The sequence below is a fragment of the Chelatococcus caeni genome, from assembly GCF_014196925.1.
GTDB classification, from domain to species: Bacteria; Pseudomonadota; Alphaproteobacteria; order Rhizobiales; family Beijerinckiaceae; genus Chelatococcus_A; species Chelatococcus_A caeni.
Genome location: NZ_JACIEN010000004.1, coordinates 392,661 through 445,772, shown reverse-complemented (window position 1 = coordinate 445,772; position 53,112 = coordinate 392,661). Strand labels below are relative to the sequence as shown.

Below are 53,112 nucleotides of genomic sequence, written 5' to 3'. Positions count from 1 at the left end.
GCCGTCGGCCACCGCCGCGGGGGGGGGGCGGGGGGGGGGGGGGGGCGGCCGGGGGGGGGGGGGGGGGGGGGGGCCCCCCCCCCCCCCCCCCGGGGGGGGGGGGGGGGGGGGGGGGGGGGGCGCCCCCCCCCCGCGGGGGGGGGGGGGGGGGGGGGGGGGGGGCCCCCCCCGGTGCCGCAGGCAGGCGGCAGAAGTCGTTCTGGGGGGGCGGATGTCCCCCCACCCCTAGCCCCTCCCCGCCGCAAGCGGGGGGAGGGGAAGAGCTGCGCCGGTCCGCGTCGTGCTCGTCGCGGCGGGCTGGCAATGGCGAAGTTCATCACAAGGGAAGACACCGACCGTGGCCGATCGACTGAAGGGAAAATGCGCGATCGTCTTCGGCGCCGGCTCGTCCGGCCCCGGCTGGGGCAACGGCAAGGCGACCGCTGTCGCCTTCGCCCGTGAGGGCGCCAGGGTCGCCTGCGTCGACCTTGCCGAGGCGGCCGCGGCCGAGACGGCGGCGATCATCCGCGAGGAGGGCAACGAGGCCATCGCGCTCGCGGCGGACGTGACGAGCCTCGCCTCGGTGGAGGCCGTGGCGGCTGCGGCGATGGAGGCCTTCGGCGCCATCGACATCCTGCACAACAATGTCGGCGTCACCCACATGGGCGGCCCGGTCGAGCTCGACGAGGAGCGGTTCCAGGCCGCGCTCGACCTCAACATCGGCTCCGTCTACCGCACCGCCAAGGCCGTGCTGCCGCATATGCTCAAGGGCGGCGGCGGGGCCATCGTCAACATTTCCTCGCTCGCGGCCATCCGCTACGTCGGCTACCCGTATTTCTCCTATTACGCCACCAAGGCGGCGGTGAACCAGGCGACCGTGGCGCTCGCCATGCAATATGCCCGGCAGGGCATCCGCGCCAATTGCATCATGCCCGGCCTCATCGACACGCCGATGATCTACAAGCAGATCTCCGGCCAGTACGGCTCGGTCGAGGAGATGGTGGCGGCGCGCAACGCGCTCGTGCCGACCGGCCGCATGGGGACAGCCTGGGACATTGCCGCCGCGGCCGTCTTCCTCGCCTCCGACGAGGCGCGCTTCATCACCGGCGTGTGCCTGCCGGTCGACGGCGGCCAGAGCTGCGCCGTCGGGCCGATGTCCTGAGCCATGACCCTCGCGCTGTCCCGCGATCGCGACCAGACCGGGGCGCAGAGCGTCGACAGGGCGCTCGGCCTCCTGTCGATGGTCGGTCGCCATGCCGAGCGGGGCGCGTCGCTCACCGATATCGTCGAGGAGAGCGGCCTCAACAAGCCGACGGCGCGCCGCCTGCTGCTCGCGCTGATGCGCGCCGGCCTGGTCGAGCAGGACGGGACGAGCCGCCGCTATTATCTCGGCGAGGAAGCCTATGTGCTCGGCTCGCTGGCCTCGCGCCGCTTCGGGCTGCTGCAGGTCGCCATGGAGAGCCTGACGCGGCTGTCGAAGCGCACCGAGGATTCGAGCTTCCTGTCGGTCCGGCGCGATACCTTTTCCGTCTGCCTCTACCGCGAGGAGGGCACCTACCCGGTGCGCACCCACGCGCTGCAGGCCGGGTTCGAGCATCCGCTCGGCGTCGGCGCCGGCTCGCTCGCCATGCTCGCGGCCCTGCCCGACGAGGAGGTGGAGACGGTGCTCGCCGCCAATGAGGCCGTGCTCAGGGCGAAATATCCCATGCTGCCGGCGTCGCGCATCCGCGAGGGCGTGGCTGCGACCCGCGCCCGGGGCTTTGCGCTCAACCCCGGGCTCATCTTCACCAATTCCTGGGGCATCGGCATGGTCGTGCGCGGGCCTGATGGCCGGCTCGCCGGCGCGCTGTCGATCGCGGCCATCGACAGCCGCATGCAGCCCGAGCGCCAGAGCGAGCTTGCCGGCTATCTCGCGCTCGAGGTGCGGGTGGTCGAGGAGCGTCTCGCCCAGATGTTCGCCGCCCGCAGTCCGCAGCGCGGGCAGGCCGCCATGAGGAACCAGGTCAGGAGATCGGCACGATGACGACGACACCGCCCGGGGGCGTTGTGCCCTGTTCCACGCGGGTGATGAACCTTTCCCATTTCCTCACCCAGGCGGCCCGGCGCAACCCGGACGACATCGGCTTCGTCTGGCGCGAGCGGCAATGGACCTGGCGCGAGATGGAGGCGCGGGTCGACGCCATGGCGGCGGCCCTGCGCGACCGCTTCGGCCTTCGCAAGGGTGACCGGGTGCTCATCCAGTCCGCCAACTGCAACCAGATGTTCGAATCGATGTTCGCCTGCTTCCGCCTCGGGGCGGTGTGGGTGCCGGCGAACTACCGCCAGTCGCCGGAGGATGTCGCCTATCTCGCCAGGGCGAGCGGCGCGCGCGGCCTCATCTGCGGCGCGGGTTTCACCGATCACGCGCGCGCCTGCCGCGAGACGGCGCCGGACCTCGAATTCACCATCGCCATCGGCGCGGCGGATTTCGGCGAGGACTACGACGCCCTCGTGGCGCAGCACCTCGGCCAGACGGTGCCGAGCGTCGCGGTGGAGCGGGACGACCCGTGCTGGTTCTTCTACACTTCCGGCACCACCGGGCGTCCGAAGGCCGCCGTGCTGACGCATGGCCAGATGGCTTTCGTCATCACCAACCACCTGTGCGACCTGGTGCCGGGCACGACGCGCGAGGACGCGTCCATCGTCGTCGCGCCCCTGTCCCATGGCGCCGGGGTGCACCAGCTCGTGCAGGTGGCGCACGGGGCGAAGACGATCCTGCTGCCGACGGACAAGCTCGACGTGCCGACCGTCTGGCAGCTCGTCGAGGAATGGCGGGTGACGAACCTCTTCACCGTCCCCACCATCCTCAAGATGCTGGTGGAGGACGAGAGCGTCGGCCGGTTCGACCATTCCTCCCTGCGCTACGTCATTTATGCGGGCGCGCCGATGTACCGCGAGGACCAGAAGAAGGCGCTCGCGACGCTCGGGGCCGTGCTCGTGCAATATTTCGGCCTCGGCGAGGTGACGGGCAACATCACCGTGCTGCCGCCGGCCTATCACAGCCCGGAGGACGGGCCGCAGGCGCGCATCGGCACCTGCGGCTTCGAGCGCACGGGCATGCAGGTCGAGATCCAGGACGACGCCGGCAATCCCGTCGCGCCGGGCGAGACCGGTGAGATCTGCGTCATCGGCCCGGCCGTCTTCGCCGGCTACTACGATAACCCCGAGGCCAACGCGAAGGCCTTCCGCAACGGCTGGTTCCGCACCGGCGATCTCGGCCACATGGCCGAGGACGGCTTCGTCTACATCACGGGCCGCGCTTCGGACATGTACATCTCCGGCGGGTCGAACATCTATCCGCGGGAGATCGAGGAGAAGATCCTGCAGCATCCCGACATCGGCGAGGTCGCGGTCGTCGGCGTGCCGGACCCGCTGTGGGGGGAGGTGGGCTATGCCGTCTGCGTCACCCGGCCCGGCGTCGCGCCCGAGAGCCTCGGCCTCGACCGGTGGCTCGACGGCAAGATCGCCCGCTACAAGATGCCCAAGCGCTTCATCTTCTGGGAGGCGCTGCCCAAGTCGGCCTACGGCAAGATCACGAAGAAGATGATCCGCGAGGAGCTGGAGCGGCGCGGCGAGATCGCCGGCAAGGCCCCGGCATGAGGAGGGCGCGATGAACAATAGCGAGAAGGGCGCCGTCGCCATCACCGGCGGCGCATCCGGCATCGGCCTCGAGACGGCGCGGCTCCTCGGCGAGCGCGGCCATGCCGTCTTCCTCATCGACATGAAGCGCGAGGCCCTCGATGCGGCCTGCCGCGACCTCGGCCTGCCCGTCGCGCACGGCATCGCCTGCGACGTCACCGACGAAGTCGGGATCGAGGCGGCCATCCGGGCGATCACGGCGGAGCATCGCCTGGCAGGCGTCGTCAACTGCGCCGGCATCGCCGTCGACCGTCCGGCGGTGGAGACGAGCGTCGCCGACTTTCGCCGCATCGTCGACGTCAACCTGACGGGGTCCTTCATCGTCTCGCGGGCCGCGGCGCGCCACTGGCTGGCGGCGAAGGAGCCGGGCGCCATCGTCAACATCACCTCCGTGTCGGGCCTCACCGGCAACAAGGGCCGCAGCGCCTACGGCGCGTCGAAGGGCGGGCAGAACCTGCTGACGCTGGTCCTGGCGACCGAGCTCGGCGCAGCCGGCATCCGCGTCAATGCGGTCGCGCCGGGGCCGGTCGACACACCGCTGACGAAGGCGGTCCACACCGAGGATGTGCGCCGGCAATGGATCGAGCGCGTGCCCCAGCGCCGTTACGGCACGCCGCGCGAGATCGCCGGGGCGGTCGCCTTCCTGCTCTCGGAGGATGCGGCCTATGTCAACGGCCAGATCCTCGCCGTCGACGGCGGCTTCATCCATGCGGGCCTGGCGCCCTGAGGAGGTCCCGATGCGCAGCATCCGCCACCCGGGGCCCGTCTCCCGCGAACGCTTCTTCGCCGTGCCGTGCACGGCGGTGCCGCTGCGGCTGACGCTTGCCGCCGGCATCAGCATCAACGAGGCGGTCGGCCGCGCCTTCGCGGAGGCCGGCCTTGCCGGCGGCTATCTCCGCCTCGCTGGCGCCCGCGTCGATCCGATGCGCTACGTCATCCCCGCCGCCGCGCCGGACGATACGCACGCCGCCTGGTACAGCGAAACCTTCGCGCCCGCGGGCGTGACGGTGATCGAGGATGCCGGGCTCGTCGTCGGGCGCCGCGACGGCGAGCCGTTCCTGCACTGCCACGGTCTCTGGACGCCGGCGGGCGGCGAGCGCCGCATGGGCCATCTCCTGCCGCTCGATTCCTGCCTTTGCGAGCCCGTCGAGGCCGCGGCCTGGGGCCTTGCGGGCGCGCTCTTCGACGTGCGGGAGGACGAGGAGACGAACTTCCGGCTGTTCCGGGCCGTACCCGCCGAGGCGACGCGGCATGACGGGGCCCGTGCGATTGCCTGCACGATCAAACCGAACGAGGACATCGCGCCGACGATCGAGCGCATCTGCCGCGAGAACGGCATCGGTGACGCTTCGCTCCACGGCATCGGCAGCCTCGTCGGCGCGACCTTCACCGAAGGACCGGAGATGGCCTCCTACGCGACCGAGGTGCTCGTCACCGCGGGTCGCGTGCGCGCCGGCCGCTGCGACCTCGACATCGCGCTCGTCGGCATGGACGGTTCCATCGGCGGCGGGCGCCTGCGGCACGATGGCAACGCGACCTGCGTGACCTTCGAGCTTCTCATCGTGGCGGACGCCTGAGGGGCGCGCCGATCCGCATCATGCGGGATGGGCGACGGTCGCGTCGGTGGTGCGGCCCGCCGGCCGGGGCGGCATGTCCTTCAGCGCGTCGAGCGGGCCGGCGAGGGCCGTGCGCGGCGGCACGAGCTCAGGCGCCACGAGGTGGATCTGCGCCGCGGCCGCGGGATCCGCGATGATCTCGAAGGCCCTGGCCAGCATGGCCTCGACATTCTGCCGGATCATGATGACCGGGAACGGCAGGAAGGACGCGAAGGGATCGTAGTCATAGCAGCCGACCACGAGATCCTTGAATGCGGCGTCCGGGAAGCCCGCCATGAAGCGCAGGAAACCTTCGAGATTGATGGTCGAATTGATGATGATGGCCCGCGGCAGCCGGCCCTCGCGCGCGAAGAACGCCTCGAAGGCGAGCCGCGTGTTGTTGGCCGAATAGCCCGTGGGCTGGATGCAGACGTCCGGGTCGGCGCCGAGGAGCGTGCGCTTGACGGCGCGGAAGCCGCGGAGGCGCTCGCGGCTCGCATGGTCGTCGCGCCCGCCGAAGATGTAGAGCTCCTCCGGGCGCAGCGGCTCTGTCGCGGCGCAGTGGCGGATGACGGCCTCGGTGAGCCGGCACGCGCCGTCATAATTGTCGCTGATGACCGAGGGGGCCCGGGTGCCCGGCAGGTCGACGTTGACGTGCCTGAGCCCGGCTTTCTCGCAGATCTCGTGCACGCCGTCGGGATCGGTCGCGCCGCAGATGAAGAGCTCGTCGACCGAATAGGCGATGAGGCTTTCCGCCGTCTCGCGCTCGGCCCTCGGGTCGCGGCTGGCGCTCGCCACGATCGGGCATTCGCCGCGCGCCCGCACCATGGCCTCGAAGGTCTGGGCCAGCGACGAAAAATAGCGGTTGTCGTAGAGCGGGAGCAGGAGGCCGACGAGGCCGGAGCGCGAGCGTCGCAGGCCGCGGGCCTGCCGGTTGGCGGTATATTGCTGGCTGTCGGCGAGCTTCAGGACGAGCGTGGCGGTCTTCTCGCTGATCCGGCGCTTGCGCCACGAGCCGTTGAGCACCGCGCTCACCGTCGACGGCGAGCAACCCGACAGGGCCGACAGGTCGTAGATCGTCTTTCTCTTGCCGCTTCTCTTCATGGCCGATCCGACTGCCGCTGCGCCCGTCCTGCATGGAACCACCCGGCGGGCTTATTCGCGGCTTGACGACAGGATAGCAACTGCGGAATAGTTGCACCATCGATTGTGCAAGCCCCGCAAAGATCGGTCAACGACAGGGCTGCGAGCAGATTGTCCGCGAAGGGCGCGGGCATGGCTGCCTGGGAGGAAAGCATGAGAAAACTGCTTGTCGCTGCGGTTGCAGCGTCCTTGTCCATCGCATCGGCTTTTTCGGCGGCGGCGCAGGAGACCGGCAAGGTCGGCGTCGTCGTCAAGATCGGCGGCATTCCGTGGTTCAACGCCATGGAGGCCGGCATCAAGGAGCGGGGCGCCAAGCTCGGCGTGGACGCCTTCATGGTCGGCCCGACGAGCGCCGATCCGGCGCTGCAGGTGCGCGCCATCGAGGATCTCATCGCCCAGGGCGTCAAGGTCATCGGCGTCGTGCCGAACGATGCGACCGTGCTCGAGCCGGTGCTGAGCAAGGCGCAGAGCAACGGCATCATCGTCATCACGCATGAATCGCCCAGCCAGAAGGGCGCCGACTGGAATTTCGAGCTCGCCTCGGCCACCGGCTTCGGCGAGGCCCATGCCGAGCTCCTCGCCGAGAAGACGGGCGGCAAGGGCAAGTATGCCGTCTTCGTCGGCTCGCTGACGGTGCCGCTGCACAATGCCTGGGCCGATGCGGCCATTGCCCACCTCAAGGAGAAATATCCCGAGATGCAGCTCGTCGGCGAGCGCTACGGCGTCGCCGAGGATGTCGATGCCAGCCGCAAGACGGCGCTCGACCTCATCTCGGCCCATCCCGACCTCAAGGGCTTCCTCGCCTTCGGCAGCCAAGGGCCGATCGGCGCCGGCCGCGCCGTCGAGGAGCGCCGCAAGGTCGGCGAGATCTTCGTGCTCGGGCCCTTCTCGCCCGGCCAGGGGCGCAAGCTCATCAAGTCCGACGCCATCTCGGGCGGCTTCATGTGGAACCCGAAACAGGCCGGCGAGGTCTTCGTCACTTTGGCCGACCGGCTGATGAAGGGCGGCAAGATCGAGGCCGGTGACGAGATCGAGGGCCTCGGCAAGGTCACGCCCGACGGCAACAACATCATCGTCGACCAGCTCGTCACCATCAACAAGGACACGGTGGATCAGCTCGCCGACATGGGCCTCTAAGGAGCCGGGCCTGAAAGGACCGAAATCCCTGCCGGGCGGGACCCGCCCGGCCATCGGCCGGCAAGCGAGAGCGGACGAGACATGGCTACGGCTCAACCGGGCGCCGCGCCGGCGCCCCGGCCCCTCCTGTCGCTGAGTGACGTCAGCGTCACCTTCGGCGGCGTCAAGGCCCTCAAGGGCGTCTCATTCGAGGTCATGCCCGGCGAGGTGCATTGCCTCGCGGGCGAGAACGGCTCCGGCAAGAGCACGCTCATCAAGGTCATCACCGGGGTCTACCGGCCGGACGGCGAGGCGCGCATCAGCTTCGACGGCGAGGTCTACGACCACATGACGCCGGTCGCCGCGCAGGCGGCGGGCATCCGCGTCATCTGGCAGGACCTTGCCCTCTTCCCCGAGATGTCGGTGGCGGAGAACATCGCCTTCCAGGAGGTGGTCGGCGGCCGCCCGCGCCGCGTCGACCACGGGGCCATGCGCGAGACCGCGCGGAAGGTGCTGGCGCGCCTCGGCACCAGCCTCGACCTCGACCTGCCGCTGCGCGACTATTCCATCGCCCGCCGGCAGATCGTCGCCATCGCCCGCGCGCTCGTCGGCGAGGCGAAGATCATCTTCATGGACGAGCCGACGGCCTCGCTGACGCAGGCCGAGACCAACCATCTGCTCGACATCGTGCGCACCCTCTCGCGCGAGGGGATCGCGGTCGTCTTCGTCAGCCACCGCCTCGCGGAGGTGATCGAGATATCGGACCGGATGACGGTGCTGCGCGACGGCCGGCTCGTCGGCGTCTATCCGGCGAAGGAGATGACCCCCTCGCGCATCACGGAGCTGATGACGGGGCGCACCTTCGACGCCAATGTCAGGGCTCGCTCGCATGGCGCGGCACCCGCTGTCCTCGCGGTCGAGGGCCTGACGCGCCCGGGCGAGTTCGAGGACGTCTCGCTCGTGGTGCGGCGCGGGGAGACGCTCGGCATCACGGGCCTGCTCGGGGCCGGGCGCACGGAGCTCGCCCTGACGCTCTTCGGCATGCGCCGGCCGCATGCGGGCACCATCCGCCTCGACGGCAAGCCGGTGCGCTTCCGCTCCAACCGGGACGCGATCCGCGCCGGCATCGCCTATCTGTCGGAGGACCGGCTGTCGCTCGGGCTCATCCAGCCGCAGTCGATCGCCGACAACCTCGTCATCGCCTCGCTTGGCAAGGTCATGACGGGCGGGCTCATCTCGCGGCGCCGGAAGGAGGGGCTCGTCGCCCGCTGGGTCGGCGAACTCGGCATCAAGATCGGCCGGCAGGAGGATGCCGTCTCGACCCTCTCGGGCGGCAACCAGCAGCGCGTCGCCATCGCCAAGTGGCTCGCGACGGACCCGCGCCTCCTCATCCTCGACGCGCCGACCGTGGGCGTCGACGTCGGGGCCCGTGCCGGTATCTTCGACATCGTGGCGCGGCTGGCGGCCGAGGGGCTCGCCATCATCCTCATCTCCGACGAATTGCCGGAGGTCTACTACAACGCCGACCGGGTGCTGCACATGGCGCGCGGCCGCATCGTCGGCGAATACGACCCGCGCAGCGTCACGCTGCCGGAGCTGGAGGCGGCGGTCTATGCTTAGAAGGCTTCAGACCCAGACCACCGAGATGGTGCTGCTCGCGGTGATCGTGGCGATCTGCCTCGTCCTGTCGCTGGCGAGCGACCGCTTCTTCACGCTCGTCAATCTCTTCGACCTCGCCAACGCCAGCGCCGTCAACATCATCTTCGCGGTCGGCCTGCTCGTCGTGCTGATCGCCGGCGGCATCGACATCTCCTTCGCCGTGGCGGCCTCCGTCGCGCAATATCTGACGGCGCTCGCGCTCGCCCGGATCGGGGGCGGCGGCTGGGTGAGCGGCCTCATCATCGCCGGCAGCATCGGCATCCTGCTCGGGGCGTTCAACGCCTTCCTCATCCACCGCTTCCGCATCATCTCCATCGTCGTCACCATCGCGACGTTCAACATCTACTTCGGCCTCCTGATGTTCTTCACGCGCGGCGTGTCGATCTACGACCTGCCGGACTGGTGGACGGGCAAGATCATCCTGTTCGAGCGGCAGATGGCGGACGGCAGCTGGGCGGAGCTGCGGCTGCCGGTGCTGGTCATGGCCCTGTGCGTCTTCGCCACCTGGGCGCTCATCCGCCACACGACGACCGGGCGCCAGCTCTATGCCTTCGGCGACAATCCGGAAGGGGCGCGCCGCTTCGGCATCAGCGTCGCCGCCATGCAGTTCATCGCCTTCGGCTGGCTCGGCCTGATGGCGGGCATCGGCGGCCTTGTGCAGGCTCACTATGCACAGGAGGTGGTGCCCAATGCGCTCTACGGGCGCGAGCTCGACGTGCTGGCGGCCGTCGTCCTCGGCGGGGCGCGGCTCGGCGGCGGGCGGGGATCGGTGCTCGGCTGCGTGCTCGGCGTGCTGCTCGTCGCCATCGTGCAGAACGGGCTCAACCTGCTCGGGGCGTCGCCTTACGCCTTCCGCATGATCATCGGCGTCATCATCCTCGTCGCCATCACCTTGTCGAACGCGCAGATCGGAAAGCTGTTCGCGACGCGCAGCGAGGGGAGGGCGGCGCCATGACGTCCCCCTTCATGGTCCTGCCCCTGAAGCGCCCGCCGCAGGGGCTGAGCGCGGACCTTGCGGGGCCGCTCGCCGCCTTCGTCATGGTGATGCTGGTCTTCAGCCTGGCGACGCCGCGCTTCCTGTCGTCGGCGACCTTCGGCTCGGTCGCCTTCCAGCTGCCCGAGCTCGGCCTGCTCACGCTCGCCATGCTGCTGCCGATCCTCACCGGCGGGCTCAATCTCGCCATTACCTTCACCGCCAATATCGCCGGGCTGACGGTCGCCTGGGTGCTGCACCAGAACGGCGGCGTCAACGCAGGCCCGGAGGCCTTTGCCCTCGGCGTCGTGCTGGCGCTCGCGGCAGGGGCGGCGAGCGGTCTCGTCATGGGGCTCGTCATCGCCTTCTCGCGCGCCCATCCCATCCTCGTGTCGCTGGCGATGATGATCTTCCTGCGCGGGCTCGGCGAGTTCCTGACGCGCGGCGGCGACATTTCGGGCTTTCCGGCCTTCATCCGCCCGCTCGGCCACGGCATGGTCCTCGGCGTGCCGGTGCCGCTCATCGTCTTCCTCGCCTGCGCAGGGCTGTGGCATCTGATGCTGTCGCGCACGCGGCTCGGCTTCAACATCTACATGATCGGCTCGAACAGCGCCGCGGCGCGCTATTCCGGGGTCGATACGCGCAAGGTCATCGTCCTCGTCTACACGCTCTCCGGCCTCATGTGCGCGATCGCCGGCATCATCATGATGGCGCGCTTCAATTCCGTGCGCGTGGGCCATGGCGAGGCCTATCTGCTCATCACCGTACTCGCCTGCTTCCTCGGCGGCGTCGACCCCTTCGGCGGCTTCGGCCGGGCGGTCCCGGTCGTCGTGGCGCTCGTCGTGCTGCAGCTGCTGTCCTCCGGGCTCAACCTCCTCGGCGCCAGCCAGCATCTGGCGACGGCGGTGTGGGGCATGCTGCTGGTGGCGGTCATGGTTCTGCGCTGGCTGGCGGGGCAGGTCGCGGCGGCGCTCGAACGAAGAAGACGGAGGTAGCGATGCAGGGATTCGGCGTCCACACCAGCATGTGGACCATGACGTGGGACCGGGCAGGGGCGGAGCGAGCGGTCGCCGCCGCGCAATCCTACGGCATGGATTTCATCGAGATCGCGCTGCTCAACGCGCCGGCGGTCGATGCCGCCCACTCGCGCGCGCTGCTCGAGAAAGCGGGCCTCAGGGCCGTGTGCTCGCTCGGCCTGCCGGAGCATGCCTGGGCCTCGCAGCGGCCCGAGGCGGCGGTCGACTATCTCAAGGTCGCCATCGACAAGACGGCGGAGATCGGCGCCGAGGCGCTGTCCGGCGTCATCTTCGGCGGCATCGGCGAGCGCACCGGCGTGCCGCCGACCGAGCAGGAATACGACAACATCGCCCGCGCGCTGACGGCCGCCGCCCAGCACGCCAAGGCGCGCGGCATTGAGCTCGGCATCGAGGCGGTCAACCGCTACGAGAACCACCTCATCAACACCGCGCGGCAGGCCGTGGCGATGGTGGAGCGCGTGGGCGCCGACAACGTCTTCGTCCACCTCGACACCTATCACATGAACATCGAGGAGAAGGGCGCGGCCATGGGCATCCTCGATGCGCGCGAGCACCTCAAGTACATCCACATGTCGGAGAGCGACCGCGGCACGCCCGGCTGCGGCAACGTGCCGTGGGACGAGATCTGCGCGGCGCTCGCGGCCATCGGCTTCCGCGGCGGCCTCGCCATGGAGAGCTTCATCAACATGCCGCCGGAGGTGGCCTATGGCCTCGCCGTCTGGCGGCCGGTGGCGAAGGACGAGGCGGAGGTCATGGGCAACGGCCTGCCCTTCCTGCGCAACAAGGCCCGGCAATACGGCCTCATCTGAGCGGAGGACGCGATGGCCGGGATGCGGGCCGGCGGCGTCGTCGCGGTGTTCGACGTCGGCAAGACGAACATCAAGCTGAGCGCCGTCGACGCCGACGGGCACGTGCTCGAGACACTGAGCGTGGCCAATCCGGTGCGCGAGGGGCCGCCCTGGCGGCACCACGACCTTGCGGCGATCCGCGGCTGGCTGCTCGACGGGCTCGGCACGCTGGCGAAGCGCCATGCGCTGCAGGGCTTCGTGCCCGTCGGGCACGGCTCCGGCGGCGTCCTCGCCCTTGCCGATCCCGACATGGGCGACGGCGCGGCGCTGCCGATGATCGATTACGAGCAGCCGCTGCCGGAGGACATCCGCGAGGCCTATGCGCCGCTCGCCGGCCCGTTCTTCGACCGCGGCAGCGCGCTGATGCACGGGGCGACGCACCAGGCACGCCAGCTGTTCTGGATGGAACGGGAGGCGCCGCAGGCGGTCGCTGCGGCCCGCTGGTATCTCGGCATCCCGCAGTACTGGGCCTGGGTCATGTCCGGCGTCGCCGTCTCGGAGGCGAGCGTGCTCGGCGCCCAGTCGCATCTGTGGAACGTTCCCGAGCGGCGCTGGGCCGCGATCGTGCACGCTCGCGGCTGGGAGCGGCTGATGCCGCCCTTCGCCAGAGCCTGGGAGGCGGTGGGCCCGATCCGGCCGGCGCTCGCGGCCCGTCACGGGCTGCCGCAGGACCTCGCCATCTTCGCCGGCGGCCACGACAGCAGCGTGAACTACTATCGCTACCAGGCGGCGGGGCTGCGCGAGGCGAGCGTCGTCTCCACCGGCACCTGGATCGTCGGGTTGTCGGGCGGAACGCCGCTCGCGCGGCTCGACGAGCATCGCGGCATGACCTGCAACAGCGATGTCTTCGGCGCGCCGCTCGGCGGCGTTCTCAGCATGGGCGGGCGGGAATTCGCGGCGATCGCGGGTTCGGATGCCCCGGCAGAGCCTGTCGCCGTCGAGACCGCCGCCCGGCTTGCCGCGCGCGGCACCATGGCGATGCCCTCCTTCGGCGACAGCGACAGCCTCTTTCCCGGGAGCGCCGGGCGCGGCCATATCCGTGGCGAGCCGCCGGCGACGCCAGCGGAGCGCAAGGCCCTCGCCGTCCTCCACTGCGCCCTGCTGACGGCCGAGTGCCTCGATGCGCTGGGGCCGGGGAGGGATGTTGTCCTCGATGGCAGCTTCGTGCGCGAGCCGCTTTATCCGGCGCTCGTCGCCGCCTTTGCGCCGGACCGGCGCGTGCGCTTCAGCCTCGATGCCTATGGCGTCGCGGCCGGAGCGGCACTGCTCGCCGGCCATGGCGAGCGATCGCAGCCGGCCCCCGTCGATCTGAGCGAGGCCGGCCCGCTTCCGCCGGTCTTCATCGCCTATGCGGAGCGGTGGCGCGAAGCGGTTCGCCGCGATGCGCTGGCCGCTCCGACATCGTGAGAAAGGAGCCTTCCATGGCAGCAAACGACACGCAGGCCCTGCGCCGCGAGATGGTGGACATCTGCCGGCGCATGAACGCGAGCGGCATCAACCAGGGCACGGCGGGCAACCTCTCCGTCCGCGCCGGCGACGGCTTCCTGATCACGCCGTCGTCGATGCCCTACGAGGCGATGACGCCGGAGGACATCGTCGAGATGGATTTCGACGGCACCTATGTCGGCCGTCGCCCCTCGTCGGAATGGCGCTTCCATCGCGACATCCTGCGCGTGCGTACGGACATCGACGTGGTGCTGCACTGCCACTCCGTCTATGCGACGACGCTCGCCTGCCATCACAAGCGCATCCCGGCCTTCCACTACATGGTCGGCGTCGCCGGCGGCAACGACATCCGCTGCGCCGGTTACGCGACCTTCGGCACGCAGGCGCTGTCCGACAACGCGCTCGCCGCGCTCGAGGCACGCCTGGCCTGTCTCCTCGGCCAGCACGGCCAGATCGCGCTCGGCAAGACGCTGGAGGCGGCGCTGTGGCTCGCCATCGAGGTCGAGACCCTGTCGCGGCTCTATGTCCAGGCGCTGACGCTCGGCGACCCGCCGGTCCTGCCCGACGACGAGATGGAGCGCGTGATCGGCCAGATGCGCCGCATGAGCTACGGCCTTGCGCCCGACGCGGAGGGCGTCAACGACATCGCCCGGCCACGCGGGGGCGCTGGATAAGCGCTCAGGGACGGCGTCCGCCGCCGGGCTGGCGGGACAGGACCTCGCGCGCCCAGGCGATGAAGACCTGCACCTTGCGATGGCGCAGGTTCTGGTGCGGGCAGACGAACCACTGCGAGACCATGCGCATGGGCAACGGCTCGCGCATGGGGCAGACGAGGCGCCCGTCGCGGCGCTCGCGCCAGGTGGTGAGGTCGCTCTCGAGGGCGATGCCCATGCCGTCGGCCGCCGCCTCGATCGTCATGTACGAGCGGTCGAACAGCACGCGCCTGACGCGCGAGGGCATGTCGATGCCCGCGTGGCGGAACCAGTCCGGCCACTGCACCAGCGTCTTGACGGACTGGATGAGGCGGAAGCCGAACAGATCCTCGGCGCCGAGCGAGCCGGGCGGCGCGAGCTGCGGCGCGCACAGCGGCATGACCGTCTCCTCGTAGACCGGATCGACGAACAGGCCCGGCCAGCGCCCCTCGCCGTGACGAAGCTCGAGGTCGACGCCCTCGCGGGCGAAGTCCGTCGGCTCGTTCGTCGCGTCGATGCGCACCTCGAGGTCGGGGTTGTCGTCGAGGAAGCCGGCGAGGGCCGGCAGCAGGCATTTGGTCGCCAGCGTCGGGGCAGCGCGGACGGTGAGCACCGTGACCGCATTGTAGCCGCGCATGTTGCGCGTCGCCGTCGCGATGCGCTCGATCCCCGGGTCGATCATCTCGAAATAGCGCTCGCCGGCCTCGGTCAGGGCGATGCCGCGGCCCCGGCGCGTCAGGAGCGACGTGCCGAGATGCGTCTCGAGAAACTGCACCTGCTGGCTGATCGCCGAGGGCGTGACGCCGAGCTCTTCCGCCGCCTTGGTCAGGCTGCGCCAGCGCGCGGTGGCGTGAAAGGCGCTGATGGCCCGGTAGGGAAGATACATGGCGGACCTTTCAGGCCAGCTAAACAATCGGATCATAAAACTGGTTTGTCCTAAAGACCAAGCCGTCCTAGGCTTTCGTTCGCGACAACAAGTGCTGCACCGCAAAAAACCAAGCAGCCATTGCACAGGGAAGTAATCGCCGCGCGGCGGCGATGGCCGGGAAACGCAAATCTCATTTTACAACGTCGCCGATGCCTGGCGCGGGCACGGCGCGAACGGGAGGGTGTCTCATGCGCTGGATCAATGTCGCGGCCACGATGGCCGTTGCGGTCGTGCTCGGTCTGTCGAGCGTCGCAGTCGAAGCCAAGACCCTTCGCCTCGGGCATGCCACGTCGGACACCAATCCACGGCATACGGCCGCCCTTGCCTTCGCCGAGAAGGTGAAGGAGGCGAGCGGCGGCAAGTTGACGGTGACCGTCGCCGGCAACGCCCAGTTCGGCGACGACGTGGAGATGATCTCCGCCCTGCGCCTCGGCACGCTCGACATGTCGCTCAACAGCCAGGGCTCGATGTCCGGGGTGGTGCCGGAGGTGACGACGCTCGGTCTGCCATTCCTCTTCGACAACCTCGAAAGTGCCTGGAAGGTGATCGACGGGCCGATCGGCGACGAGCTCGCCAAGAAGGCCGAGGAGAAGAACCTCATCGTGCTCGCCTGGTGGGACAACGGCATCCGCCAGATCACCAACAATGTGCGCCCCATTACCAAGCCGGACGATCTCAAGGGGCTCAAGCTGCGCGTGCCGCCGGACCCGATGGGCACCGACATCTTCGCCGCGCTCGGCGCCAATCCGACGCCGATGAAGTTCTCCGAGCTCTACCTTGCCCTGCAGCAGGGCGTCGTGGACGGGCAGGAGAACCCGATCATGAACATCTACTATTCCAAGTTCCAGGAAGTGCAGAAGTTCATGTCCCTGTCGGGACACAAGTACGAGGTGACGCCCTTCCTCATCAACAAGATGGCCTGGTCCAGCCTGTCGCAGGAGGAGAAGGACATCATCCTCGAGGCGGCGCGCGAGGCGCGTGACTTCCAGCGCCAGCTGTCGCTGAAGGCCGACGGCGAATTGCTGCAGAAGATCAAGGACGCCGGCGTAGCCGTGAACGAGGTCGACCCCGGTCCGTTCCGCGAGGCGACGAAGTCGGTCTACGACAAGTGGCAAGCCCAGTTCGGCGACTTCGTGCCGAAGCTCGTCGACGCCGCGCGGGCAGGCTCGTGACGGCCCTGAGCCGTCCCGCCGTGCGCACGGGCAGCGGCCTTGCCGCGCTCGTGCGCATCATCGACGGGACCGTGCTTCTCCTCGCCCAGGCGATCGGCGCGCTCGTCACAGTCGCGCTCTTCGTGGCGGTGATGACCTCGGTCATCGTGCGCTATGCGACGAACGCCAGCATCGGTTGGGTCAACGAACTGCCGGACCTGCTGTTCCCGTGGCTCGCCATGTCCGGCATCGTCGTCGCGGCGCAGTTCGGCCGGCACATCGTGGTCGAGTTCGGCATCCTGCTGATGCCGCGGGCCATGGGCCGCGTCGTGCTCGTCATCGTCCATGTCCTCGTCGCGGCGATCTTCGTCTTCCTCGCGCTCGAGGGACGCATGGTGATCGAGGTCACGTCCGCCGAGCGGTTCCCGGTCCTCGGCCTGCCGATGTCCTTCGCCTATCTCGCGCTCGTCACCGGCTGCGTGCTCATCGCCGTCACGGCGCTGACCACGGCCCTCCGGATCGCCGGCGACGCGGGCGACCCGCTCAAGGCGCGCGACGGCATGGAGCCGGGCGGCCAGCACGGGGAGGCCGCGTCGTGACGGTGCTGCTCATCATCCTCTTTGCCGCGTTCATGCTCGTCGGCATGCCCATCGGCTATGCACTCGTCCTCAGCGGCACGGCGGCGATCCTCCTCCTCGGCGACATCCCGAGCACGGTGGTGCTGCTCAAGATCTTCCAGCCGATGCAGAGCTTCCCGCTGCTCGCCATTCCCTTCTTCATCCTGTCGGGTGCGCTCCTGATGTCGGGGCGGCTGGGGCAGCAGCTCATCGCCTTCGCCGCCGCGCTTGTCGGGCGTTTCCGCGGCGGCCTCGGCCAGGTCAACGTCTTCGGCTCGGCGCTGTTCGGCGGCGTGTCGGGCTCGGCGGTGGCGGACGCCTCCGCGCTCGGGGCCATGCTCATCCCGTGGATGCGGCGCGAGGGCTATCCGCCGGCACTGGCGGCGGCGATCACCGCCTCCTCCTCCATCATCGCCGTGCTCATCCCCCCGTCGATCCCGCTCATCCTCTATGCGGCGGTCTCGAACGCCTCCATCGCGCAGCTCTTCCTCGCCGGTCTCCTGCCCGGCGCGATGCTGACGATCGGGCTCATGGTCTCGTGCTGGCTCATCGGCCGTGCGCGCGACCTGCCGGTGGTGCGCATCGAGGGCGGTGCGAAGGCGGTGGCGAAGACGGCGCTCGTCGCGGCGCCGGCCATCTCGCTGCCGCTCATGATCGTCGTCCTCCTGCGCTTCGGCATCGCGACGCCGACGGAGGTGAGCGTCATCGCCGTCGCCTACGCGCTCATCATCCGCTTCGCCTTCTATCGCGACCTCAACGGCACGGGACTTCTCGCCAATATCATCGCGACCCTCGCGACGACGGGCGTCGTGATGCTGGTGATCGCCGCGTCCAACCTCATCGGCTTCATCCTGACCGTCGAGAACATCCCGGCCATGCTGGCGGACTGGGCGCTGAACACGCTCAAGGAACCCTGGCTCATCATCCTGATGATGAACCTCGTCATGCTCTTCGTCGGCATGTTCCTCGACCTGCCGGCGGCGATCCTCTTGCTCGGGCCGCTGTTCGTGGCGCTTGCCGGGGCCATCGGGCTCGACCTGATCCAACTCGGCGTGATGATGACGATCAACCTCGCCATCGGCCTGTTCACGCCGCCCGTGGGGACGACGCTCTTCATCGCCTCGGCCATCTCGCGCGAGAGCGTGGGTGCTGTCGCCCGCGAGATGTGGCCGTTCTACCTCGTCGCCATCACGCTGCTCGGGCTCGTCGCCTTCGTGCCGGCCTTCACCATCCACTTCTGATCTGAACAGGAGCAATCCCCGTGAATCTCGCATCCATGCTCAAGCATCGCGCAGCCGAGGGCCGGCCCGTGCGGGTCGGCCTCATCGGGGCCGGCAAGTTCGGCTCGATGTTCCTCTCCCAGGTGCGCACCACAGTCGGGCTGCACCTCATGGCGGTGGCCGACCTCTCGGCCGAGCGCGCCCGCAAGGCCATGACCAACACCGGCTGGGACGTCGAGGCGGTCGCCGCCGCTTCCTTCGCCGATGCGCTGGCGAAGGGCGGCACGCACCTCACCGAGGATTCGGAGGCGCTCATCAAGGCCGACGGCCTCGACGTCGTCATCGATGCCACGGGCAATCCGGGCGCCGGCATCCGCCACGCCCTCCTGGCGGCGAAGAACGGCCGGCACATGGTCATGGTCAATGTCGAGGCGGACGTGCTCGCCGGCGCCCATCTCGCGGAGGAATTCCGCAAGGCCGGCCTCGTCTACACGCTCGCCTACGGCGACCAGCCGGCGCTCGTCTGCGAGATGGTGGACTGGGCCGAGACCTGCGGCTTCCGCGTCGTCGCCGCCGGCAAGGGCACCAAGTACATGCCGAGCTACCACCAGTCGACGCCGGAGACGGTGTGGACGCATTTCGGCATCACGCCGGAACAGGCGGCCCTCGGCGGCATGAACCCGCAGATGTTCAACTCCTTCATCGACGGCACCAAATCGTCCATCGAGATGGCCGCGATCTCGAACGCGACGGGTCTGCTCGCGCCGAAGGACGGCCTCCTCTTTCCGCCCGCCGGCGCGCACGACCTGCCCCAGGTTCTCAGGCCCGTCGCCGACGGCGGCGTGCTCGAGCGCAAGGGCATGGTCGAGGTCGTCACCAGCGTCGAGCGCGACGGGCGCCAGGTGGTCAACGACCTGCGCTGGGGCGTCTACGTGGTCTTCGAGGCGGCAGACACGGATGTGCGCGGCGACTATGCCCGCCGCTGCTTCCGCGAATACAACATCACCGTGGACCCGTCCGGCCGCTATGCCGCGCTCTACCGTACCGTGCATCTCATCGGCCTCGAGCTCGGCGTCAGCGTCGCCAATGCGGCGCTGCGCGGCGAGGCGACGGGCGCGCCGAGCGCCTTCCGCTCGGACGTCGTGGCCGTCGCCAAGAAGGCGCTCAAGCCGGGCGAGATGCTCGACGGCGAGGGCGGCTACACCGTCTGGGGGCGGGTGATGCGGGCGGAGGATTCGCTCGCCATCGGCGCGCTGCCCATCGGCCTTGCGCACAAGGTGGCGCTGAAGCGGCCGGTCGCGCCCGGCGGCGTCGTGCGCTGGGAAGATGTCGAGATCGCCGACAGCGAGGCCGTGCGCGTGCGCCGCGCCATGGAGCAACAGGCGGCTGCGCGGCGCATCGCGGCCGAGTAGGATCGGTGGCGACGGGGCCGGCTCGCCGCCGGCCCCTTCACGTTGGGACACTTGCCGGAGGTTCGTTCACCCATGCTGACCGTCGTCGCCATCATCCGCGCCGAGGAGGGACAGGAAGAAGCCGCCCGTGCGGCGCTCGAAGCACTCATCGCCCCGACCCGGGCGGAAGATGGCTGCATCCAGTACGACCTGCACCGGGACAACGCCGATCCCGGCCTCTTCATCTTCTACGAGAACTGGCGCGACGAGGCGGCGCTCGACCGGCACCTCGCGGCTCCGCACCTCGTGGCCCATGGTGAGCGCAGCCGCGGCATCATCAGGTCCGCCGACGTGCGGCGCATGACGCGCATCGGCTGAGGCTCACGCGCTCTAGCGCGCGAGCGTGCGCACGCGGTTCTCCACCAGCCGCGCTAGGCTGAGCGCCGTCATCTCCGAGGATTTCGGGTTGTCGGCGAGCGCCCGGTTCTCGATCGTCACCTCGAGCGTGCCGAAGGCGCCGCGTGCCGCAAGGCGATGGCTGTTGCCGGTCGCCTGCGGATCGGCCACCAGCACGACGCGGGTGCGGTCGAGCCCGATGCCGGCAAGCGCCGTGATGACGGTCGCATTGGCGTTCTGCGGAAAGCGGTCCGCAGCCGCGCGCGCCGAGCCGGTGAAGATGGCGGTGGGGCTCTCGATGCGGTCGAGCACGACGAGCGCCTCCGCCGCCGTGCCGCGCCAGGCGGCCGGAGGCTTGACGATGGTGTGCACCACCTCGTCGAGCGGCAGAGCGGCGGCCGCGCTGAGGGCATCGATGCCGCCGAGCGCGCCGGGCGGGATGACGATGCGGCTGCCGCGGTCCTCGGCGATGCGGATGAGCCGGTCGTGGAGCGCAGTATCGCAAAAGGCGCTGGTCGACGACACGACGAAGGTGTCGGCCGAGCGCAGCGCGGCCTCGCCCCACGGCCCGACGGCAGCCCGGCCGGCGGCTTCGATCACCATGTCCGGGGCAACGGCGGCGAGTGCGTCCGGGTGGCGAAGCAGGGCCGCGCCCGCGGGCAGGCCGGCGCCGATGGCCGTCGTCTCGCGCACGCCGACGGCGACGAGGGTGACGTCTTGCGGAACGCGCTCCGCGAGAAGGCCGGCGACACGGCGGGCGATGGCGCCCCAGCCGACGATCGTGAGCCGCAGGGGTTTGCGCGTCATTGCGGGCATGCGCCTGTCCTTCGTCGCGGGCTCAATCGGCGGCCGTCGCCAGCGCCAGATCGAGCAGCGCGCCGCCGTTCAGGTCCTCCAGCAGGCTGAAATGATGCCGGTCGGCGGCGATGAGCGGTGCCGGCGCGCCCCAGGCTTCGGCAATGACGCGCGACTGGCGCTTGAACTCATCGCTCTCCTTCTCGCCGACCGCGACGCCGATGCGCAGGCCGCGCGGTGGCGGATGGCCGAGCGGGCTGAGCCGCGCCGCAAGGGCCGCATCGTCGAGGCCGAGCAGCCGGCCGAGCGGCAGGAGGCCGAGCGGCGTGAGGTCGAAGAGGCCCGAGAGCAGCAGGGCTGAGCGCACCGGCGGGTCCCGCGGGTCGAGCGCCGCCATGGCGGCGAGGTGCCCGCCGGCGGAATGGCCGGCGAGGTGAATGCGCGCGGCATCGATACCGAGGCTGTCCGCCTCGCGCGCGAGGAAACGCAGGGCGGCCCCGACCTGGGCAACAATGACCCTGAGCGGCGTGTCGGGTGCGAGGCCGTAGTTAGGCATGGCGACCGCATAGCCGGCGTCGAGCATGCCCCTGGCGAACTGGGCGTGCTGGGCCTTGTCGGAGGCCTGCCAATAGCCGCCGTGCAGGAAGACCCACAGCGGCGCGCGCCTGGCTCCTTGCGGCCGGTAGAGGTCGAGCCGCTCGTAGACGCCGGGGCCATAGGCGAGATCGAGCCCGCGATGATGGGCGCGGAAGGCTTCGCCGTCCCGGCTCCATTGCCGGAAAAGCGCCTCCATGTCCGTCTGCAGGCGCGGGCTGTACTGGCGGGCGAGCTCCGGCAGGCTGTAGCCGGCATAGACGGGTTCCGCAGGTGGCGCGGCAGGCGGCGCGAAGCTCGCACGCACCGTCAGGCCGTCATCCGTTCCGGGGCGCAGCGTGATCGGCGGGCGGAAGCCGGCGAAGACTTCACGATAAGTGAGGTCGACTTCATGGCGCGCCGGGTGGAAGGCGGCCGGATCGGCGCTCTCCCAGACCATGCCGGTCAGATGATGCGGGCCGCAGCCGGCGGCCACGAGGCCCCGCAGGATGGCGGAGAGCGCCTCGCGCAGTGCCGCGACCGGATCGCGGTGCGACGAATGGGCGGCAAGCGGGGCAGGATCGTTGTCAGACGCCGACATAGCGGTGCACCAGTTCCGTATCGCGGGCAAGGTCGGTGCTGGAGCCGGTCCACACCGTGCGCCCCTTTTCGAGGATGTAGTGGCGGTCGGCGAGGCGCTTCAGCGCGTTGAGGTTCTTGTCGATCAGCAGGATCGACTGGCCCTCGGCCTTGAGCGCGGCGATGCAGTGCCAGATCTCGGCCCGGATGACCGGCGCGAGACCCTCGGTCGCCTCGTCGAGGATGAGCAGCTTGGGGTTCGTCATCAGCGCCCGGCCGATGGCGAGCATCTGCTGCTCGCCGCCCGAGAGCGTGCGCGCATACTGGTCCGCCCGCTCCTGAAGCCGCGGAAAAAGGGCGTAGACGCGCTCCAGCGTCCACGGTTGGGGCCGGCGCAGGCGGTTGGCCGCCGTCGCGACGAGGTTCTCGCGCACCGTGAGCGTCGGGAAGACCTGGCGCCCTTCGGGCACGAGGCCGAGGCCGCGGCGGGCGACGGTTTCCGGCGCCGCGCCGCGGATGTCGGCGCCGTCGAGCGCGATGCTGCCGCCGCGCGGCGCAAGCAGGCCCATGATGGCGCGTACCGTGGTCGTCTTGCCCATGCCGTTGCGGCCGAGCAGGGTCACGACCTCGCCCTCGGCGATATCGAGCGCGACGTCGAAGAGCACCTGGCTCGTGCCGTAGGCGGCCTCCAGCTGGCGGATGCTGAGCATCAGGCGTCCCCCTCGCCGAGATAGGCCGTGCGCACGTCCGGGTTGTCGCGGATCTCCTCCACCGTGCCCGTCGCGATGATGCGCCCGTAGACGAGGACGGAGACCCGGTCGGCGAGGGCGAAGACCGCATCCATGTCGTGCTCGACGAGGAGCATGGTGGTCCGGCCCTTGAGCGCACGCAGCGTCTCCACCATCTGGCCGCTTTCCACGTGGCCGAGGCCGGCCATCGGCTCGTCGAGCAGCAAGAGGCGCGGCTCGCAGGCGAGGGCCACGGCGAGCTCGAGCTGCTTCTGCTCGCCGTGCGAGAGGTCCGCCACCCGGGTCTCGGCGCGGTTGGCGAGGCCGCTCGCCGTCACGTGGCGGCGGGCGCGTCCGCGCAGGCCCTCGTCGCGGCGCGCGTCGGCGAGGAAGCGGAAGCTGTGCCCGTCCCGTGCCTGTACGGCGAGCGCGACATTGTCGAGCACCGTGAAGTCGGGCAGCAGCTGCGTGATCTGGAAGGTGCGGCCGAGCCCGCGATGCACGCGGTCGGGCGTCGCGAGATGGCCCACCTCCTCCCCGTCGAGGCGGATGGCGCCGGCATCCTGCCTCAACTCGCCGAAGAGCTGCGCGATGAGCGTCGTCTTGCCGGCGCCGTTGGGGCCGATGAGAGCATGGAGCTCGCCCGGCATCACGTCGAGATCGACGCCGTCGGTGGCGATGAGGCCGCCGAAGCGCTTGGCGAGGCCGCGGACGCTGAGAAGGGGCTCGGGCGAGATCCCGCTCATGGCTTGCCTCCGAGCCGCGCCAGCAGTGCCTGCAGCCCGCCGCGCGTGAACAGCACGACAGCGAGCAGTAGCGGTCCGAGGATGATCTGCCAGTGCTCCGTCCAGGCCGCCAGCACCGTCTCCAGGATGACGAGGGCGGCGGCCCCGAGCAGCGGCCCGAACAGCGTGCCGACGCCGCCGAGGATGACCATGATCATCAGTTCGCCGGACTTGGTCCAGTGCAGCATGTCCGGGCTGACGAAGCGCAGGTAGTTGGCCATCAGCGCGCCGGCGAGGCCGGTGCCTATGCCGGAGATGACGAAGGCGGCGAGCTTGTAGCGGTAGGGCGCGATGCCGATGGCGGCCATGCGGCGCTCGCTCTGGCGCAGGCCGACGAGGACGAGGCCGAAGCGCGAGCGCACGATGCGCGACAGGAGCGCGAAGAAGGCGGCCGCCACGCCGAGGCAGATGAAGTAGAAGACCGTGTCGTTGCGCGTGTCGAGGCCGAAGAGCTCGTTGCGCCGGCGCACGATGAGCCCGTCCTCCGCGCCATAGGCCGTCAGCGAGGCGAAGAGGTAGAAGATCATCTGCGCGAAGGCGAGGGTGATCATGATGAACTGCACGCCGCTGGTGCGCAGCGACAGGGCCCCGATCACGGATGCCAGAAGGCCGGAGACGACGACGGCCGCGGGCAGGGTGACGAGCAGCTGGTTGCTGCCCGTGAACAGGCCGAGGATGAGCTCGTCCGCGACGTAGTGCTGGTAGAGGATGCCGACGGTATAGCCGCCGATGCCGAAGAAGGCGGCATGGCCGAAGCTGACGAGCCCGCCGTAGCCGAGGGCGAGATTGAGGCTCGCGGCCGCGATGCCGTAGATGAGCACGCGCGTCGCCAGCGCCACCGTTGCCGGCGAGCCGGCGGCCTGCGCCACGAACGGCAGGAGGACGAGCGCCGCGATGACGGCGGCCGCCGCCAGGAGCGGTTTCGCGGAAGGTGGGGCAAAGCCCGTCTGCGCCGTCACGGTGTCACGCATTGGCGATGAACAGTCCCTTCGGGCGGACGAGCAGGACGACCGCCATGAGAAGATAGATGCCCATGGACGACAGGCCCGCTCCCAGGGCGTCGGCCTCCGGGCCGGTCGTCAGCTGGCGCAGCAGGCCGGGCAGGAAGGCGCGCAGGAGCGTGTCCACGACACCGACGATGAGCGCGCCGAAGAAGGCGCCGCGGATGGAGCCGACGCCGCCGATCACCACCACGACGAAGGTCATGATGAGGATCTGCTCGCCCATGCCGACCTGGACGGCGAGGATCGGCCCCGCCATCAGCCCGGCGAGGCCCGCGAGCAGCGCCCCGAGCCCGAAGACGGCCGTGTAGAGAAGCCGCACGTCGACGCCGAGGGCCCGGACCATGTCGCGGTGCGTGGCGCCGGCCCGCACCAGCATGCCGATGCGCGTGCGGTTGATGAGAAGGTAGAGGCCGACGGCCACCGCAAGCCCCACCGCGATGATGGCGAGGCGATAGACCGGATAGGCGAGCTCCGGCAGGATCTCGATGGAGCCGTTGAGCGCCGGGGGGATGGAGACGAAGAGCGGCTGGCGGCCGAAGAGCAGCGTCACCGTCTGGTTGAAGAAGAGGATGAGGGCGAAGGTGGCGAGCACCTGGTCGAGATGGTCACGCGCATAGAGCCGGCGGATCACGAGATATTCCATCGCCATGCCGGCGAGGCCGGCCGCCGCGAGCCCCGCCGGCACGGCGACGAGGAAGGAGCCCGTGCGCTCGGCTGCGATCGCGGCGGCATAGGCGCCGATCATGTAGAGCGAGCCGTGGGCGAGATTGATGACGCCCATGATGCCGAAGATGAGCGTCAGCCCCGCCGCGAGCAGGAACAGCATCACGCCGAACTGCAGGCCGTTCAGCAATTGTTCGAGGAGGAGCGTCATCTCGGGCCCGTCTTGCCGTGGGCGGGCAGCGGCGGCGGGCGTGCTGCCCGCCGCTGCCGCAGCAATGCGCCCTCAGAGCTTGCACTGCTCGGCGTAGGCGTCGCCGTGGTCGGTGAAGATGGTGCCGACGGTCTTCAGGACGAGCTTGTCGCCGTCCTTCTCGACGCGCAGGGCACGCCAGTCCTGGACCGGGTGCTGGTTGGGGCCGAACTTGAAGGCCCCGCGCACGGACTGGAAGTCGGCCTTGGCGAGGGCGGCGTTGAACGCCTCGATGTCGTCGAGCTTGCCGCCGGTCTGCCGGAGCGCCGAGGCGATCAGCAGCGCGGTGTCGTAGCCCTGGCTCGCATAATAGGTCGCCGGACGGTTGTAGGCCTTCTGCCAAGCGTCCATGAAGGTCTTGTTGGCCGGATTGTCGAGGTCGGCGTTCCAGTGGCTCGAGACATTGACGCCGAGCGCCGCCTCGCCGACGGCGTTGAGCGTCACGTGGTCCATGGAGGGAGCGGCGAGGACCATCGGGATCTTGCCCGTCAGGCCCGCCTGCTGGTACTGGCGCAGGAAGGCGATGCCGAGGCCGCCCGGATGGAACTGGAAGACGACGTCGGGATCGGCCGCGCGGATCTGCGCCATCTCCGCGGCGAAGTCCGTCTGGTCGAGGCGGGTGTAGACCTCGCCGACGATCTCGCCCTTGAAATAGCGCTTGAAGCCGGCGAGCGCGTCCTTGCCGGCCTGGTAGTTGGGCGCGAGGATGAAGGCGCGCTTGTAGCCGAGATTGGTCGCGTTCTGGCCCGCGCTCTCGTGCAGGCTGTCGTTCTGCCAGGAGACGACGAAGTAGTTGCGGTGGCATTCCTTGCCGGCGAAATTCGACGGCGCGGCATTGGGGCTGACGTAGACGGCGCCGGAATCGACGATGTCCGGCACGGTCGCCCCCGCGACGTTGGAGAAGACGATGCCGGTGAACAGCTTCACGCCGTCGTTCTTCATCAGGCGGTCGGCGATCTGCTTGCCCTGGCCGGGCTTCAGGCTGTCGTCCTCGACGATGAGCTCGACCGGCACGCCGCCGAGCTTGCCGTCCTCCATGTCGATGGCGAGCTTGAAGGCGTCGCGGATGTCCTGTCCGAGATAGCCGCCCGGGCCGGACAGCGTCGTGATCATGCCGATCTTGACCGGCGTCTCGGCGCCTGCCGGCAAGGCGGCGCCGGTCATCGCCAGCGCCAACAACAGCGATTTGAACTTCATTGCGGTTCCTCGGCCAATCGTTCCGTCTCTGGGTCGTCGTTGTCGGGTTCTCGTGCCCGTTATAGCGCTACCCATCCCTCCGGAGGCTTGCGCCCGGGGTGGATGGAGCCGCAGTTCGGACAGGTACGCTTTTTTTCGTCCGCATAGAAGGCCTCATAGAGCGGTGGCAGGTCGCGCACGATGCTCTTGAGGCTGACCTCGACGCGGTGGACGAGGGTGCTGCAGTCGAAGCAGTACCATTCGAAGGCGTCGATCTCGTCCGGCTGGCGCTTGGGCTCGATGACGAGGCAGATCGACCCGACCTCCGGGCGCTGCGGGGAATGGCGCACGTGCGGCGGCAACAGGAAGATGTCGCCCTCGCGCAGCGGCACGTCGTAGAACGCGCCGTTGTCGACCACCTTGAGCAGGGCGTTGCCCTTTATCTGGTAGAAGAACTCCTCGACGGGATCGTCGTGATAGTCGGTGCGCTGATTGGGGCCGCCGACGACGGTCACCATCATGTCGGCGTCCTCCCACACCTGCTGGTTGCCGACGGGTGGCTTCAGCAGATGCTGGTGCTCCTCGATCCACCTGGCGAAATTGAAGGCTTTCAGGCGTCCGGTCTTCATCGCGTCCTCTCCTCCGCTTTACGTTTTCGGCACCGTTCACGCCGCGGCCGTGGCTGCGGTCCGGAGCCCGCAGGTGTCGAAGGCGGCGCGCGTCGCCGCCTTCTCGGCCTCCGTCAGGGGCAAGAGCGGCGGGCGCACAGCCCCGCCGACCTGGCCGAGCAGTTCCTGCCAGTATTTCTGATGCGCATGCGGCTTCTCGGCCGGCCGCGTGCCGCGCAGCGCCCGGCGCACGGGCTCCAGGCTGTCGCGCACGGCGCGCGCCCGCTCCGCCTCCCCGCGCAGCGCGAGATCCGTATATTCGCGCATGCGCAGGTCGTGCGGCGTCTGGACGAGATAGGGCGGCGACGAGCACAGGTAGAGCTGCCAGCCGAGCTCGAGAACATTGTCGAGCCACTCCTCCTCCGAGGCGGTGCTGACGAGGATGCGGTCGCCCGCCAGGCGCGTCAGCTCGGCATACATCGGCCGCGGCACGCTGTACTTGATGGCGACGACGTTCTCGATGTCGGCGAGGCGGTTGCAGAGCTCCGGGCTCATGAGGTAGCCGCTGTCCGGGTGGCTCCACAGGGCGATGCCGATGCCGACCTTGTCGGCGATAGCGCGGTAGTATTCGTAGACCGTCTCGTCCTGCGCCTTGAAGAAATGCAGCACCGGCGCGTGGATGACGATGTAGTCGGCGCCGACCTTTTCGGCGTGGCGCGCCAGGTCGATCACCACGTCCATGTTCTGGTCCGAGCAGGACATGATGGTGGCGCCGCGGCCGGCCGCGGCCTCCACCGCGATCTCGAAGCTGCGCTTGCGCTCCTCCACCGACATGGAGAAGAACTCGCCCTGCTTGCCGGCGATGAAGAGCCCGTCGATCTTCAGGTCGTCGAGCCAGTGGCGGATGTTTTCGCGAAATCCGTCCTCGTCGATGGCGAGCGCGGGCGTGAACGGCGTCAGCGCCGCCGCCCAGATGCCCTTCATGTTGGCCCGGGCATAGGCCTTGGCGTCCTTCTTCGCGTAATTCATGGCTTGCCTGGCCTTTCGGGACCGGTGCCGGCCCTGATCGCCTTCCAGATCTTCTGGCTCGTCAGGGGCATGTCGAGATGGGTGACGCCGTAGGGTGAGAGGGCGTCGAGGACGGCGTTCACGATGGCGGCCGGCACGCCGATGGTGCCCGCCTCGCCGACGCCCTTGGCGCCGAGGGGATTGGTGGGGGAGGGGGTCTCGAGCTTGTCGATGGCGACGGGCGGCACGTCGGCGGCGCGCGGCATGGCGTAATCCATGAAGGAGCCGGTGACGAGCTGGCCGTCCTCGTCATAGACGAGGCTTTCCATCAGCGCCTCGCCCATCCCCTGCGCCATGCCGCCGACGAGCTGACCCTCGACCAGCATCGGGTTGAGCACCGTGCCGGCATCGTCCACCCACGTGAGCCGTTCGATTGTCGGTACGCCCGTCTCGCCGTCGATGCCGACCACGCAGATGCAGCAGCCGCTGCTCCAGGCCTCCCCGTCGGCATAGAAGACGACAGAGGTGGAGAGCGCTGTGTCCCCCTCCGTGCCGGCGGCGAGGCTTTCGCCCATGCCCTGCCAGGAGATGGCGCGGCCGGTACCGTCGAGGGCGACGAAGCCGCTCTCGACGGCGGCGACATGCGCCTCGGCGCATTGCAGGAGCTTTGCCGCGGCCCGGCGCGCCTCGTCGCGGAAGGCTTCCACGGCCTTGAGCATGGCGCTGCCGCCGATGGCCGTGCTGCGGCTTGCGAGTGCGCCGATGCCTTCGGGCGCGCCGGCGGTGTCGCCGTGGCGGACGCGGACGCGCCCGGGCGGCACGCCGAGCCCGCTGGCGACGATCTGCGCGATGGCGGTTTCCCGGCCCTGGCCCTGCGCCGTCGCGCCGGTGGCGGCAAGGATACCCCCATCTGCGGCGAGCGAGACGGTGGCGCTCTCCCAGCCCTGCCCGCACGGCTCGACATAGAGCGCAAGGCCGATGCCGCATATTTCGCCGGCGGCGCGCCGGGCGGCGATCTCTTCGCGCAGCCGGGCATAGTCTGCCCGCTCGCAGGCGCGGGCGAGCAGTTGCGGATAGTCGCCGGAATCGAGGGTTTCCCCCGTCGCCGTGCGGAACGGAAGCTCCTCCGGGCCAAGGAGGTTGCGCCGCCGGATCTCGGCGGGGTCGAGCGCGAGCGCCCGCGCCGCCGCATCCATCAGCCGCTCCATCAGCATGGCCGCTTCCGGGCGCCCGGCGCCGCGGTAGATCCCGACGGCGGCCGTATTCGTCAGCCGGCCGGTGAGCGCGATCTCGACAGCGCCGATGCGGTAGGGCCCCGGCAGGATGCGCCCGGCATTGCGGCCCGGCGCGCTCGCGCTGTAGGGCAGCCAGTGGCCGAGCGGGAAGTCGAGGTTTGCGCGGAGCGCGAGCGCGCGGCCGTGCCGGTCGAGCGCGAGGGACCCTTCGAGCCGCCCGCCGCGACCGTGCGTGGCCGCCTGAAGGTCCTCGCCGCGCGTCGCGCACCATTTCACGGGGCGGCCGAGCCGGCGCGCGGCCCAGGCGACGAAGACATCTTCGGGATAGATCGAGGCCTTGCCGCCGAAGGCGCCGCCGACATCCGGCGCGATCACGCGCAGCCGCGCTGCGGGCAGGCCGAGGATGCGGGCAAGGTCCTGGCGGGCGCGATGCGGTGTCTGCGTCGACAGCCAGACGGTGAGCAGGCCCTCGGCCTCGCTCCATTTGGCGAGCGCCGCGCGCGGTTCGAGCGGCGCCGGCGCGAGCCGGGCGTGGGCCACGGAGACATGAACGATGTGGTCGGCGCCGGCGAAGGCGGCTTCGACATCGCCGGCCGCCCAGCGATGGCTGATCGCCTCGTCGTCCGGGCCGCCGTCGCGCAGCGGCATGGCTTCGATCTCCGCCGCCACCAGCTGCGCCGCATCGCGGGCGGCAGCGGCCGTCTCGGCGATGACGGCGGCAAGGGGCTGGCCGACGGCCTCGACGGTGCCTGAGGCGAGAACGGAGAAGCGCGGCACGCGGATATCCGGCAGGAGCGGATTGACCGATGCCTCGCCCAGCGCGCCGAGCTCGGCGCCGGTGAAGACGGCGACGACGCCCGGCGCCGCGCGCGCCTCCGCCGTGTCGATCGCCGCGATGGTCCCCCGCGCGTGGCTGCTGCGCACGAATTCGACGTGGAGACAGGCGTCGGGCGCGAGATCGTCGACGAAGCGGCCGGCGCCGGTGACGAGTCGCGCGTCCTCGAAACGGGGCAGGCTCACCCCGATCCACCGGCCGACGCTCGTCTGGCGTTGTTCGCTGTTCGCCAAGGCCGCCTTCCCCCGAATGAACGGCAGAGCCTTCCGCGCATCCGGGGAAGGCCGGCGACGATCACAGCAAAGGGCCGGCTATATGACAATTCGGTGAATTTATATTAATTAAGAAGAAGAACCTATAAATCGCGCCATGAACGTCACCATCCGCCAGATCGAGGTGTTTCTTGCCGTGGCCGAGCTCGGCAGCTTCACGCGCGCCGCCGAGCGGCTGCGCATGACGCAGCCTGCGCTGTCGCAGCAGGTGCGGGAGCTGGAGGCCGCGCTCGGCATCCGCCTGTTCGACCGCACGACGCGGCGGGTGGAACTGACGGCGGGCGGGCGGGAATTCTTGGCCGCCGCCGGCAAGGTGCTGGAGGACCTCGAGCTTGCCGTGCGCAATGCGGCCGACCTTGCCGAGCGCCGCCGCGGGCGCATCGTCATCGCCGTCCGCCGCTCCTTGCCGCCGCCATCCTGCCGCGTGCCATCGCCGAATTCCGCGCGAGCCATCCGGGCATCCAGGTCGCCGTGCTCGACACGGGCACGGACCGCATCGTCGAGGCCGTGCGTCTCGGCAAGGCCGATTGCGGGCTCGGCACCTTCGCCCCGGCCGAGGAGGGCATCGAGCGCGCCAGCCTTGCGCGCGACAGCCTGATGCTCTTCTGCGGCCCCGGCAGTCCCTTCTTCGATCGCGATGCCGTCGCCTGGCGAGAGCTTGCCGACGAGCCGCTCGTCACGCTGACGCGCGACAGCGGCATCCGCCTTCTCGTCGAAGTCGGCTACGAGGCGGCCGAGGTGCCGCTGCGGCCCGCTTTCGAGGTCTCGCAGATCACGACCGCCGTCGCCCTCGTCGAGGCCGGCCTCGGCTCGGCCGTGCTGCCGACCTATGCCTTCGCCGCGGCTGAGGGAAAGCGCGTGGCGGCGCGGCCCCTGACCGCGCCGTCGATTTCCCGCGACATCGTCCTCATCCATGCCAGCGGCCGCTCCCTCTCGCCGGCCGTCGCAGCCTTCGAGCCGGTGTTGCGACGCTGCGCGCAGCGACTGACGCCGCGCCGTTCCTTCAATGTCTGACAAGCGCCGTCAGGCCGGCGAGCTTGTCGGGGTTGCGCATGATGAAGACGTCGCTCGTCCGGCCCTCGGCATCGAAGCCGAAGGTGACGGCCGCGACCGGCGCATCGGCGTCCGTGAGGATGAAGCCGAGCTGGCCGTTGATGGCGGCCTCCACCCAGCGATAGCTCCGCCACCATTCGTGCAGCCGCCCGGCCAGGAAGTCGAGCACCGCCTCGCGCCCCTCGATGGGCTCGCGCGCGGCCGTCGCCTTGCCGCCGCCGTCCGCGGTGACACGGATGTCCTCGGCGAGGAGCCGCGTCAGGCCGGCGGTCGCGCCCTCCGCCACAGCGGCCTGGAATGCGGCCAGCAGCTCCTGCTGGCGCTCGAGGGGCGCGACGTGGCGGACGGCATCGCTGCCGACCGCCGCCTTGGCGCGCGAGACGAGCTTGCGCACGGCCGGCTCGCGCAGCTCCATCGCCTCCGCCACGGCGGCATAGTCCATGTCGAAGATCTCGCGCAGCAGATAGGCGGCCCGCTCCTTCGGCGTCAGGCGCTCCAGCATCAGGAGGAAGGCCGTCGTCAGCGTCGCCGCGATCTCGTGGCTCTCCGCCGCCGCGTGGCCGACCGGCGTGTGGATCGGCTCCGGCAGCCACGCCCCGATGTAGTCGACCCGCTTGCGATGGGCCGACCGCAGCATGTCGATGCAGCGGCGGGTGCAGGTGGCCGTCAGCCAGGCGGCTGGATTGTCCACGGCCTGTGTGTCCGCGAGACGCCATTTCAGCCACGTGTCCTGCACCGCATCCTCGGCATCGGCGCGCGAGCCGAGGATGCGGTAGGCGAGGCCGATGAGCCGCGGGCGCTCTTCCTCGAAGACGTATTCGTGTTCGCCCGCGTCCATTTCAGTGCCCCGAGACCTGGATGCGGTTCCACAGGTTGATCATGGCGACGGTGGCCGTGAGCGCGCCGATCTCGGCCTCGGAGAAATGCGCGCGCAGCCGGGCACGCAGCGCGCCGAGGTCGCGGTGATGGTCGAGCTCCGTCAGCGCCTCGGTCCAGGCGAGGGCGGCCTTCTCGCGCTCGGAGAAGTCGTTCACCTGGTCCCAGACGATGATGCGATCGAGCCGGTCGTTCGTCTCGCCGTCCTCCCGCGCCTCGCGCGTGTGCATCTTCACGCAGAAGGCGCAGCGGTTCATCTGCGAGGCCCGCAGCTGGACAAGGTGGTGGATCGTTCTGTCGAGGCCGTGGCCGTCGATCACCGGATGCACGCTGCCAAGCACCTTCAGCACGTCGGGAATGACCTGATCGTAACGCACGCTTCGTGTTTCAGTCATCGTCGTCTCCTGTTCGCGGCGACTTCGCCGTTCATGGGCATGACGATCGGGTGGATGCCCCTGTGACGTGGGGCGCGGAAAAAATCCTGGGCGTCAGCGTGACCCTGCCGCTCCTGCCGGTATCTCACAACCAGTAGCGCGGATAGTCCCTTCGCCCGGTGCAGCGGTGATAGAGGAGGGCCACGGCGACGAGCGTGGTCGCGCCGGCGAGGACCGGCGTCACGAGGAAGGACCAGTCGGCTCCGGCGAGCATGACGAGGAGCGGGTTGGCGCCGGCCGGTGCGTGGGTCGTGCGCGTTACGAGCATCGCGGCGATGGCGAGACCGACGGCGAGCGCCATGATGGCCGCACTCGTGCCGAAGAGGCTCATCATGCCGAGGCCGATGGCTGCGGCGATCAGATGCCCGCCGACGATGTTGCGCGGCTGCGACAGCGGACTGTCGGGCAGCGCGAAGGCGAGGACGCAGCTTGCGCCGAACGGCGCCATGATGAAGGCGGCGCCGGACCAGTCGGCGAGCGAGAACATGGTGAGCGTTGCCGAAAACCCTCCGAGGCCGGCGAGCAGCGCGGCGCGCGCGGATGGGGCAGGGGGCGGGCCGCCGGCCGTGCGCAGGCGGGCGAGGAGACGGCTTTCAGTCATGTCGGGTACTTCGTCGATCAGAGGTCGAGGACGAGCCGTTCGGTCGCGGCGCGGGAGACGCAGATGCACATGAGGCCGGCCCGGTCGCGCTCGTCGGGCGTGAGCACGCTGTCGCGATGGTCGGGCGTTCCGGCGATCACCTTGACGGCGCAGGTGCCGCAGGTGCCGGCGCGGCACTCGGAAGGCGCGTCGACGCCCGCCGCGATCACGGCATCGAGGATCGTCTCCTCGGCCCGCACCGCGACGGTGCGCCCGGAGCGGGCGAGATCGACGGTGGTGGGGCCGTCGTCCGCCGCCGGCTCGCCGGCCGTGAAACGCTCGAAGTGCAGGCGCTCCGGCGCGATGCCGAGGGCCGCCGCCGCTTGCCGGACCGCATCGATGAGACGCGCCGGTCCGCAGACATAGACCACGGCATCGGCCGGCATGGTCGCGAGGACCTGCCTCACATCGAGCGGCGCGGGCTTGTCGCCGCGGCTCGTGTAGGGCCGCAGTCGTGCGCCGATGCGCGCCGCAAGATCGTCGTGGAAGGCCATGTCCGATGCGGTCGGCGCGACGTAGTGCAGCGTGAACGGCCGATTGCCTGCCGAAAGCGCCAGCGCCATGGCCCTGAAGGGCGTGATGCCGATGCCGCCGGCGATCAGGATGGCGGGCCGTTCGTCAGTGTGCAGGGGAAAGCGGTTGGCGGGCAGGCCGCACCGCAGGACGGTGCCGAGCCCGATGTCGCGATGGAGTGCGGCCGAGCCGCCCCGGCCGTCCTCGTCGAGGCGCACGGCGATCTCGTAATGCCGGCGCTCGGCCGGGTCGCCGGCGAGCGAATAGCTGCGCGTTTGCTCGCGTCCGTCCGCAAGGCATACGGGAACGTGGAGATGGGCGCCGGCCGTCCAGGGCGGCAGGGCCTCGCCGGAGGGTGAGCGCAGCTCGTAGAGGCGGACCTTCGGCGTGAGCTGGCGGATGGCCGACACGACGAGCGAAAGCGGACCATTGCCGATGGCCTCGGCGGTGCCGGCTGACGCAAGTCGCCGGTTCTCGGCCGAGAGCTGCTCGATCTGCCGCTGCAGCGGGGCCGTGAGCGCGGCGATCTCGTCCTCGGTGAAGCGCGGCACGATGTGCTGCGGGCAGTTCCAGTCGAAGGCCTCGACCGTGATGACGACGGCCCGCTCGACGCGTGCGCGATAGGCGGGGTTCTCCAGCCGCGCGACAAGGCCGGGGTCCTCGTCCTCGTGCACGATGCGGGCCCGGCCCCAGATCTTCAGCCGGCGGCGGTTGGCATAGTCCATGAGGATCAGCGCCACGCGCCCGTCGGCGGCGATGTTGCCGACGCTGATGTACTGCACGTTGCCGCGGAAATCGGCATAGCCGATGGTCCGCTCGCCGAGCACCTTGAGGAAGCCGCGCGGCCCGCCGCGGAACTGGACATAGGGCCACCCGCCTTCGCCGACGCTCGCCTGGTAGAAGCCGTCGCGGGCCTCGATGAACGTCGCCTCGCGGGGGGTGATGACATCATGCGTGTCGCCTGCCGCATCGAGACCGGCATAGGTGGCGCGGCTCCCGTAGCGGGTCTGGGCCGCCTTGACGCTCGGGGTGAAGGCGATCTTCGCGAATGCGCGGGCCATGATCGCGTGCTCCGGGATAGGCCCGGCGCGGAGGCGCCGGGCGCGGGGCATGGAAGGGTGACGTCAGGCCGCCTGGAGCGTGACCCTGGGGAAGTCGATCTCGACGCGGCTCGCCTTGCCGAGGATGTTGGTGGTGAGGTTCATGCCGACATGGACGATGATCTCGACGATCTCGGCATCGCCGAAGCCGGCCGCACGCACGGCTTCGATTTCCGCCGTCGTGACCTCGCCCTTGTGTTCGACGAGCGCCCGCGCGAAGGCGACGGCGGCGGCGGCCCTGGCATCCTCGGAGGAGCCGCGGCGGTTCGCCTCCATCTCGGCGCTGCTCAGGCCGGCCTTGCGGCCGATCGCCGTATGGGCGGAGAGGCAGTATTCGCAGGCATTCTGCTCGGCCAGGGCCAGCGCGATCCGCTCGCGCGTCTGCGGGTCGAGGCTGCCGTTCTCGGCAATGGCGTAGAGGCCGAGGAAGGCGCCGAGCGCGGCGGGGGATTGGGCGAGCACGCGCAGGAAGTTCGGCGTCATGCCGAGCTTGGCCTGAACGGCGTCGAGCAGCGCCTTCGCCTCGCCCGTTGCGGCGGCGGGATCGACTGCGGAAATGCGAGCCATGGGAGAGCCTTTCTGTCCGGGGATGCCGGGTGTCTTGCATCCGGTGCACTGGACAATGGTAATTTCATCAGCTGTATAGAATGCCGATAGAAGGCAACTGACCATTGCGGCAGGTGGAATAATCTCATGGACCGTTTCCAGGCCATGGCGGTCTTCGTCGCCGTCGCGGAGGAGGAGGGTTTTGCGGCGGCGGCGCGCCGGCTGTCCCTGTCGCCGCCCGTCGTCACCCGCGCGGTCGCGGCGATCGAGGAGCGGCTCGGCACCCGCCTGCTCAACCGCACCACGCGCAACGTCCGCCTCACCGATGCGGGACGGCGCTATCTCGACGATTGCCGGCGCATCCTCGCCGAGATCGACGAGGCGGAGGAGACGGCCGCGGGCCTGCACCGCGAGCCGCGCGGGCAGCTGTCGATCACGGCGTCGGTGCTCTTCGGCCGCATGTATGTGGCGCCGATCCTGCTCGCCTTTCTCGACCGTTTTCCGGAGGTGACGGCGCGCACGTTCTTCGTCGACCGCGTGGTCAACCTGATGGAGGAGGGGCTCGACGTCGCCGTGCGCATTGCCGAACTGCCCGATTCAGGCCTGACGGCCCTGCGCGTCGGCTCGGTGCGGCGGGTCGTCTGCGCCTCGCCCGCCTATCTCGCCGAACACGGCATTCCGCAGGAGCCGCAGGATCTCGCGCATCACCGCACGATCGCCTTCCGCGGCCTGACGCCGGTGGCGGAGTGGATGTTCCGGGACGAGGCGCGGGAGATCGCCGTGCGGCCGGCGCCGCGGCTCGTCGTCAACACGGCGGAGATGGCGATCACGGCCGCCGTCGAGGGCCACGGCATCACCCGCGTCCTGTCCTACATGGTGGCGCCGGAACTGGCGGCGGGCCGGCTCAAGATCGTGCTCGCCGCATTCGAGCCCCGGTCCGTTCCCATCCATCTGGTGCATCAGGAGGGGCGGCGCGCATCGGCGCGCGTGCGCGCCTTCCTCGACTTCGCCGCCGAGCGCCTGCGCGCCGACCCATCCATCAATTGACGGCCGTCAGGGCCCGCCCGGGCGGTGCATGGCCCCGGGCAAGGCGCGGTCGCCGAAATCGACGACAGACTGCTGGAGCACCTCGCCCGCCTCATCCACGGTGAGGCGCACCCGGCGCCCCTTGTGGAAGAAGGTCAGCCGGTACTGCCCCCGGTGCTCGTCCTCGCCGCGCTCGCACAGGCTGGTGACCTCGCCCGCGCGCATCAGGTCAGGCAGCGCGGAGGGCGCGATGGCGAGGAGGTCGCCGAGCAGCGTCGCGTCGACGAGGAAGCCCCCGTCACTGCTGCGGTTCAGGCGTCTGACATGTCCCATCCGGTGCTCCGGTCATGACGGTATGCGGCGCGCCTCGCCTCAGGCGGCCGGCGCCAGAAAGTCCTCGGGCTTCAGCATGATGTCGGCGAGGGTGTAGCGGTCGAGCGTCGCGGTGAAGGCGTCGAGCGCCTCGCGCAGGATGCGCGGCAGCCGGCAGGGCCGCGTGATGAGGCAGGCATCGCCCGTGGCGAAGCATTCGACGAGATGGAAATCGGGCTCGGTCGCCCGCACCACGTCGCCGAGCCTGATGTCCTTCGGGTCATGTGCCAGGGCCAGGCCGCCGGACCGGCCGCGCACCGCCTTCAGGAAGCCTGCCCGGGTCAGCGCCGTCGCCACCTTCATCAGATGGGCGCGGGAGATGTCGAAGGTGCGCGCCGTCTCCTCGATGGTGATGAGCCGTTCGCCGGCCGATGCCGCGAGCATCAGCATGCGCAGTGCGTAGTCGGAAAAGTTCGTGAGCCTCATGGCCGCATGCTCCCGTGCCCGAAGGTGGCTTCAGAAAAGATGCATCCCTAATGCGATTTTTCAACATGTGTCGTGCGACCGCCCTTGACAGGGGCCGGCAACCCTGCGCGATAAAAGAGACATAGCAAATATGTCTTTTTAAATGTTCCAAAGGCGGAGGCTCGCGTGCCGACCGGATGCTCCCGCCTGCCTGCGATCGGGCCGGAGGCCCGACGAAACCGAGGATTGGTCATGATCGATCGCCGTCATCTCATGCTGTCAGGCATTGCCGCTCTCGCCGTGCGGCCCGCCCTCGCCGGCTCTCAGGCCCTGACGCTCTGGGGTCCGCCGGCCGCGCCCTCCGTCGTCCTCGCGCAGGCCGCGGCCGAGGGGGAGATCCGGGGCCAGTCCGTCGACTTTCGCGTCTGGCGCTCGCCGGACGAGATGCGCGCCGGGATCGCGGGCGGTACGATGCAGGCGGTCGTGGTGCCGACTTATGTCGCGGCCAATTTCTACAATCGCGGCGCGGGCCTGCGGCTTCTCAACGTCCTGACGGAGGGGCTGCTCCATGTCGTCGGCACGCCCGGGCCCGAGGGAGTTGCCGGGCTTGCCGGCCGGCGCATCGCGGTGCCCTTCGCCAACGACATGCCCGACCTCGTGCTGCAGCGGCTCCTGGCCAAGGCTGGTCTCACGCCCGGCAAGGACATCCATCTCGACTACGTCGGCTCGCCGCCAGAGGCCGTCCAGCTCCTCCTCGCGGGGCGGGTCGATGCCGCGCTCCTGTCGGAGCCGGCGGCCTCGGCCGCCATCCTGCGCGGCGGCATGGCGGGCAAGGAACTGGTGCGCGCCGTCGATTGCCGGCGGGCCTGGCAGGCGGCCACGGGTGCGGCCTCCATGCCGCAGGCCGGCCTCGCCGTGACGCCAGCGCTCGCCGACAGGCTGGGTGGGGAAGGGCTTGAGGCCCTGCAGGGCGCGCTCGAAGCGGCCCTTGCCCGCGTGAAGGCCGATCCGGCGGCGGCGGGCGGTGCGGCCGCAGCCGCCCTCGAACTGCCGGCACCGGTTGTCGGGCGCGCGATCGCCTCGAGCAATCTCGTCGCCTTGCGTGCCTCCGCTGCCCGCGAGGCGCTGACGGGCTTCTTCGCCGCCCTCGCCGAGGACGATCCGCGCATCATCGGCGGCAGGCAGCCTGATGCCGGCTTCTATGCGCTCTGAAGCACGGGCCGCCGCCTGGCTCGGACGCTATCTCTGGTCGGCCTGGGCCGGGGCGACGGGGCTTCTGTGCCTTGCTGCCGCCTGGCAGGCGGCACACGAGCTCTACGGGGATTTCGTCCTGCCGGACCCGCTGACGACGCTCATGACGCTCGCCGATCTCGCGACGGAGCCGGGCTTGGGCGCGGCCGTGAAGGAGACGGGACTACGCGCGCTCACCGGCTTTCTCCTTGCCGCCGGCATCGGCACGGCGGCGGGGACCATCGCGGGCTATTCCTTCGCCGCTCTGAGGCTGATGAAGCCGGTCGTCACCTTCATCCTCGGCGTGCCGCCGATCTCGTGGATCGTCCTCGCCCTCATCTGGTTCGGCGCCTCCGGCGGCTCGGCCGTCGCGACCGTGATCGTCGCCGCGTTGCCCATCTCCTTTGCGGGGGCGCTGGAAGGCGTGGCGACGCGGGACCGCGGCCTCGATGCCATGGCGCGCGCCTTCGGTGCCGGACCGCTCCGCCGCTTCCGGGACGTGACGCTGCCGCATCTTCTCTCCTATCTCTTCGCGGCCTGGACGACGGCCATCGGCACGGCCTGGAAGGTCGCGGTCATGGCGGAGCTGCTCGGCAATTCCGGCGGCATCGGCGGCGCGCTCGCCAAGGCGCGCGCCCTGTTCGACATCCCGCAGGTGATGGCCCTGACGGTCCTCGTCGTCCTCTGCGCGCTCGGCAGCGACCATCTCGTCCTGCAGCCGCTGCGGGAGGCGGCCGAGCGCTGGCGCACGGCCGGCCAACCCTGGGGCGTCAAGCGATGAAGCTGCGGCTCGAGAACATCGGCCACGCCTTCCTCGGCCGCACGGTCATCGAGGGCATGAACCTCGCCTTCGCCGCCGGCGAGATCGTCGCCCTCGTCGGTCCCTCCGGCTGCGGCAAGACGACGCTCATGCAGATCGCAGCGGGTCTCGTCGTGCCGCTGCGCGGCCGCGTGCACCGCGCCTACCGGCGCCACGCCATCGTCTTCCAGGAGCCCCGGCTGCTGCCGTGGCTGACGGCGCGCGACAACATCGCCTATGGGCTCGCCTGCGCCGGGACGCCGCGTCGGCACAGGCGAGAGATCGCCGCGGCGCGGGCAAGGGAGGTGGGCCTCGAGGCGGATGATCTCGGCAAGTTCCCGGCGGAGCTCTCCGGCGGCATGCGCCAGCGTGCGGCGGTGGCCCGCGCGCTCGCCGTGGCGCCGGACGTGGTCTTTCTCGACGAGCCGTTCTCGGCCGTCGATGTCGGCCTGCGCCGCATGATGCAGGATCACCTCGCGCAGGCGGCGGCGCGCGAGGGCTTCTGCGCCCTCTTCGTGACGCACGATCTCGGTGAGGCCGCGCGCATCGCCGACCGGCTGGTCGTGCTCTCGGCGCGCCGGCGCGGCATCGTCGACCTGCGGGCCGTCCCCGGCCGGCCCGGCGCGCGGGACGAGCGCTTCGTCTTCGACCTCGTGGCCGCCTGGTCGCGCGAAGAGGCCTTCGCCGAACTCCTCGACGGGGCCGGGCGGCTGCAATGAGCGCCTCCAGCGACCGTTCGGTCAGGCACTCGCCGCAGCTTCTCCTCGACGAGGGCCTGCGCCTCTTCTTTCCTGTCGCCGCCTCGCACGGCGCCCTCTGGCCGCTCCTGTGGACGCTGGCCTTCTCGTTCGACCTGCCTTTCTCGGGTGCGGTGCCGCAGGGCCAATGGCATGCGCACGAAATGGTCTTCGGCACCTATGGCGCCGCACTCGCCGGCTTCCTGACCTCGGCCGTGCCGGAATGGACCGATACGGACCGGGCCCGCGGCCGGGCGCTCCTGCTCCTCGTGGGGCTCTGGCTGCCGGGGCGCATCGTCGGGCTTCTCGCCGCCGATTGGCTCGTGCCGCTGGCGCTCGCCGGTGATGCCGCCTTCCTGTCGCTGCTCCTTGCCCATGTCGCCGTCCCGATGGCGCGGCGGCGCCTGTGGCGTCACTGGTCCTTCGCGGCCTGGCTCGTGGTGCTCGTTGCGGCTGAAATGGCCATCCGCCTCGCCTGGATGGCGGGCGAATTTGCCCTCGCGCAGCGCCTGCTCGCCGCGAGCCTCCTCGTCTTCGTCATCCTGTTCGCGCTGTCGCTGTCGCGGATCAACGTGGTCGTGCTCAACCTCGCGCTCGATCCTTCTGGCGAGACGACGCCCTATAGGCCCCATCCCGGGCGCCAGAATCTCGCCGCCGGGCTCGCGGCCCTCTATGCGGCGGCTCAGCTCGCCTTTCCGCAGTCCGCGGCGCCGGCCTTCCTCGCGCTCGCCGCCGGCGCGGCCTTCATGGACCGGCTGGCGGAATGGTTCGTGGGGCGCAGCGTGCTGGCAAGTCACGTGCTGGCTCTGGCCGGCGCGAATGCCGCAGCGGGGATCGGTCTTCTGTTCATCGGCGCGGGGCAGCTCGGGGCACCCGTCTCGCCCGCGGCCGGGCTGCACATGCTTGCCATGGGCTGCCTCGGCATCGCGGTGCTCGCCGTCTTCACCGTCGCAGGCCTCAGGCACACCGGCCGGCCACTGGCGATACCGTGGCAGGCGAGGGCCGCGTTCCTGCTTGTCGCGATGGCCGCGCTGGTGCGCACCGCCCCCGAGACCGGCCTTGCTTCGGTGCTTCACGGGATGCACTACGGCCTCGCCGCCGTCCTGTGGGCGACCGCCTTCGGGCTGTGGCTGCAGGGCTTCCTGCCCTTCATGCTCGCCCCTGCGCTGCCCGAGGTTACGGGACATTGCGAAGATCGGAGCGCGGTGCCGGCCGGCGGTGGCTAAAGCTGGCAGATGATGCGCCGGAACTGCCTCGAACCATGCACGTAATCGGGACGTGGTGCTTGCGATCGTTCGTCGATCTCGACGGCGGACGAGACCTCGTCGAGCAGGAAGGTCTTCCAGCCCCGGTCTTCATGGCTGCTGCTGCCGCCGCGCACCTGCCAGGCGCTCATGGCGAGGTGGCCGGCGGTCGTCTCGCCCACGGCGTGCACCTCGACGACACGCGTGAAGCCGTCATAACGCAGCTCGAGGCGCCGGCCGTGTCTCATGGCCGCGCAAGCAACGTCCGTCCGCACGCTCGCCCTCCCATGCGGGTTGGTCGGACGGCCCATCGTGCATCGTCCTGGGGCGATCCAATGGCGCTCCATTGCTTCGTCGTTAAGACTTTGAAGAAGAAGCCGAACTAGCATGCCGGTCTCGGGGAATACGATGCCGGCTGCAGAGCGAGCGACATGCCGGCCGCCCGGGGGGCGTGCGCGAACATGCTGGAGCTTCTCCTCCTGCTCATCGGCGGCGGCATGGTGCGCCGCAAGTGGTGGCTCGTCGGCGTCCTCGGCCTCCTGTGGATGGCCGGCGGCCTCTTCTTTGTCGTCACCGCCCTCGACGACGACCTGCGCTTCTCGTCGACCTACTTCGCCATTCCGCTGCTCATCGATGCCGCCTTCTCCGCGGTCAGCGGCCTGTCGGCGCCGAACGGGCGCCGGCTGCTGCGCCTCGGCAAGGCGGCCGTCCTCGTCGTCATCGTCCTCCTGATCATCGAGGCGCCCTGGCACAGCGGCATCCTCGTCGGCTTCCTGGTCGGCACGCTCCTCGTCGCCGACGCCGTCTGGCGGGCGAGCAGCGCCTATGTCGTGCGCTTCCACCGTTGGCGGCTGTCCATCTTCAAGGCGGCCGTCGAGTTCCTGATCGGCATCTGGTCCTTCGTTCCCTGGCCGAGCCACTGGCAGGGCGAGGTCGGCGCCGACGTCGGCACGCTGATGATCGTATCGGCCTTCGGGCTGTGCGGGCTGGCGCTGCGCATCCGGCGGCTGCCGCCGGACACCTCCGTCGCGATGATCCTGGCCAGGGGACGCGTGCGGGATCTCAAGCCCGGCTCTCCGCGGCGGGTCCTTCCTGTTCGGGGCGAGGGGCCGGACGAGGGTGACGTCGTCGTGCATGTGTGGACGCCGACCGGAGGCATCGTGCCGCTGCACAGGGGCGTCGAGCGCTATGTCGCGGCCCGGGACGAGAAGGGCATCGTCTCGACCGGCCATGCCGCGCTCGAGGTGCCGCCGGACGTCTACATCAGCCACTATCCCGCGGTCGAGATCGACCGGGCACCCTCCCAGTTCGCCCGCGCCCTCAGGGCAACCCCGGACAACGACGTGCCCGGCCTCTTCAAGCCGAGCTATGCCGAGGAGAGCGCGGAATGGTGCCCCTCGACCGTGCAGGTGCGGCTCGCCGGCCTCAACCGGCGGGCGCTGCGCGCGTTCTGGCAGGCCTACCGTGCGGACGCGACCTACAATCTCACGGACCGCAACTGCTCCAGCGCGGTGGCGAGCGCGCTCGACGTCGCCATCGAGGGCCGCTTTGCCGAGGCGGCGCGATCGCCCGCCTTCCTGCTGCGCCTCCTCTGCGCGCCCGAGCTGTGGATCGCGGGGCTGCTGCGCCGCCGGGCGGCGTGGATGGCCTGGACGCCGGGCATCGTCCTCGACTACGCCCAGGCCGTCGGAGCCCTGATCGCCCAATTCGAGCCGCGGCCCGACGACGGTCGCGCCCATCCGGCTCCGTCCGGCCATCCGGCTGCCGCCGCCGCGCCGTCCGGCGACTGAGAGGTTCGCGTGTACACCAGCATCGTCGGGGGCAGCGCCGTCCTGGCCCGTGCGGGCATCATCGCCACCGCGGCGGTCTTCGGGCTGACCTACAGCCTGAGCGCGGCGCTGATCGCGCTCGATCTGGCGGAGCGCGGCCTGAGCGAGGGCCTCATCGGTGCCAATGCGGCGATGCACGCCGTCGGCGTCCTCGCTATGGCCTTCCTCCTTCCGCGGATCGGCGCCCGATGGGGGCTGCGGCGGGCGATCGTCGGCGCGCTCGGCTGTGCGGCGCTGCTCCTGTGCCTGTTTCCGCTGATGCCCTTGGTATGGCTCTGGTTTCCGCTGCGCATATTGCTCGGCGCCGCCTCGGAGGTGCTGTTCGTCCTGTCCGAGACATGGCTGAACGCGCTGAGCTCCGAGAGCTCGCGGGCGCGCACGATGGGCGCCTATACCGCGGCCCTGTCCGTCGGCTTCGCGCTCGGACCGCTGATCCTGTCGCTCGTGGGGTCGGACGGCTTCACCGCCTACGGCATCGGTGCCGCCCTTGCGGCCGCTGCCGCCCTCTTCGTCACCTTCGCGCGGATCGCGGCGCCGGCCTTCGAGAAGCCCGCCCACGGCAATCCCCTGCGCTACATGCGTCTTGCGCCCATCGCCATGGGCGCCACGGCCCTCAATGCGGCGATCGAGACGGCCGGGCTGACCTTCCTGACGCTCTACGCGATGTCGCTCGGCTGGGGGGAGGGCGACGCGACGCAGCTCATGGCCTACATGATGTTCGGTGCCATCGTCCTGCAGGTGCCGATCGGCTGGCTTGGCGACCGGATGGACCGGGAGCGCCTGATCGTCGCGCTCGCCGCGGTGTCGGCCCTCGGCGCCGTCGCGTGGCCCTTCGCGCTCGCCAGCCCGGCGATGACCTACGCGCTCCTCTTCGTCTGGGGTGGCGTCTTCGTCGGCATCTACACGCTGATGCTGGCGATCGTAGGCAGCCGGTTCTCCGGCAGCGACATCATCGGCATCTATGCGGGCATGGGCCTGTTCTGGGGCGTCGGCGCACTCGTCGGCCCGGCGCTCGCCGGCTTCGCCATGCAGGCGGCCGGCCATGGCCTCCCGATCTTCGTCGCGCTGGCCTGCGCGCTGTTCGCGATCGCGGCCCTCGCCATCGGACGGCGCGCGATGCGCTAGCAGGGCCGCGCCCCGCCCGCAGCCGACGCAACTTGCAGAGGTTGCATGCGGACGATATGCAGCGCCGACAGACCTTGCGGAGAGCGGGGCATCGTGGGGCGCCATGCGGCTGGTTCTGTTGGTAGGTCCGACCATCCTGCTCGTCTTTTCGGCGAGCTTCGTGCTGGCGTGGACCTTCGACCGTCGCCGGAGGCACCTTCTCGTCTTCGGCGCCTCCTGCCTGCTGTTCTGCCTCGGCACGCTGTCGCAGATCCTGCAGATCCCGCCCGGCGCCGGGCCGAATGCCGTCGTGTCGGCCTTCATCTATACCGTGAGCGTGCTCTGCTTCACCGAGGGGCTGCTCGCGCGGACGGGCAAGCGCACCTCCTTCGCCGAGAAGGCCGCCATCACGCTCCTCATCGTGGGCGGCATCGCCTTCTTCTTCTATGTGGAGCGGAACCTGCTGGTCCGCATCTACATCCTCAACTTCGGCTACGGCCTGATATGCCTTGGAACGGCGTGGCGGCTGCGTGATATGCGGTACGGGCGCCTGACGGAGCGTGTCCTGTTCTGGACGCTCCTGGCCTTTGCCCTGCACTTCTTCCCGCGCACCATCCTCACCGTCGGTGTCGCCGCGCCCGATCCATCGCAGTTCGGCATATCGCCGTTCTGGCTCGCGCTGCAGTTCTCGCTGGCCGTGCTCGGTGTCGCCCTGGCGCTCGCGCTCCTTGCCGTCACGGTCGGCGACGTCATCGAGGACCTGCGCCGCACCGGCAACCTCGACCCGCTGACCGGCATCCTCAACCGGCGCGGCTTCGAGGAGGGCGCCGCACAGCGGCTCGCCGACCGGCGCAGCCATCCGCTGTGCCTCGTCATCGCCGACATCGACCGCTTCAAGAGCATCAACGACACCTTCGGCCATCCAGCCGGCGACGAGGTGCTGCGCACCTTCGCGGCCCTGGTGCGGCGGGCGACGCGGCGGGGCGATCTCAGTGCCCGTTTCGGCGGCGAGGAATTCGTTCTGCTGCTGTCCGGGTGCGACGCGTCGGGGGCCGCGGCCTTCGCCGAGCGGCTGAGGGCCGCGGTCAGCGAGGCGCGGTTCGGCTCCCTGCCCGACGGCTGGCAGGTCACGGCGAGCTTCGGCCTGGCCGAGGCGCGCGCCGGCGACAGCCTCGCGCAGCTCGTCGCCCGGGCGGATGCGGCGCTCTATGCCGCCAAGCGGGCCGGGCGCAACCGCGTGCGACAGCACGGCGGCATCCCCGCCTGAGCCACCCGTGCGGCCGTTCGCCCGCGGCAGGAGGTCTGGAACATCGTGCCGCCGCGCCGGTTCGGCCTCGTGAAGCAAGGCGTGCCTCACGGGAGCCCCATGGCGGGAACTGATGGACCGGACGACGGGTGACGAGCCATTGCAGGAACTGGCGGCCGCGGAGGCGTGCTGCACGCGCTGCCCGCTCTACCGCTTCGCGACGCATGTGGTGCCGGGCGAGGGCCCGTCCCGGGCAAGGCTCATGTTCGTCGGCGAGCAGCCGGGCGACAGCGAGGACAAGGCCGGGCGTCCCTTCGTCGGCCCCGCCGGCCGCATGTTCGAGCGTGCGCTCGCCGATGCCGGGGTGCCGCGTGGCAAGGTGTTCGTCACCAATGCCGTGAAGCACTTCAAGTTCCAGCAGCGCGGCAAGCGGCGCATGCACCAGCGCCCCAACGCGCACGAGATCGACCGGTGCAAGTGGTGGCTCGACCAGGAAATCGCCATCGTCGCGCCGCGTGTCATCGTGGCCCTCGGCGCCACCGCGGTTCGCAGCATCCTGGAGCGGCCGGCGACGATCGCCTCGCTGCGCGGCGAGCCGCATGCGCTCAACGACGGCATCTCCCTCTTCGTGACGATCCACCCCTCCTATCTGCTGCGCATCAGGGGCGAGGCGGACCGGGCCGGGGCGTACGAGGGCTTCGTCGAGGATGTGCGGCGAAGCTGGCGCCATGTCGCCGCCGGCTGACCCCGTGGAAGGCAGGGGCAGGGCGCCCGCCGCCGGACGCGAAGGCGGGCCCGGAGCCGTCGCCCCGGGCCTGCGGCCGGTGGAATGGATGCTCGGGCTCCTCGTTGCGATCGCTGCCGTCCTCGCCCTGAGGGCCACGGCCTGGTTCACAGGCCCGCTCGCCTTCGCCTTCTTCGTGGCGCTCGCCGTCTGGCCCATCGATGCGGCGATCGGCGCCCGCCTGCCGCGGGGGCTGCGCTGGCTCGGCCATCTCGCCGCGATGCTGGTCATCCTGCTCGTCTTCGCCGCGTTCCTCATCGGCATCAGCTATGCCGGCCAGCGGCTCGCCATCGGGCTGCCGGAGCATCGGGAGGCCCTCGTCGCGCTGCTGGAGCGGCTCGCGGCGTTCGTCGAGCGCCTCGGCCTGCCGATCGACAGTCTGAGAAACGTCGTCTCCGCCGACCGTCTCATCGAGCCGGCCGTCGGCTTCCTGTCGTGGCTGGCGAATGCGGTGTGGCAGACGGCCGGCGTGCTGACGCTGGCGCTGTTCCTGATCCTGTTCATGCTGGTCGAGGCGCCGGTCCTGCGCCGCAAGGTCGCGGCCGTCACGACCTGGCGCGGCAGCGTCGATTGCCGCCACGTGCTCGTCGACGTCGCCGGGCGCGTCCGCCGCTATCTCCTTGTCAGGGCGTTCCTCGGCCTGCTCACGGGCATCCTCTATGCCGCCTGGGCCTGGTGGTGGGACCTGCCGTTCGTCATCGTCATGGGCACGCTCGCCTTCCTGCTCAACTTCATACCCACCGTCGGCTCGATCATCGCGGGCGCCGTGCCCATGGCCGTCGCCGTGCTGCGGCTCGATCCGGCCTCGGCCGCCATCGTCGCCGGCGGCATCCTCGTCATCGAGCAGGTGCTCGGCAACTACGTCGATCCCAGGCTGCTCGGGCGGCAGATGTCCCTGTCGGGCCTCGTCGTCCTGGTGGCGCTGATGTTCTGGACGTGGGTGTGGGGCCTCATCGGTGCGCTGCTCGCGGTGCCGATGACGCTGCTCATCATGGTCGTCGCGGCGCATGTCCCGGCCCTGCGGCCGATTGCGCTCTTCCTCTCCGATGCGCCGGACATCGACGAGCTGCGGCGAAACAGCCTGCGCGCACCCGGGGAGTAAAGGAGGGACGGGCGCTCGCCGTCGGCGGCGCCTGCCCCGCCTGCGCATGCGTCAGGCGTTGCCCGTCTGCGAATGCATGCCGCCCGGCCGGGAGATGCCGGCCAGGGCCTCGCCCGCGGGCCCCTGCTGCATGATGGCGAGATCGCCCAGCGACAGGATGCCGACGAGGCGCTTGTCGCGGTTGACGACGGGGATGCGCCTGATCTGCTGCTCGCCGAGGTTGTGCGCGACGTCGTCGAGATCCTCGTCGTCGAAGCAGTAGCATACGTCGCGCGTCATGACGTCGGCGACCTGCGCGTCGGGGCCCTTGCCCGCCGCGACCGCGCGCACGGCGATATCGCGGTCGGTGATCATGCCGACGAGCCGGTCGTTGTCGCCGACCGGCAGGATGCCGGCGTCGATGTCCGCCATCATGCGGGCGGCCTCCTGGATGGACTGGTCCGGGCGCGCGATGCTGACATTGCGCGTCATCGCTTCGCTCACTCTCATCTTTCCCTCCTGTCTGCTTGCGTGGCAGGCCGGATGAATGGCTCGCGCGAGATCGCTGGCGCCGGCCCTGCCCACCCCCGAACCGGCTGGGCGCGCGTCTGTTCCGAGAGCGGTACCGTCTGGAACAATCGCCGGAAGGTGACGTTTGGCAGGCAAGGGCAGGCCTGACAGGGAGTGCACAACGATGGCCGACGGCTCGGCGGCGCGGCACGACCGGCGCAGGGGCGACGAAGTCGTGGCCCTCATCCCGGCGCTGCGCGCCTTCGCGCGCGGGTTCTGCCGCGACCGGAACGATGCCGACGACCTCGTCCAGGAAACGCTGGCGCGTGCCATTGGCCGGATCGACCAGTTCGAGCCCGGTACCCGGCTGAAATCGTGGCTGTTCACCATCATGCGGAACACCTTCCTCAACCGCGTCAAAGTTGAGGCGCGCGAGGCGCCGGGGCTCGCCGAATGCGCATCGGGCCGGCCCATCTCGGCGCCGGGGCAGGAATGGACCGTGCGGGCCGGCGAGATGCGCCGCGCCATCGAGCGCCTGCCCAACGGGCAACGCGAGATCGTCGTGCTGATCGGCATCCTGGGCACGAGCTACGAGGACGCCGCCCGCATCTGCGCCCTGGATATCGGCACGGTCAAGAGCAGGCTGCACCGGTCCCGCTCGCGCCTGCTTCATGAGCTCGGCGAGAAGTCCGCCGCCTCGTATCTGGCGGGCCCTTTGCCATGACATCGGAAGGAACAGGACCATGAACCGAAAAGCCCCACGAGGAGAAGACCGCGACGAGGTCCGCACCGGTGTTGAACCGCGCAGCACCCCCGAACGGGCGGGGCTTGACTGGGACGAGGTGGAAGGGGCGGACATCCGGCCCGCCGGCACCTCGCGCAGCGGCGGTGTCGTGGACCGGTCCGGTCGCGTACGGACGGACGAGCACTACGGCGAAGGCCGCGACAACTACCAGGAGAGTGACGAGGTGCTCCCGGATGACCGGGAAGAGGCCTCCATCTCGCGCAATCCCTCGCGCGAAGGCGGCCGCTTCGACGAGAACTGATCCTGGCAACCGACGGCCCTTGCCGTCCTCTTGCCGCATCCAGCCAGCCCAATATGTTTCGTGCGACAGCTTTGAAAGGCGATATCGGCCCGTCGAGGAGCGAAGACGTGCCCGACAGGAAGATCACTATCTCCGTCGACAGGACGGAACTCGGCGGCCTCGTCGTCGAGCCGCGGACCGGCATGCCGGGCATCCTCTTCGTCCACGGCTGGGCGGGCAGCCAGGAGCGCGACCGCAGCCGCGCCCTGGGCATCTCCCAGCTGGGATGCATCTGCCTGACCTTCGACATGCGCGGCCATGGCGCCCGGGCCGATCAGCTGCGCACGGTCACGCGGCGGGACAACCTCGCCGACCTGTGCGCCGCCTACGATGCGCTGACGGAGCAGCCCAACATCGACACGAGCGCCATTGCCGTCGTCGGCAGCTCCTACGGGGGCTATCTCGCGGCACTCCTCACCGCGCATCGCCCGGTGCGATGGCTCGCGCTGCGCGTGCCGGCGCTCTACCGCGACGACGGCTGGACGGTGCCGAAATTCAGCCTCAACCGCGCCGATCTCGCGCGCTACCGCCAGCGCTTCGTCCCGCGCGAGGAAAATCTCGTCCTGCGCGAGTGCGAGCGCTTCAAGGGTGATGTGCTCATCGTCGAATCCGAGAACGACGACATCGTCCCCCATCCCGCCGTGGCGAGCTATCTGTCCGCCTTCATCAATGCGCGGTCGGTGACCTACAGGATCCTCGAGGGGGCCGACCATGCCCTCTCGCGCGACAGCGACCGGCAGGCCTATGACACGCTGCTGCTGCACTGGGTGCGCGAGATGATCCTCGGCGCCCGCTGAGCCGCGGCGCGCGTCAGCGCTTGGCCTCCTCGAGGTCCGCCATGTCACGGTCGAGGAAGGTATGCGTGGCCTCCGGCGCGTGATTGGCGAGCCAGGCCGCCATGGCCTCCTCCTCGCGGCAGATTTCCGCGCAGACGCGGGCCGTCTCCATGTCGCCCGCCGCCTCCGCGGCGCTCGCCAGGATACGGTAGGAAATCGCCTCGAACTGCTCGAAGGCGTAGCTCACCAGGGCGGCCTTCACCACCTCGTCCCCGGCGACGAGGCCGGTAAGGCCTTGCACCATGGCCGTCAGCTTGCCGGCCGCGTCCTTGAGGCCGGAAGGCGCCGTGCCGCGCCGGGCGAGGCAGCCCTCGACGAGCGTGCGCTGCCGCTCGGTTTCGGCGAGGTGTTCCTCGATCCTGCGGCGGAACTGGGGATAGTTCTCGAGGCGCTGGATCTGGGCCCGCAGCACCTGCTCGGCCTGTTGCTCCATGGCGTGGGCGTCGCGCAGCCAGCGATCGAGCCATTCGTCTTTCGTCGGCATGATCATGTCTCCGTCGGGTTGTGATGGGCGCGGCGGAGCGGCGACGTGCGAAGCGCACCGGCCGGGAGAGAGGCAACGATGACGCCTGCGAGCGGCCGGCACGCCCCGCCGGTTTCCAACCGTAGCGGGTTGCGATTGTTCCGTGCGGCCCGTGGCGCGCTTCAGGTGGTTTCGAGCGGCGCCCGGGCCTCAGGCCGCGCCTGTTCGCGCAGGTGCAGATGGCGCGGATTGAACATGGCGTAGTCCTCCAGCGCTTCGAGGTCGGGCATCAGGACCTCGCCGTTCTCGAAGTCGACGACCCCGCGACGGCGCAGGAACTGCAGCGTCCGGTTGACGTGCACGACGGAGAGGCCGAGGGCATCGGCAAGCTCCGGCTGCGTCACCGGAAACGTGAACCGCCCCCCGTCCGCCAGACCCACCGCCCTAAGCCGGTGGTAGATCTCGCAGAAGAGATGGGCGGTGCGTTCGCCGGCCGACCGCCGGCCCATGTTGAGGATCCATTCCCGCGAGATCGCCTCCTCGACGAGCGTCGCCCACCACAGGGCGGTCGTGATGCGCGGGAAGCGGGCCGTGATCCCACGGATCTCCTCCGCCGGCAGGACGACGACCTCCGCCGCCGTCACGGCGGCGATGGAATGGTCCATCTCCTCGAGGATGAACACGCGCAGGTCGCAGATGTCGCCCGGCACGAAATAGCCGAGGATCTGCCGCCGGCCGTCGGGCAGGGCCTTGTAGCGGCAGGCGAAACCCGACAGGACGAGATTGACCCCCTGCGGCCGCTCGCCCTCCCCGATGATGATCTCGCGCGGCGCATAGAGCATGGGCTCGGATGCCAGCGCTTCGATCGCGGCCGTTTCCTCGGCGTCGAAAGTGCTGAAGTTGCTCAGTTTTCTCAACAGGGGGCTCATGGCTCGCTCCGTCCTCGTTCTGCGGCCGGGGCGCCCCGGCGGTCGTCATCGCTCAATGCGGAGCCGATCGGCGCGGTTCCGCCGGCGGGGGGAACAATGGGGGACGGGCGCGATTGGGAGGGCATTCGGACAGGGAGAATCGCCATGCATCACATCGACCAGAACATGCGCGCCTGCATCGATGCGTGCCTTCATTGCTACGGGACCTGCCAGTCGACCGCGATGGGCCACTGCCTGGAGCTCGGCGGCGCCCATACCGAGAAGCGGCATTTCACCCTGATGATGGCCTGTGCCGAGATCTGCCGCACGGCCGCGCATTTCATGCTCATCGGCTCCGAGCATCACCGGCACGTCTGTGCCGAATGCGCCGAGATCTGCAGCCAGTGCGCCGACGATTGTGAGCGTATCGGCGACATGCAGGCCTGCGTGGAGGCCTGCCGCACCTGTGCCGAGCACTGCCGCAAGATGGCGGCGTGACCCTGTTCCGCAGCACGGAGGTTTTCATGTCCGACACTCGCCAAGGCATGTCGAGCGACGCCGGCGCCGCAGCGGCGCGCCAGCGTGAGGTGCAGAAGCAGGTCGATGCCGCCGACAGCCGCAAAGACGGTGGCGGCGGCGATGGCGCGATGCAGGCCGGCGCGCGCCACTATCCCGAGCCGCCCTTCCCGGAGCAGCATCACCGCAAGCCCGGCGTCGAGGCCAAGCTCTCGCCGGCACCGATGTACGATGCGCCCTACTACCTCGGCTCGAAGAAGCTCGAAGGCAAGACGGCGCTCATCACCGGCGGCGATTCCGGAATCGGCCGGGCCGTGGCGGTGCTCTTCGCGCGCGAGGGGGCGGATGTCGCCATCGCCTATCTTTCGGAGCACGAGGACGCCGAGGAGACGCGGCGTGCGGTGGAGAAGGAAGGCCGCCGCTGCATCCTGCTGCCCGGCGACGTCGGCAGGCAGGAGACCTGCGAGGAGACGGTGAAGCGCGTGCTCGACGAATTCGGCAAGCTCGACGTGCTCGTCAACAATGCCGCCTTCCAGTACCACGCCTCCGATATCGAGGATCTCACGCCGGAGCATTTCGACACGACGCTGAAGACGAATCTCTACGGCTACTTCTTCATGGCCAAGGCGGCGATCCCGCACATGAAGCCGGGCTCGGCGATCATCAACACAGGCTCGATTACCGGCATCGACGGCAGCAAGGAACTCATCGACTATTCGATGACGAAGGGTGGCATCCACGCCTTCACGCGGGCGCTGGCGTCCAACCTCGTGTCGCGCGGCATTCGCGTCAACGCCGTCGCCCCCGGGCCCGTGTGGACGCCGCTCAACCCGTCCGAGCGGCCGCCGGAGCAGGTCGCGCAGTTCGGCGCCAAGGTGCCGATGAAGCGCCCGGCCCAGCCGGAGGAGATCGCGCCCGCCTATGTCTTCTTCGCCTCGCCGCACTGTTCCAGCTACATCACGGGCGAGATCCTGCCCATCATCGGCGGCTACTGAGGCGGAGGACGGAGGCACCCATGGGTGAGTATTTCTGGTTCTTCCTCGTCGCCATCGGCCCGGTGTTGTTCGCGGCCGCCGTCATCTACGTCCTGATGCGGCGCCGGCGGCTGAGCCCCGGCGAGCGGGAGAAGCAGCACCGCAAGATCAAGGAGCTCTACGGAGACCGCCGCGAGTGAGCGCGGGGCGGTTCGCCCCTTCTCAGGCGTCTTCGGCGGAAGGGCCGGTGTAGCGCGCACGGGGGCGGATGAGCCTGTCCTCCAGCCGCTGCTCCAGCGCGTGGGCGATCCAGCCGACGGTGCGGCCGACGGCGAAGATCGCGAGCGCCGCGCCCGCCGGCAGGTTGAACGCCCGGCGCAGGGCCACCAGCGCGAAATCGATGTTGGGCAGCCGCCCGGCG

General features: G+C 70.0%; 58 protein-coding genes and 1 pseudogene (1 of these 59 cut by a window edge). 35 read left to right on the top strand and 24 right to left on the bottom strand.

Annotation, left to right across the window (positions count from 1 at the left end):
- The first annotated feature begins 337 nt into the window (after positions 1–337).
- The 5 genes from GGR16_RS18270 to GGR16_RS18250 are packed head-to-tail and all read left to right on the top strand — an operon-like array spanning position 338 to position 5,234.
- Positions 338–1,141, top strand: a complete 804-nt coding sequence (locus tag GGR16_RS18270) for an SDR family NAD(P)-dependent oxidoreductase (RefSeq protein WP_019400131.1) — start codon at positions 338–340, stop codon at positions 1,139–1,141.
- 3 nt (positions 1,142–1,144) lie between these two features.
- Complete coding sequence (locus tag GGR16_RS18265) at positions 1,145–2,002, top strand: IclR family transcriptional regulator (protein WP_019400132.1); 858 nt, start codon at positions 1,145–1,147, stop codon at positions 2,000–2,002.
- The gene (locus GGR16_RS18260; protein WP_026014765.1) at positions 1,999–3,618 is read left to right on the top strand and encodes an acyl-CoA synthetase; all 1,620 of its coding nucleotides are present in this window, start codon (positions 1,999–2,001) and stop codon (positions 3,616–3,618) included. Before GGR16_RS18265 ends, GGR16_RS18260 begins: the two co-directional genes overlap by 4 nt.
- A 10-nt stretch (positions 3,619–3,628) precedes the next feature.
- Complete coding sequence (locus GGR16_RS18255) at positions 3,629–4,384, top strand: SDR family NAD(P)-dependent oxidoreductase (protein ID WP_019400134.1); 756 nt, start codon at positions 3,629–3,631, stop codon at positions 4,382–4,384.
- Between the two features lie 10 nt (positions 4,385–4,394).
- Positions 4,395–5,234, top strand: coding sequence for a PCC domain-containing protein (locus GGR16_RS18250; RefSeq protein WP_183317520.1), 840 nt, complete (start codon positions 4,395–4,397; stop codon positions 5,232–5,234).
- Positions 5,235–5,252: 18 nt separating this feature from the next.
- Here GGR16_RS18250 and GGR16_RS18245 read toward each other — a convergent pair whose 3' ends face one another.
- Positions 5,253–6,356: a substrate-binding domain-containing protein gene (locus tag GGR16_RS18245; protein WP_019400136.1), complete on the bottom strand. Its 1,104-nt coding sequence runs from the start codon at positions 6,354–6,356 to the stop codon at positions 5,253–5,255.
- Between the two features lie 192 nt (positions 6,357–6,548).
- On the opposite strand from GGR16_RS18245, the gene GGR16_RS18240 reads away from it, so the two are divergent.
- The 7 genes from GGR16_RS18240 to GGR16_RS18210 all read left to right on the top strand — a co-directional run bounded on the left by GGR16_RS18240 (position 6,549) and on the right by GGR16_RS18210 (position 14,148).
- Complete coding sequence (locus tag GGR16_RS18240) at positions 6,549–7,532, top strand: autoinducer 2 ABC transporter substrate-binding protein (protein WP_026014766.1); 984 nt, start codon at positions 6,549–6,551, stop codon at positions 7,530–7,532.
- Positions 7,533–7,613: 81 nt separating this feature from the next.
- Positions 7,614–9,131, top strand: a complete 1,518-nt coding sequence (locus tag GGR16_RS18235) for a sugar ABC transporter ATP-binding protein (protein WP_019400138.1) — start codon at positions 7,614–7,616, stop codon at positions 9,129–9,131.
- Positions 9,124–10,125: an ABC transporter permease gene (locus GGR16_RS18230; RefSeq protein ID WP_183317519.1), complete on the top strand. Its 1,002-nt coding sequence runs from the start codon at positions 9,124–9,126 to the stop codon at positions 10,123–10,125. Before GGR16_RS18235 ends, GGR16_RS18230 begins: the two co-directional genes overlap by 8 nt.
- Before the next feature lie 11 nt (positions 10,126–10,136).
- Positions 10,137–11,138 (top strand): ABC transporter permease, encoded by a 1,002-nt coding sequence (locus tag GGR16_RS18225; RefSeq protein ID WP_026014768.1) that lies wholly within the window; start codon positions 10,137–10,139, stop codon positions 11,136–11,138.
- Between the two features lie 2 nt (positions 11,139–11,140).
- Positions 11,141–11,989 (top strand): sugar phosphate isomerase/epimerase family protein, encoded by an 849-nt coding sequence (locus GGR16_RS18220; protein WP_183317518.1) that lies wholly within the window; start codon positions 11,141–11,143, stop codon positions 11,987–11,989.
- Between the two features lie 12 nt (positions 11,990–12,001).
- On the top strand, positions 12,002–13,435 hold the full coding sequence (locus GGR16_RS18215; protein ID WP_183317517.1) for an FGGY-family carbohydrate kinase: 1,434 nt from the start codon (positions 12,002–12,004) through the stop codon (positions 13,433–13,435).
- A gap of 14 nt (positions 13,436–13,449) precedes the next feature.
- On the top strand, positions 13,450–14,148 hold the full coding sequence (locus GGR16_RS18210; RefSeq protein ID WP_183317516.1) for a class II aldolase/adducin family protein: 699 nt from the start codon (positions 13,450–13,452) through the stop codon (positions 14,146–14,148).
- A 4-nt stretch (positions 14,149–14,152) separates the two neighbouring features.
- On the opposite strand, the gene GGR16_RS18205 is transcribed toward GGR16_RS18210, so the two are convergent.
- Positions 14,153–15,052, bottom strand: coding sequence for a LysR substrate-binding domain-containing protein (locus GGR16_RS18205; RefSeq protein ID WP_019400144.1), 900 nt, complete (start codon positions 15,050–15,052; stop codon positions 14,153–14,155).
- Positions 15,053–15,282: 230 nt separating this feature from the next.
- On the opposite strand from GGR16_RS18205, the gene GGR16_RS18200 reads away from it, so the two are divergent.
- The 5 genes from GGR16_RS18200 (at position 15,283) to GGR16_RS18180 (ending at position 19,851) form a co-directional block, all read left to right on the top strand.
- A complete protein-coding gene (locus tag GGR16_RS18200; protein ID WP_246373160.1) occupies positions 15,283–16,266 on the top strand; it encodes a TRAP transporter substrate-binding protein in 984 nt (327 codons plus the stop codon).
- Complete coding sequence (locus tag GGR16_RS18195; RefSeq protein ID WP_019400146.1) at positions 16,263–16,844, top strand: TRAP transporter small permease; 582 nt, start codon at positions 16,263–16,265, stop codon at positions 16,842–16,844. Before GGR16_RS18200 ends, GGR16_RS18195 begins: the two co-directional genes overlap by 4 nt.
- Positions 16,841–18,103 carry a TRAP transporter large permease gene (locus GGR16_RS18190; protein ID WP_019400147.1) on the top strand — a complete coding sequence of 421 codons (1,263 nt, stop codon included), beginning with the start codon at positions 16,841–16,843 and terminating at the stop codon, positions 18,101–18,103. The genes GGR16_RS18195 and GGR16_RS18190 overlap by 4 nt, the downstream gene beginning before the upstream one ends.
- A 20-nt stretch (positions 18,104–18,123) precedes the next feature.
- Complete coding sequence (locus GGR16_RS18185; RefSeq protein WP_019400148.1) at positions 18,124–19,494, top strand: NAD(P)H-dependent oxidoreductase; 1,371 nt, start codon at positions 18,124–18,126, stop codon at positions 19,492–19,494.
- Positions 19,495–19,566: 72 nt separating this feature from the next.
- Positions 19,567–19,851, top strand: coding sequence for a putative quinol monooxygenase (locus tag GGR16_RS18180; RefSeq protein ID WP_019400149.1), 285 nt, complete (start codon positions 19,567–19,569; stop codon positions 19,849–19,851).
- A 12-nt stretch (positions 19,852–19,863) separates the two neighbouring features.
- Here the strand turns inward: GGR16_RS18180 and GGR16_RS18175 are convergent, their stop codons facing one another.
- The 10 genes from GGR16_RS18175 to GGR16_RS18130 all read right to left on the bottom strand — a co-directional run bounded on the left by GGR16_RS18175 (position 19,864) and on the right by GGR16_RS18130 (position 30,341).
- Positions 19,864–20,676: an aspartate dehydrogenase gene (locus tag GGR16_RS18175; protein WP_019400150.1), complete on the bottom strand. Its 813-nt coding sequence runs from the start codon at positions 20,674–20,676 to the stop codon at positions 19,864–19,866.
- A 31-nt stretch (positions 20,677–20,707) separates the two neighbouring features.
- Positions 20,708–21,838 (bottom strand): alpha/beta hydrolase, encoded by a 1,131-nt coding sequence (locus GGR16_RS18170; RefSeq protein ID WP_019400151.1) that lies wholly within the window; start codon positions 21,836–21,838, stop codon positions 20,708–20,710.
- Positions 21,825–22,526, bottom strand: coding sequence for an ABC transporter ATP-binding protein (locus tag GGR16_RS18165; RefSeq protein ID WP_183317515.1), 702 nt, complete (start codon positions 22,524–22,526; stop codon positions 21,825–21,827). The genes GGR16_RS18170 and GGR16_RS18165 overlap by 14 nt, the downstream gene beginning before the upstream one ends.
- Positions 22,526–23,290, bottom strand: a complete 765-nt coding sequence (locus GGR16_RS18160; RefSeq protein ID WP_183317514.1) for an ABC transporter ATP-binding protein — start codon at positions 23,288–23,290, stop codon at positions 22,526–22,528. Before GGR16_RS18160 ends, GGR16_RS18165 begins: the two co-directional genes overlap by 1 nt.
- Complete coding sequence (locus GGR16_RS18155) at positions 23,287–24,300, bottom strand: branched-chain amino acid ABC transporter permease (protein ID WP_019400154.1); 1,014 nt, start codon at positions 24,298–24,300, stop codon at positions 23,287–23,289. The genes GGR16_RS18160 and GGR16_RS18155 overlap by 4 nt, the downstream gene beginning before the upstream one ends.
- Positions 24,293–25,207 (bottom strand): branched-chain amino acid ABC transporter permease, encoded by a 915-nt coding sequence (locus GGR16_RS18150; RefSeq protein ID WP_183317513.1) that lies wholly within the window; start codon positions 25,205–25,207, stop codon positions 24,293–24,295. The genes GGR16_RS18155 and GGR16_RS18150 overlap by 8 nt, the downstream gene beginning before the upstream one ends.
- Before the next feature lie 72 nt (positions 25,208–25,279).
- Positions 25,280–26,443 carry an ABC transporter substrate-binding protein gene (locus tag GGR16_RS18145; protein ID WP_019400156.1) on the bottom strand — a complete coding sequence of 388 codons (1,164 nt, stop codon included), beginning with the start codon at positions 26,441–26,443 and terminating at the stop codon, positions 25,280–25,282.
- A gap of 59 nt (positions 26,444–26,502) precedes the next feature.
- Complete coding sequence (locus GGR16_RS18140; RefSeq protein ID WP_183317512.1) at positions 26,503–27,051, bottom strand: 3-hydroxyanthranilate 3,4-dioxygenase; 549 nt, start codon at positions 27,049–27,051, stop codon at positions 26,503–26,505.
- A gap of 36 nt (positions 27,052–27,087) precedes the next feature.
- A complete protein-coding gene (locus GGR16_RS18135) occupies positions 27,088–28,059 on the bottom strand; it encodes a dihydrodipicolinate synthase family protein (protein ID WP_183317511.1) in 972 nt (323 codons plus the stop codon).
- Positions 28,056–30,341 (bottom strand): xanthine dehydrogenase family protein molybdopterin-binding subunit, encoded by a 2,286-nt coding sequence (locus GGR16_RS18130; protein WP_183317510.1) that lies wholly within the window; start codon positions 30,339–30,341, stop codon positions 28,056–28,058. The genes GGR16_RS18135 and GGR16_RS18130 overlap by 4 nt, the downstream gene beginning before the upstream one ends.
- A 136-nt stretch (positions 30,342–30,477) precedes the next feature.
- Between GGR16_RS18130 and GGR16_RS26450 the strand changes: the two are divergent.
- Both GGR16_RS26450 and GGR16_RS18125 read left to right on the top strand, forming a co-directional pair.
- A pseudogene (locus GGR16_RS26450) lies at positions 30,478–30,609 on the top strand (helix-turn-helix domain-containing protein); the annotation flags it as partial.
- A 62-nt stretch (positions 30,610–30,671) separates the two neighbouring features.
- Positions 30,672–31,394, top strand: a complete 723-nt coding sequence (locus GGR16_RS18125) for a LysR substrate-binding domain-containing protein (protein ID WP_343059846.1) — start codon at positions 30,672–30,674, stop codon at positions 31,392–31,394.
- Here the strand turns inward: GGR16_RS18125 and sigJ are convergent.
- The 5 genes from sigJ to GGR16_RS18100 all read right to left on the bottom strand — a co-directional run bounded on the left by sigJ (position 31,384) and on the right by GGR16_RS18100 (position 35,563).
- A complete protein-coding gene (gene sigJ, locus GGR16_RS18120) occupies positions 31,384–32,271 on the bottom strand; it encodes an RNA polymerase sigma factor SigJ (RefSeq protein ID WP_183317509.1) in 888 nt (295 codons plus the stop codon). The genes GGR16_RS18125 and sigJ overlap by 11 nt on opposite strands.
- Before the next feature lies 1 nt (position 32,272).
- Positions 32,273–32,704 (bottom strand): carboxymuconolactone decarboxylase family protein, encoded by a 432-nt coding sequence (locus tag GGR16_RS18115; protein WP_026015482.1) that lies wholly within the window; start codon positions 32,702–32,704, stop codon positions 32,273–32,275.
- Positions 32,705–32,828: 124 nt separating this feature from the next.
- On the bottom strand, positions 32,829–33,344 hold the full coding sequence (locus GGR16_RS18110) for an HPP family protein (RefSeq protein WP_183317508.1): 516 nt from the start codon (positions 33,342–33,344) through the stop codon (positions 32,829–32,831).
- A 17-nt stretch (positions 33,345–33,361) separates the two neighbouring features.
- On the bottom strand, positions 33,362–34,957 hold the full coding sequence (locus tag GGR16_RS26535; protein ID WP_183317507.1) for a 2Fe-2S iron-sulfur cluster-binding protein: 1,596 nt from the start codon (positions 34,955–34,957) through the stop codon (positions 33,362–33,364).
- Between the two features lie 63 nt (positions 34,958–35,020).
- Positions 35,021–35,563, bottom strand: coding sequence for a carboxymuconolactone decarboxylase family protein (locus GGR16_RS18100; protein WP_053194105.1), 543 nt, complete (start codon positions 35,561–35,563; stop codon positions 35,021–35,023).
- 126 nt (positions 35,564–35,689) lie between these two features.
- Here GGR16_RS18100 and GGR16_RS18095 point away from each other — a divergent pair, with 126 nt between their 5' ends.
- Positions 35,690–36,589, top strand: a complete 900-nt coding sequence (locus GGR16_RS18095) for a LysR family transcriptional regulator (RefSeq protein WP_183317506.1) — start codon at positions 35,690–35,692, stop codon at positions 36,587–36,589.
- A gap of 6 nt (positions 36,590–36,595) precedes the next feature.
- Here the strand turns inward: GGR16_RS18095 and GGR16_RS18090 are convergent, their stop codons facing one another.
- Positions 36,596–36,901 (bottom strand): DUF6522 family protein, encoded by a 306-nt coding sequence (locus GGR16_RS18090; RefSeq protein ID WP_019400907.1) that lies wholly within the window; start codon positions 36,899–36,901, stop codon positions 36,596–36,598.
- 39 nt (positions 36,902–36,940) lie between these two features.
- The gene (locus tag GGR16_RS18085; RefSeq protein WP_183317505.1) at positions 36,941–37,366 is read right to left on the bottom strand and encodes an RrF2 family transcriptional regulator; all 426 of its coding nucleotides are present in this window, start codon (positions 37,364–37,366) and stop codon (positions 36,941–36,943) included.
- Between the two features lie 231 nt (positions 37,367–37,597).
- Here GGR16_RS18085 and GGR16_RS18080 point away from each other — a divergent pair, with 231 nt between their 5' ends.
- From GGR16_RS18080 to GGR16_RS18065, 4 genes are read left to right on the top strand one after another with little or no spacing between them, the layout of a single operon-like run.
- Positions 37,598–38,557 carry an ABC transporter substrate-binding protein gene (locus GGR16_RS18080; RefSeq protein ID WP_210289609.1) on the top strand — a complete coding sequence of 320 codons (960 nt, stop codon included), beginning with the start codon at positions 37,598–37,600 and terminating at the stop codon, positions 38,555–38,557.
- A complete protein-coding gene (locus GGR16_RS18075; RefSeq protein WP_183317504.1) occupies positions 38,547–39,356 on the top strand; it encodes an ABC transporter permease in 810 nt (269 codons plus the stop codon). The genes GGR16_RS18080 and GGR16_RS18075 overlap by 11 nt, the downstream gene beginning before the upstream one ends.
- Positions 39,353–40,093 carry an ABC transporter ATP-binding protein gene (locus tag GGR16_RS18070; RefSeq protein WP_183317503.1) on the top strand — a complete coding sequence of 247 codons (741 nt, stop codon included), beginning with the start codon at positions 39,353–39,355 and terminating at the stop codon, positions 40,091–40,093. The genes GGR16_RS18075 and GGR16_RS18070 overlap by 4 nt, the downstream gene beginning before the upstream one ends.
- The gene (locus GGR16_RS18065) at positions 40,090–41,337 is read left to right on the top strand and encodes an NnrS family protein (protein ID WP_183317502.1); all 1,248 of its coding nucleotides are present in this window, start codon (positions 40,090–40,092) and stop codon (positions 41,335–41,337) included. The genes GGR16_RS18070 and GGR16_RS18065 overlap by 4 nt, the downstream gene beginning before the upstream one ends.
- On the opposite strand, the gene GGR16_RS18060 is transcribed toward GGR16_RS18065, so the two are convergent.
- The gene (locus GGR16_RS18060; protein ID WP_183317501.1) at positions 41,334–41,603 is read right to left on the bottom strand and encodes a hypothetical protein; all 270 of its coding nucleotides are present in this window, start codon (positions 41,601–41,603) and stop codon (positions 41,334–41,336) included. The genes GGR16_RS18065 and GGR16_RS18060 overlap by 4 nt on opposite strands.
- Positions 41,604–41,816: 213 nt before the next feature.
- Between GGR16_RS18060 and GGR16_RS18055 the strand changes: the two genes are divergently transcribed.
- From GGR16_RS18055 to GGR16_RS18035, 5 genes are all read left to right on the top strand, one after another.
- On the top strand, positions 41,817–43,145 hold the full coding sequence (locus GGR16_RS18055) for an HdeD family acid-resistance protein (RefSeq protein WP_183317500.1): 1,329 nt from the start codon (positions 41,817–41,819) through the stop codon (positions 43,143–43,145).
- Between the two features lie 9 nt (positions 43,146–43,154).
- Positions 43,155–44,309 carry an MFS transporter gene (locus tag GGR16_RS18050; RefSeq protein WP_183317499.1) on the top strand — a complete coding sequence of 385 codons (1,155 nt, stop codon included), beginning with the start codon at positions 43,155–43,157 and terminating at the stop codon, positions 44,307–44,309.
- 103 nt (positions 44,310–44,412) lie between these two features.
- Positions 44,413–45,555 (top strand): GGDEF domain-containing protein, encoded by a 1,143-nt coding sequence (locus GGR16_RS18045; protein ID WP_183317498.1) that lies wholly within the window; start codon positions 44,413–44,415, stop codon positions 45,553–45,555.
- A gap of 112 nt (positions 45,556–45,667) precedes the next feature.
- Positions 45,668–46,279 carry a UdgX family uracil-DNA binding protein gene (locus GGR16_RS18040; RefSeq protein WP_183317497.1) on the top strand — a complete coding sequence of 204 codons (612 nt, stop codon included), beginning with the start codon at positions 45,668–45,670 and terminating at the stop codon, positions 46,277–46,279.
- A gap of 88 nt (positions 46,280–46,367) precedes the next feature.
- Positions 46,368–47,420 (top strand): AI-2E family transporter, encoded by a 1,053-nt coding sequence (locus tag GGR16_RS18035; protein WP_183317496.1) that lies wholly within the window; start codon positions 46,368–46,370, stop codon positions 47,418–47,420.
- Between the two features lie 51 nt (positions 47,421–47,471).
- On the opposite strand, the gene GGR16_RS18030 is transcribed toward GGR16_RS18035, so the two are convergent.
- The gene (locus tag GGR16_RS18030) at positions 47,472–47,909 is read right to left on the bottom strand and encodes a CBS domain-containing protein (RefSeq protein WP_183317495.1); all 438 of its coding nucleotides are present in this window, start codon (positions 47,907–47,909) and stop codon (positions 47,472–47,474) included.
- 184 nt (positions 47,910–48,093) lie between these two features.
- On the opposite strand from GGR16_RS18030, the gene GGR16_RS18025 reads away from it, so the two are divergent.
- The 3 genes from GGR16_RS18025 (at position 48,094) to GGR16_RS18015 (ending at position 49,791) form a co-directional block, all read left to right on the top strand.
- Positions 48,094–48,633 (top strand): sigma-70 family RNA polymerase sigma factor, encoded by a 540-nt coding sequence (locus tag GGR16_RS18025; RefSeq protein WP_183317494.1) that lies wholly within the window; start codon positions 48,094–48,096, stop codon positions 48,631–48,633.
- A gap of 19 nt (positions 48,634–48,652) precedes the next feature.
- A complete protein-coding gene (locus GGR16_RS18020) occupies positions 48,653–48,955 on the top strand; it encodes a hypothetical protein (RefSeq protein WP_183317544.1) in 303 nt (100 codons plus the stop codon).
- Positions 48,956–49,062: 107 nt separating this feature from the next.
- Positions 49,063–49,791 carry an alpha/beta fold hydrolase gene (locus GGR16_RS18015; protein WP_183317493.1) on the top strand — a complete coding sequence of 243 codons (729 nt, stop codon included), beginning with the start codon at positions 49,063–49,065 and terminating at the stop codon, positions 49,789–49,791.
- Positions 49,792–49,804: 13 nt separating this feature from the next.
- Here GGR16_RS18015 and GGR16_RS18010 read toward each other — a convergent pair whose 3' ends face one another.
- Positions 49,805–50,314 (bottom strand): YciE/YciF ferroxidase family protein, encoded by a 510-nt coding sequence (locus tag GGR16_RS18010; RefSeq protein WP_026015059.1) that lies wholly within the window; start codon positions 50,312–50,314, stop codon positions 49,805–49,807.
- Positions 50,315–50,475: 161 nt separating this feature from the next.
- Positions 50,476–51,222: a Crp/Fnr family transcriptional regulator gene (locus GGR16_RS18005; protein WP_026015060.1), complete on the bottom strand. Its 747-nt coding sequence runs from the start codon at positions 51,220–51,222 to the stop codon at positions 50,476–50,478.
- A gap of 144 nt (positions 51,223–51,366) precedes the next feature.
- On the opposite strand from GGR16_RS18005, the gene GGR16_RS18000 reads away from it, so the two are divergent.
- Genes GGR16_RS18000 through GGR16_RS17990 form a run of 3 tightly spaced genes read left to right on the top strand, consistent with a single transcriptional unit; the run spans position 51,367 to position 52,891 of the window.
- The gene (locus GGR16_RS18000) at positions 51,367–51,699 is read left to right on the top strand and encodes a four-helix bundle copper-binding protein (protein WP_019401732.1); all 333 of its coding nucleotides are present in this window, start codon (positions 51,367–51,369) and stop codon (positions 51,697–51,699) included.
- Positions 51,700–51,725: 26 nt separating this feature from the next.
- Positions 51,726–52,712 (top strand): SDR family oxidoreductase, encoded by a 987-nt coding sequence (locus tag GGR16_RS17995; RefSeq protein ID WP_246373158.1) that lies wholly within the window; start codon positions 51,726–51,728, stop codon positions 52,710–52,712.
- 20 nt (positions 52,713–52,732) lie between these two features.
- A complete protein-coding gene (locus GGR16_RS17990; protein WP_019401734.1) occupies positions 52,733–52,891 on the top strand; it encodes a hypothetical protein in 159 nt (52 codons plus the stop codon).
- Between the two features lie 22 nt (positions 52,892–52,913).
- Here the strand turns inward: GGR16_RS17990 and GGR16_RS17985 are convergent, their stop codons facing one another.
- Positions 52,914–53,112 carry the final stretch of a citrate synthase family protein gene (locus tag GGR16_RS17985; protein WP_183317491.1) on the bottom strand. 995 nt of this gene lie beyond the right edge of the window, so only the last 199 of its 1,194 coding nucleotides appear in the window; its start codon lies beyond the right edge, outside the window; its stop codon occupies positions 52,914–52,916.

Bases quoted from the DNA above. Each gene is read 5' to 3' on its own strand.
- GGR16_RS18000 (WP_019401732.1), top strand. From the start codon at position 51,367: ATGCATCACATCGACCAGAACATGCGCGCCTGCATCGATGCGTGCCTT.
- GGR16_RS18090 (WP_019400907.1), bottom strand. From the start codon at position 36,901: ATGGGACATGTCAGACGCCTGAACCGCAGCAGTGACGGGGGCTTCCTC.
- GGR16_RS18165 (WP_183317515.1), bottom strand. From the start codon at position 22,526: ATGCTCAGCATCCGCCAGCTGGAGGCCGCCTACGGCACGAGCCAGGTG.
- GGR16_RS18160 (WP_183317514.1), bottom strand. From the start codon at position 23,290: ATGAGCGGGATCTCGCCCGAGCCCCTTCTCAGCGTCCGCGGCCTCGCC.
- GGR16_RS18235 (WP_019400138.1), top strand. From the start codon at position 7,614: ATGGCTACGGCTCAACCGGGCGCCGCGCCGGCGCCCCGGCCCCTCCTG.
- GGR16_RS18025 (WP_183317494.1), top strand. From the start codon at position 48,094: ATGGCCGACGGCTCGGCGGCGCGGCACGACCGGCGCAGGGGCGACGAA.
- GGR16_RS18010 (WP_026015059.1), bottom strand. From the start codon at position 50,314: ATGCCGACGAAAGACGAATGGCTCGATCGCTGGCTGCGCGACGCCCAC.
- GGR16_RS18075 (WP_183317504.1), top strand. From the start codon at position 38,547: ATGCGCTCTGAAGCACGGGCCGCCGCCTGGCTCGGACGCTATCTCTGG.
- GGR16_RS18225 (WP_026014768.1), top strand. From the start codon at position 10,137: ATGGTCCTGCCCCTGAAGCGCCCGCCGCAGGGGCTGAGCGCGGACCTT.
- GGR16_RS18085 (WP_183317505.1), bottom strand. From the start codon at position 37,366: ATGAGGCTCACGAACTTTTCCGACTACGCACTGCGCATGCTGATGCTC.
- GGR16_RS18030 (WP_183317495.1), bottom strand. From the start codon at position 47,909: ATGAGAGTGAGCGAAGCGATGACGCGCAATGTCAGCATCGCGCGCCCG.
- GGR16_RS18255 (WP_019400134.1), top strand. From the start codon at position 3,629: ATGAACAATAGCGAGAAGGGCGCCGTCGCCATCACCGGCGGCGCATCC.
- GGR16_RS18250 (WP_183317520.1), top strand. From the start codon at position 4,395: ATGCGCAGCATCCGCCACCCGGGGCCCGTCTCCCGCGAACGCTTCTTC.
- GGR16_RS18135 (WP_183317511.1), bottom strand. From the start codon at position 28,059: ATGAATTACGCGAAGAAGGACGCCAAGGCCTATGCCCGGGCCAACATG.
- GGR16_RS18230 (WP_183317519.1), top strand. From the start codon at position 9,124: ATGCTTAGAAGGCTTCAGACCCAGACCACCGAGATGGTGCTGCTCGCG.
- GGR16_RS18115 (WP_026015482.1), bottom strand. From the start codon at position 32,704: ATGACTGAAACACGAAGCGTGCGTTACGATCAGGTCATTCCCGACGTG.
- GGR16_RS18175 (WP_019400150.1), bottom strand. From the start codon at position 20,676: ATGACGCGCAAACCCCTGCGGCTCACGATCGTCGGCTGGGGCGCCATC.
- GGR16_RS18260 (WP_026014765.1), top strand. From the start codon at position 1,999: ATGACGACGACACCGCCCGGGGGCGTTGTGCCCTGTTCCACGCGGGTG.
- GGR16_RS18045 (WP_183317498.1), top strand. From the start codon at position 44,413: ATGCGGCTGGTTCTGTTGGTAGGTCCGACCATCCTGCTCGTCTTTTCG.
- sigJ (WP_183317509.1), bottom strand. From the start codon at position 32,271: ATGGACGCGGGCGAACACGAATACGTCTTCGAGGAAGAGCGCCCGCGG.
- GGR16_RS18100 (WP_053194105.1), bottom strand. From the start codon at position 35,563: ATGGCTCGCATTTCCGCAGTCGATCCCGCCGCCGCAACGGGCGAGGCG.
- GGR16_RS18095 (WP_183317506.1), top strand. From the start codon at position 35,690: ATGGACCGTTTCCAGGCCATGGCGGTCTTCGTCGCCGTCGCGGAGGAG.
- GGR16_RS18140 (WP_183317512.1), bottom strand. From the start codon at position 27,051: ATGAAGACCGGACGCCTGAAAGCCTTCAATTTCGCCAGGTGGATCGAG.
- GGR16_RS18005 (WP_026015060.1), bottom strand. From the start codon at position 51,222: ATGAGCCCCCTGTTGAGAAAACTGAGCAACTTCAGCACTTTCGACGCC.
- GGR16_RS18265 (WP_019400132.1), top strand. From the start codon at position 1,145: ATGACCCTCGCGCTGTCCCGCGATCGCGACCAGACCGGGGCGCAGAGC.
- GGR16_RS18240 (WP_026014766.1), top strand. From the start codon at position 6,549: ATGAGAAAACTGCTTGTCGCTGCGGTTGCAGCGTCCTTGTCCATCGCA.
- GGR16_RS18110 (WP_183317508.1), bottom strand. From the start codon at position 33,344: ATGACTGAAAGCCGTCTCCTCGCCCGCCTGCGCACGGCCGGCGGCCCG.
- GGR16_RS18245 (WP_019400136.1), bottom strand. From the start codon at position 6,356: ATGAAGAGAAGCGGCAAGAGAAAGACGATCTACGACCTGTCGGCCCTG.
- GGR16_RS18040 (WP_183317497.1), top strand. From the start codon at position 45,668: ATGGACCGGACGACGGGTGACGAGCCATTGCAGGAACTGGCGGCCGCG.
- GGR16_RS18065 (WP_183317502.1), top strand. From the start codon at position 40,090: ATGAGCGCCTCCAGCGACCGTTCGGTCAGGCACTCGCCGCAGCTTCTC.
- GGR16_RS18220 (WP_183317518.1), top strand. From the start codon at position 11,141: ATGCAGGGATTCGGCGTCCACACCAGCATGTGGACCATGACGTGGGAC.
- GGR16_RS18145 (WP_019400156.1), bottom strand. From the start codon at position 26,443: ATGAAGTTCAAATCGCTGTTGTTGGCGCTGGCGATGACCGGCGCCGCC.
- GGR16_RS18070 (WP_183317503.1), top strand. From the start codon at position 39,353: ATGAAGCTGCGGCTCGAGAACATCGGCCACGCCTTCCTCGGCCGCACG.
- GGR16_RS18035 (WP_183317496.1), top strand. From the start codon at position 46,368: ATGCTCGGGCTCCTCGTTGCGATCGCTGCCGTCCTCGCCCTGAGGGCC.
- GGR16_RS18215 (WP_183317517.1), top strand. From the start codon at position 12,002: ATGGCCGGGATGCGGGCCGGCGGCGTCGTCGCGGTGTTCGACGTCGGC.
- GGR16_RS18170 (WP_019400151.1), bottom strand. From the start codon at position 21,838: ATGTCGGCGTCTGACAACGATCCTGCCCCGCTTGCCGCCCATTCGTCG.
- GGR16_RS18155 (WP_019400154.1), bottom strand. From the start codon at position 24,300: ATGCGTGACACCGTGACGGCGCAGACGGGCTTTGCCCCACCTTCCGCG.
- GGR16_RS18020 (WP_183317544.1), top strand. From the start codon at position 48,653: ATGAACCGAAAAGCCCCACGAGGAGAAGACCGCGACGAGGTCCGCACC.
- GGR16_RS18180 (WP_019400149.1), top strand. From the start codon at position 19,567: ATGCTGACCGTCGTCGCCATCATCCGCGCCGAGGAGGGACAGGAAGAA.
- GGR16_RS18200 (WP_246373160.1), top strand. From the start codon at position 15,283: ATGCGCTGGATCAATGTCGCGGCCACGATGGCCGTTGCGGTCGTGCTC.
- GGR16_RS26535 (WP_183317507.1), bottom strand. From the start codon at position 34,957: ATGGCCCGCGCATTCGCGAAGATCGCCTTCACCCCGAGCGTCAAGGCG.
- GGR16_RS18210 (WP_183317516.1), top strand. From the start codon at position 13,450: ATGGCAGCAAACGACACGCAGGCCCTGCGCCGCGAGATGGTGGACATC.
- GGR16_RS18080 (WP_210289609.1), top strand. From the start codon at position 37,598: ATGATCGATCGCCGTCATCTCATGCTGTCAGGCATTGCCGCTCTCGCC.
- GGR16_RS18205 (WP_019400144.1), bottom strand. From the start codon at position 15,052: ATGTATCTTCCCTACCGGGCCATCAGCGCCTTTCACGCCACCGCGCGC.
- GGR16_RS18060 (WP_183317501.1), bottom strand. From the start codon at position 41,603: ATGAGACACGGCCGGCGCCTCGAGCTGCGTTATGACGGCTTCACGCGT.
- GGR16_RS17995 (WP_246373158.1), top strand. From the start codon at position 51,726: ATGTCCGACACTCGCCAAGGCATGTCGAGCGACGCCGGCGCCGCAGCG.
- GGR16_RS18150 (WP_183317513.1), bottom strand. From the start codon at position 25,207: ATGACGCTCCTCCTCGAACAATTGCTGAACGGCCTGCAGTTCGGCGTG.
- GGR16_RS18055 (WP_183317500.1), top strand. From the start codon at position 41,817: ATGCTGGAGCTTCTCCTCCTGCTCATCGGCGGCGGCATGGTGCGCCGC.
- GGR16_RS17990 (WP_019401734.1), top strand. From the start codon at position 52,733: ATGGGTGAGTATTTCTGGTTCTTCCTCGTCGCCATCGGCCCGGTGTTG.